A 52,382-nucleotide genomic window follows, 5' to 3' on the forward strand; every position below is an offset into this window, starting at 1 on the left:
GCCGCCGATTCGACGCCGTCGATCGCCGGCTGCGCCTCGCGCGTGCCCTTCGCCGGCTGTGCCTTCTGGCCGGAAAGCCATAGCTTGATGATCTTCCGGTGCGCGGTCACGGTGTTTTTGCTGACCGATGCTCTCTCCGCGAGCTGCTCTAGCTTCACCTTCACGCCGAACACCTCCTCGACGAGCTTGCGTCGCACGAGATGGTGGGAGAGATGGCCGCTGAGCGGAATCAGTGCCGCGTGCGTGAGATCTCGAATGGCGTCCTGCCATTCCGGATTCGGCGTGTATCCAGAGCAGCACGCATGTCGGCAGTGGCATTGGAACGACTTCGGCGCGAATCGCGCGATCACGACCGCACGCTCGACGATCGTCAGTTGCGCGAGTTCGACGTACACGGAGCTGCAGCGTCGCTGTTCTTCGAGGAATATGAGCCCGCGCTGTCCGGCCTCCTCGAGCTGCTCGATCTCTTCTCGCGTGTAGTTGCCACGTGCCCATTCCCACAGGCCGCGAAGATATTCGACGCTGTCGGACCCGTCGATGAATCGGCGTACCATTCCCGCCTGCCCGGCGCCGTCGTTTCCCGATAGTCCCTTCCCCGTGCGTGGCGAAGGCGCGGCGAGACGGTCCATTAGCGGCCGTCCCTGTCCATGCATCGAATAGTTGAACGCGAACACGAGAGCGTCTTGCGGCGTGCGAAATAGTTTTTCGGTGGTCTCGCTCATCGGATGGCCTTTGTGGTTTGCATGGTCTTCAATTGCTCAATGCGCTTGCTCTGCGCGTGCAGCGTCTCGCTCAACAGCCAGAGCGCGGACGCCGAAATCCTGATCGTCTCCTCTGGGTGGCCAGCGCGCACCGCGCGCGATGCCTCCCGAAGCGCGCTTTCCAGATCCGTGCGCGGCGCCGGCTGGCGGTTCAAACCGCCAGCTCCATGACGTCGGATTCGAAGAAGTCGCGCAGGCTTCTCTTGTTTTTGCTCCGCAGCGCGCGGCAGCGCAGGTATTCCGGTGTCACCCAGGCGTCGCGCGGCGCTTCGATGCCAGCGCGGCGGTCCTCGGGCACATAAACCTCGACCTCGGCACGCTCCGGATCCAGCGAGCCGTCCGCCAGCCGGATGCGCCTGACGACACGCACACGCGCAATGTGTTCGGCAAAGCCCGGTTGATATGAGACACGGCCGCGATACGACGTCGCGACCATGGTCGGCACTTCGGTTGTCAGCACCAGCGTCATCGCGTGGCCTCCAGTGCAGCCATCTTTCGTTTGCGCACGGGAAGCCAGCGGCCGAGCGCTACGAGCGTGGCGTCGCGCCGCTCCTGTTTCGTCGGCGCCGAGCCCTGGTCGAGCCAGAAATGGCACGCGCCGCAGCCGGGGAAGGTAAAACGGTGATCGGCCTTGATGCCCTTCCCTGCACCGTGCTCGAGCAGGTTCGAATGACAAGGCACGACGGTTTCGTCGATCGGATTCAGGCGGCAGACGCCAGGGATGCGCAGATAGCACGGTTCGCCGCGGCAGGCCGCGAGGTAATGCGCGCCCTCTTCGACCGTCGGCTTGCGTACGCGGTGCTTGATCGACGTGCGGCGCAGCGACGTGCTGCGGTTTGCCAGACTGCTGAATGGCGAATCCGGTTTGCGCTTGAACCCAGTGCGTTTCATGGGCGTTTTGCGTGACAGCATCACTGCCACCATCCGCTGTGGACGCCAAACCCGAAGATGCCAGCTAGGATCCCGAGAAACAGCGCGGCGCGCGGGGGAATTGCACGCGATAGATAGACGGCAGCGATGATATATAGCCCCTGCCAATTGCTCATGCGGCCACCTGCTGGCGGTCGATCACGGGCGTTCCGCAGCTCACCATTCGGCGCATGCAGTCGACGAGCACAGTGTCCGCCAGCTGCGCCGGGCGATCGGCTTGCGCGGCTTCCGTGGCACGCGCGCGGCGAGCAGCTCGAGCAGGATCGCGCCACGTCTTCACCGCAGCGTTCTTGCCCGGGCCGTTGACATAGACGAGCACGTTGCCGTCACGACGGCAAATGTGAATCTGCTGCATCGGGCCTTCCTGAGACAGGTCATGCAGAGCGCGCTGAACGGTCTTTCGGGATCGGTTCAACGCGTCGCCGCAATCCTTCACCGTGCGCTCAATGCCATCTTCCATCAGGTCCGCCAGCCGCGCCGCTAGCGGTTCGCATCCCTTTTTCTCATTCCGCATTGCCGCTCCTTCACGCATTGCCGCGCAGTACGCGCCACGCGCGCGCCAATAGACCGCAGGGCGCTGGCGGCGCTACATGCTCCTCCCAATGTCGCCCTTCAGGACCGCACAGGTCGTCGCCGAAGCCATCCCCGTCACGCGCAGCGCTACAGGTCGGCAGCCAACCGTCCACGGGATCGCGCAAATGCTCCAGCTTCGGATTGCGGCACGCGCGTGGCATGCGCGGCGACGGCGGAGACGGTTGGCCAAAACGGCATGTGGCGCACGTCGGCGCTAGTTTGATATTGGATCGGTTTGCCATCGGCTTCACCATCAGGCGGAAATTGGAGCCGCCGACGGAAGCCGGCGGTGCTGGAGCTGCGTCGCGTTACGCCTGTTCAGCGCCCTGCTGCGCGATCGCGCGCGTGACGCTATATGCGCTGACGTTCACGCCAGCGGCCGTGAAGCGAGCGTCCGGCGATTCGCCATACGGGTCGGCTTCCGTGTACTGGTAGCCGACCGATCCGTACATGTCGACGCGCACGTCCATCGCGTCGTCGTCCGCCAGCATGTCGATGAACGTGTGCGCCGTGCTGATCGCGGCATCCTTGTCCTTCGCGTGGCAGCGCTGCTGCTCCACGACCTTCGCCATTTCGTCGGCGACTCGCCGTTTCGCTTCGGCCTTGTTGGCTGCGGTAAAGTTGATTGCGTAGCTCATGAGCTTCTCCGGGAGGTGGGGAATCACCAGCTGCGGCTGGTGAGATCTTCGGTGCGCCAGCCGTGACGGCCGTCGCGCTGAATAGCGATGAAACGGAATGGGAACTGGCTGGCGGCCGCTTTCGTTTTGGCTCGAGCGTCGTCCGTCCATCGGCCCTTCACCTCGCGGAACTCGAGCTGGCCAGCTGCGGTGATGACCGGGAAGTCGATGGTGATGAACGTGCGGTCTGCCAGCCGCAACTTGATAGCCTCGAAGCGGTACCAGAGGATCTCGCCGGCGTGCAGCTGCGGCTTGAGTACTTCGTCCTCGTAGGCGGTCTCGGTCTTGTTCTGGCGGCCGCGCGCCATGCGCCCGAGCTGCTGCATGCGCTCGATCGGCGATGTGCACCAGGCAGCAATTACCTCCGGCGCCGACATGGCCATCGCGCCAGCGAGCGAGCGCATGGCCGCGTCGAGCGGCGTGGGCGTCGTGTCCGCCAGCTCGCGCGCCGCGCTAGCGATCTGCTCGCGGATCCGCGCCGTGCCCACGCGGCCGCCCGTGATCGCGCTGGCGGGGAGACGAATGGTTCCCTTGCTCATGGCTTGATAGTTCCGACTGGCAGCACCGCCTCCATCGCGGCAGGCCAGCGCTCGCAATTCACGATGATGTTTAACTTCACCGTCGGAAGCGCCGTATACCAGTCCGTTAGGTTCACCGCCGACCATTTCCCGAGCGCATATGCCTCGAGCTCGTTCTCCGGTTCGACGACGAGCTGACCGCGCGCGTTGATCGTCGCTTTCACGCTTTGACCTCCATACCGAATACCGACATCACGTAGGCGCGTGCCGCCGCAATTGCCGCGGTCGGCCCCACCGCCGCGGAAATGGCGGCCTTCCCTGCGTACGTCGCGTACCAGTCATCAGGGAGTTCGAAGATGCCCACACGCTCGGCCTCAGAGAAGAATGTGCTGAATGGCAATGGCACGAGCAGCCACTCCTCCTCGCCCTTTTGTCGTACGGGAACCACGACGCGACACCGGGCCGGCTGATCCTCATAGAACGATCGACTGACCCATTCGTCCAATAGACGACCGCGCAAGTCTTGCGTCCTCATGCGACATCCTTGCGGCTTGCTATTCCAGAGCTCGCTAATGCGCTCGCCCGCCAGCTCCGGAGAGCCATCGGTGTATTGCGCCGTGAGCGTGATATCGCAGCCGGTGCAGTCGATGCTCCCGATCCACGAGTTGATTTCCATCTGATCGATGCGCGGTTCGCTGGCGGCCGCGCCGCAAAATCTGCAGGGACCGAGGTTCATGGCTTCCACCCGTCGCTGTTCGTGCGACGTGAAAACTTCGCGCGGCGGCGCGCGGCGCGGTTATCGATCTCTCCCGGCAATGTGAACTGCGGGAGATCGAACTGCACGCGATCGAGCACCTCGCAGACAACCATGGCGCGGCGCTCGTCCGCAGAGAAAAGCGTGTCTTGCACGACAAGCGTCACGCCTAGATCGCGCGCGACGCTATCCGCCGCCTGCGGATCGCTGCGGTACAAGTCCGTCGAAATGACCGCGTAATACTTGCCGGTCACGCTGGCACCTTGTCGTGCACGTCGTCCTCGAGCTGCAGCCCCGTGACCGGAAGCAGGAAGCGATCGCCCGTCGCGATCTCGTATGCTTCGAAGATCTCGCCATTCTCGGCGCGCCATTTCAGCGGTACGTCGCTCCGGATTCGCCACACTTCCGCCTCCGGCGTATCGAGCATGATGCGCACGCCATTCGTCATCACAAACGCTTCGCCGTATGTCGCGCGCGAAACGACGTCGACGATGCGGCCGAGATTCTCGGGCGTGCACCTGGTCCCGACAATGATGGCCATCTGGCCGGCTTCGCAGTTCATCGCGGCATCTCCTGAAGGGCGGCCCATGCCTTCGGGCCCATGGCGATCCGGTTGCCGGGCAGCTGGTATGCAACGCTCTTCGTACCGAAGAACTCAAGCATCCACGCGTTCAGATCGGCGACGAACTCTTCCGGCATGAGCTCGGCGAAGCGCGTCGAGACCGTCATGCGCGGCACGTTGTCGAGGTGTGGGTGAACGATGACGTTCATCCCGCCAAAACTTCCAAGTGGGCTGTTGATCATGATGCGTAGTGGTCCGGTGGCATGAGCGCGTCGCCGAAGAACTCGACGACCTCGAGATAGCGGGAACTGCCCTGTTCGCGTTTGAGCACGTAATCGATCCACGGTCCGCGGCCAGAGGCCTGCGCCACGCGGACCAGAAAGTCAGGCGTCGGCTCGTTACGCTTGCGCTCAACGTGCACGCGCTTGCCTTGGCCGCCAATGCCCGAGTCACTGAGCCACCATTGCGCCGGCGGCGCTTCGGCGGTCTCGGCGACGTTGGTCTCGCGCTCCGCCAGCACCTCGCTGACGAACTGGGCGACGAACCCCACGTTCACGGCACGCTCGTCCCTGTCGCGTTGGCGAGCACCGGCTGCTCGAGCGTGAGCGACACGCAGCTCGGCCTCGGTCAGCTCGCGGCCTACCCACGCGACAATGTGCACGCGATCGCGGCTTCGGTCGATCACGAGCCGCTTGCCACGCTCGGCCTCGAGTTCGATCAGCAGATCCGTGAGCCGCGCCTCGACGTCAAGCGGGGTTGTTCCTGCTTTTTGATCGTCGTCGGAAGCAGCGGCAGCAGCATCCGAGTTATCCACACCCTCAGCCTCGCGCGCGAGCTGCTGCTCTCTGCTCTCTAAAGCAATATCTGCTTTATTGGGCTCCAAATTTGGAGGGGCTTGAGGTGGGATTTCACCCCCCTTAGCGTGGGATTTGGAGGGGCTTGACGTGGGATTTGGAGGGGCTCCAATTTTGGAGGGGCTTGGTTTTTCATCCCTCTTTGCCCTTTTCCCCGAAGAGGCTCCAGATTTGGAGGGGCTTCGTTTTTGGAGGGGCTTCCCCTCGTATTCCTCACGTGACGGGGGGCTGAGCGAAACTGTTTCGCCCGTTCGCTGGTCGATCGCCTGCACGATGGTCGAGCCGGGCGGCGCCACCATCTGATAGACGACGATGCTGCGTGTCTCGCCAATGCGCTTGTCCGTCTCGATCAGGTAGCCCTTCTCGATCAGCTTCGCGCGCGCCTTTCGGATCGTCTGAATGTTCAGCTCCGTGTCGATGAGCAACTCCTCGTTGGTCACCCAGGTGCTGTAGTCCTCGCTCGCCCAGTTCGCGTAGGTCTTCAGGACGGTCTTTGTCGTCGAGTCGCCTACGCATTGGCGCTTAGCCCATTGAAAAGCGTAGTGGCTCATGCAACACCTTCGCGGACCGAGCGCGGGATGCGCTGCTCGAGCGTCATGCGCTGGTCCCAATAGCGGTAGTAGAGGTTTTTGTGCCACGTGCCGATCACGGCAGCCGGCACCTTCTCGCGGCCGAGCACGTGCGGCGCGCGCGCGAGCACGATCTCGTAGCCGTCGGGCCGGGTGCTGGAATGGAAGACGCGAGCAGGCTTCACGTGCCAGACGCCCGCGTGCTCAGGAACCCACGACGGAATGCCGAGCTGCTCGGGCACGACGTAGACGAAGCGCGTGATCCAGCCTGGCATGCCCACCCACTTCGGCTTCGACAGATCCTTGCGCCAGTCGCCGAGCGAGACCTTCACCTCGAGCTCGGTCGCGTAGCCGGCGCGAGTCACCATCACGAAGTCGGCGCGATACTCGCCGAATCCGCGCCCGAGCGCGCCGAGCGAATAGCGGACAGAGGCCTCGGGGATCAGGAGGTTTGCGCGGTGATCCACGTGGCGCCGGATCGCGGCGTCGACGAGCCCGGCGTTGATCTCCGGTGTCTTTCTAGACTCGCTCATCGCGCACATGGACGTTCACGCGGTAGAAGGTTTGGCGGCCGTCGCGCAGCTCTTCCACGAGGCCCAGCGCGACAAGTGAGCTGATCTGCTGGCGTACGCCGGACGACGACATGCCACATAGCACCATCAGGCGCGCGATCGTCACGCTGCACTCGCGTGTGCTCTGCACGCTCAGATGCGACAGGCAAAGCAAAACGAGCTTCTGCGGACCGCGAAGCTCGATGTCCCAGGCGAGATTCGATAGATGAAACGACATGCGTTGCGACCCCGCGCAGTGAAACGACGAATTGAATACTGCTGGCCCAGCCCTTACGCGGCCGCGCCGCACGCACCCATGCTCATGCGCGCGCAACGGCAATTGCTCCCGATCACGTTGCCCTGAGCGAGGTATTCCATGTAGCTCTTGGGCACGATGACGAGGTCGAGCGCGTCGATCACGGCGGTCTGGTGCTCGAGCGTGATGCCCGCCGTGTTCGACAGGATCTTCGAAAGCATCGAGACGTCCCAGCCAGTCGCTTCGAGGATCGCCTGCTTCTTCTTCGGATCCGAGATCGCGTCGCGTAAGAGTTTTTCGACGATCGGCACGCGCGGAAGCATGCTCTGGACCGTCTGGGCAACGGCATTCATAAGGGTTACTCCGTATTCAAATATTCAGGAATGCGCATGAACGCACCGGTAATTAAATTCGCTTCATGTTCCTCACGCGAACGCGAGATCACATGTCCATTCGATTCATCCGCCGTCGGCAATACCGCCTCGGGCATAACGCCGCAGCTAACAGCGCGCGCGAATTGCAACAGCCATTCAGTCGGCCACAGCCGGGTGGTAAGCACGGTCAACTCCGCGCCGGTACTCGACCCGCGCGAGGTTGCATCGCAGTCCACGCTAAACAGTCCCTCGCGGAGTCGCTCGCCTTCGTAGAGGCAATGCAGGATCTCCAGCTGGAGTGCCGGGTATCGATGGCCAGCATCGATAACGTCGGCGAGGACTTCGTGCAGCGAGCGCTCAACCATTCACGCACCCGCGGACTTCTTTTCTTCAGCAGCAATCAAGACCGCCAGCCTCGCAAACAGCCAGCCGGTGAGCGTGAAAACCGCCAGCGAAGTGCAGCCGATCGCGACCTGTGCGGTCACGCGCGAGAACAGCAGCGTGCGAGACCAGATGCGATGCGCGCGCGTAGAGCCGGGAATCGGGAACGGGCGCTTCGCGAGCGCAGCGAGCACGAGCAGGAAAGCGAGGCCGAACGTAATCGCAACGCCGAGCCACCAGTAAAACGTCAGCAACCGACCCGCGACGTCATGGCCACCCGCCAGCCAGAACCAGCCGAGTCCGACCTCGGCTGCCGGCAGCAAGAATCCGCTGAGAAGCTTCATTCGCATTCCCCTACTCAGTCGGCGCGACGGCGCGCAAGGGATAGTCGGAAGGCACCCTCGTCCAGTCAAAGTCCGGCCGCGCGAGCTTTAAAAACTGCAGGCGCGGCTTCGGAATGCCCGCGTGGCGCCACATCGAAACGGCAGCCGGACTGATCTCACAGAGCTCAGCGACTGCGCATGTGCCGTTGAGGCCGTCGATGACGAGCTCGGCGATCGGGTCGGGTTTCCTGTCCATGGAAACGGATTTAAGCGCACTGAAGCCAAATAGTCAAGCTCACTTAAATCCAAATTATTTAAGCTGGCTTAATGAAGACGATGATTTCGCGGCTGATGGCCGCCCGGGATTGGCGCGAGAAATTGCGCAAACAACCCTTTACGAACGCTGAATTCGCTCGGGGTCTGCACGTGAAGCAGGCCAGCGTGAACTATTGGAAAGAACGTGGCGAAGGCGACCTCAAGACCGAGACGGTCTTCCACGCCGCAAATTTCCTTGGTATCAACGAGAGATGGCTCGCGACCGGCGAAGGCGTAATGTCGAGCGAGGGATGGCATCCAAACGTTCAGTACCCATATCCCCCGAGCAGGTTAGTTCTTCAGTTGGAAAATTCTGAGGAACGTATGCCACCTGCATTGGTGAAGGTGCTCAGGACGATCGTAGATGCACACGAAAAAGGCGTACCCCCTGAGTTCTTCGAAGCACTCACTTCAATTGTCACTTTACTAGCGACCAAGTTCGATGCGAGTATCGTTTCGTCACAAGAAACGGAGATGGGGCAATCCGCCACTCAGCTGACTGCTTCGCGAACCGCAGAAGCGAAGTTCGCTGAAGAAGAGCGGGAGACTGAGGCCCATCTCGCATCACGCGGCGAGGGGAGCGGTGCGGCAAGACGAACCAGAGGGCGGAAAAGCAAAAGTGCTTAGCCTTGAGCATTACAGGGCTGCCCGCAAGAAGCGCCCGAAGGGCGCAGAGCATCGACGCAAAGGGAGCCCGGATGCGGGCGAGCCGAGCAAATACCGGGGCAGCCTGTACGCCCGCGTGGCGAATGACGGCCAAGTCGATTTCGACATCCCCGAAGCGCAGCTCGAAGACGCGCCGGCGCTCGTCTTGGCGTGCCTGGTAATGTGCATGCGCCTCACGCGGCTCATTGACGCCGGAATACACCCATTCACATAGCGGATCCATCCATGCTGAAGATCGGCACGCGCGCCGCGTTCCTGTCGATGCAAATCGCATCGATCTTCTGTTTTTCTCCTGGCGTTGCACACAGCGCGGGCTGCCACTTCAACACGCCTTATGCAATTGGCTGCACCTCTGCGGATGCAGCTGTCGTGGCGTATGAGCGATTTCACGGTGATCCCGCCGCGGTGCGCTCGAGCAATGTTCGCGCGCTCCTGCATCAGGCCCAATGCGTCATTCCCGGCGACGCATATCGTTCGATCAACCTTCAACTGATGAACGCGGGACGTGTCCCCACCGCGTCGCAATGGGTTGACGTGTTGTACGTCGACTACAACGACGGTGAATATCCGCTTTATTTCGCCAAGGCCTACGTCACGGGCAATTGTCCAAAGTTCGACCCCGCCGCATGCATTGGGCATATGGAGGGAGATCATTACGTCGACACGTGCCCCCGCCAGCAATAGCGGCCAAGCATCACCCGACACTGCAAGCCCGCCGCGTGCGGGCTTTTTTGCGCACTGAAACTTATGTGTGCTTAAATTTTTCTTGCCATTTCTATTTCAGGGTGCTTAAATTCGCTCCACCAGATCGCAACACGCACACGGAGCGAACGATGTCCCAGCAACAGCAAGCCAACCCCACCGCCAGCGCCCCTCGCGCCGGCGCGCGCGGCGTCCGCGCTCTTGTCCGGACTCTTCGCATCGCTCGCAACGTGTTCGCCGTGCTCGGCGTGCTCTTCGCCTACCTGCTCTACACGGGCTGGCAGCAGTACGAAGACCGCGTCGACGCCGGCGACACGACGTGCACCCTCACCCGTTGCCTGTGAGGTCGCGATGAAACCGACATTGCAAAGCGAGCTGCTCGACTGTATCCAGCGCGCGGCCGAATCGGCCGACGAGTTTGCGCGGAAGGTGCCCGACGCGAACCGCACGGAATATTTCGTCGCCTGTCTGTGCGGCGACCTGAGCGTCAAGTTTCCGAAGGTCGCGAAGGCTCTCGCCATCGGTGCTGGCTTGCAACATCTCGCTTGTGCGCAAGGAGACTGAAATGCGCCCGACGCCCACCCCCCTCCCCGACGAGCTGCTCGCGCAAGCATGCCGCACGCTCGGCGTCGAAGGCGCGCCGGACGAAGCGCTGCTCAATCCGGCGATCCGCGCCGCCGTGCAAGCGGCCGTCCGCGCCCAGATCGTCGGCCGCCCGCAGCGCCATGTCGGCCGTCACGTGACGCCGCGCGCTGAGTCCCGCACCCAAACCTGCTTCGCGTTCGACGACCAGATCGTCGACCGGAAGCGCCTCGCAGCCAATGACGCAGATGAGGAATGACATGAGCACGCTCGGATACCTCGGCCTCGCCACGATGGCCACTGGCTGCGTCGTCTGGACAATGACCGCCGTCGCGAAACGCTACGACGCCCACTTTTCCGCCCCCGCGAACGATGTATCGGGCTCTGACGGAGGCGCGGCCGCGGCGCGCCTTCCGCATGGGGTTTCCATGACGTCGATCGCGCTCCGGCAGGGTCTGCCGGAAATTCCGGTGCGTATGCGCGCGCTGCCGCTCGATTCCGGCGGCTATCCGGTTCCGTATTTCGTCGCTCGCATCGACGGCAAGCCGGACTTTCGCATCGCCGATACGGACAAGTTCGCGACGTGCATCTACTACAAGCGCTGCTGGATCTGTGGAACACAGCTCGGTCAGTACAAGGCATTCGTGATCGGACCGACGTCGGCCGTCAGCCGCACGTCTGGCGAGCCGCCCTGCCACATCGAGTGCGCGAAGTTCGCGGCACAGGTGTGCCCGTTCATCGTCAATCCGCGCGCCTCGCGCCGTGACTCGGGAATGCCCGTGAATAAGCAGGCACCGGCCGGAACGATGTTCGAACACAACCCGGGCGTCGCACTCGTCTGGGTCACGCGTGACTCGATGGCCGTGAGCATCCGCAATGGCGTGATCTTCCGCATGGGCGAGCCCGAGCAGACGTTCTGGTACCGCGAGGGCCGTCTAGCGAATCGAGACGAGGTGAAGGCGGCGCTCGAAACCGGCCTGCCCGCGCTCTACGACCTCGCGCACGACGAAGGCGAAGCCGCGGTGCTCGAGCTCGATACGGCTGTCGCCCGGGCGACGCGCTATTTCCCTCCGTACTCCACTGGCGCCGCGATCGCGATGCCCAGCTAACCAGGCTCTCAGGCGCGCGGCAATTTCCCCGACCGCGTGCTCTCGGTGGCGGCTCGTACAGCGCCCCATTTTTTAAGGATTCGAGATGAGCGAGCAAAAATTCGAGCAGTGGGCCTTGGTTGAATTGTTCGGACACCAACGCATTGCGGGCCGCGTGTCCGATCTCACGATCGGCGGCGAATCGTTCGTGCGCGTCGACGTACCGGCCTGCGAGGCCACCGACGACGAACCCGCGCTGCAGGCCTTCACGAAAGCCTTCGGCAAGGGCGCGATCTACGGGATCACGTTTCTCGACGAGGCTGCGGCTCGCCTGTTCGTCCGCCAGCTGCGTGTGCAGCCGATCGGCACGTGGGAGCTGAAGCGAGCGCTGCAGGATCTGCCCGTGGGAGGAGGTATGCAGCAGCTGAGCCTCCGCGATGAAGAAACCTCGTATTAGGCGCCGAGTCCCCTCACCGACCTTGTTCCAGCTCTTCGCCGCCGTCGACGACGGGAGCATGGACTTCAGGGACGCATACCGAATCGCCCGCGCGCAGCTGCGCGCCGCCAAGCGCCAGCGCATGACGCAATACTCGAAGAGAGCGAAGCCATGAAAACGATCTTCATCTTCAACGATTCCCGCCACACCGATCTCGCGATGCACATAACCGCGCTCGGTGAAGACGGGCGCCGCGTCGCAACGATCGTGTTCGACCGGAACACGGAGCCGCATCACGAATACGCCATGGGCTGCACGCACGAGCTCGGCGCGAACGTCGATCCTTCGATCTCGATCCCGGTGAACGACACGCGCCGTGATCTCTTCGCGTCGTATGACCGCATGTACGGCGCCGGCAACTGGATGCCGCTGCTGGTCCAGTCGGGGACCGACAAAGCCGAATGGCGCCACGCCCTCGAGCTCTACCGCGCGCACGCAGAGACCCGCGGCGCGCCGGAACCGCGCTTCAGCGCGACAGCGCTCGCACGGATCTTCGAAGCCGTCCTCGGCGCGACCGCGCCCGCTCCGGCTCCCGCCGCCGACCGCGTGGTGCATTGAACGCTCTTGAATGAGCGTGAATGACCCGAATAGATCAGGAGATTATTTCGTGCAGACCGAACAGGCATCCATCGAATTCAAGCGCCTCGGCGACATGCGCCCGTCGCCCACGAACCCGCGGAAGCGCTTCCCCGAGACCGAGCAGGCAGAGCTGACCGCCAGCGTGCGCAAGCACGGCGTGCTGCAGCCGCTGCTCGTGCGCCCGTGGCCGGATGACGATACGGGCCTGTTCGAGATCGTCGCCGGCGAGCGCCGATTCCGCGCCGCGAACACGGCTGGCCTCGCCGATATCCCGGTGCTCGTGCGCGAGCTCACGGACGACGAGGTGCTGCACATCCAGATCGTCGAGAACCTGCAGCGCAAAGATCTGCATCCGCTCGAGGAGGCCGACGGCTATAAGGTCCTCTCCGACCGCGGCCACACGCTCGAGCAGATCGCGGCCGAGGTCAGTCAGACGCGCACGTATGTCGCGCAACGCCTGAAGCTGTGCTCGCTCAATGCACAGACGCGCAAGCTGTTCTTCGAAGAGAAGCTGAACGCGAAAACCGCGCTGATGATCGCGCGCCTGCCCACCGATCTGCAGGACAAAGCGGCGAAAGAACTCACTGCGCCATATACCAACGGTGAGCCGCGATCGGTCAAGGCGGCGTCCGAGCACATCGAGCGCATGTATATGCTCCGACTCGACCAGGCGCCGTTCAAGACGGCCGACGCCGCGCTCGTGCCCGCGGCCGGCGCATGCGGCCCGTGCCCGAAGCGCACCGGGAACCAGCCCGAGCTGTTCGAAGACGTGCGCGGCAAAGAGATCTGCACGGATCCGGCGTGCTTTGCGAAGAAGCGCGAAGCCGCGGCCGCACAGAAGCGCGCTGACGCCGAAGCCGCCGGGCGCACGGTCATCACCGGAAAAGACGCGAAGGCCGCACTGCCAAACCAATATAGCCAGTTGCAGGGCGGCCTGGTGAAGCTCGATGACACCTGCTACGAGGACCCGAAACGTCGCTCGTATCGCCAGATCATCGGCGCCAAGGGCGTGAAGGCAGCGGCGCTGCTGGAGAGCCCGCACGACGGCAAGCTGATCGACGTCATGCCGAAGGCCGATCTGAAGAAGGCACTCGCCGATAAGGGCATCGAAGCCCGCAGCGCTGGCACGTCGAACCCGTCGCAGTCGGCCGAGCTCGCGAAGAAGAAAAAGGCCGATGCATATCGCGGCGAGCTCTTCCGCCAGGTGCGCGAGAAGCACGAGGGATATGGGCTCGACGACTTCGATCTCAAAATCGTCGCCGTCACGTTCTATCGGCGGCTGTGGAACGAAAACCAGAAGCGTCTCTGCAAGCTCTACGACTGGGGCAAGTCCGCCATCAGTGAAGCGGACTTCGCAAAGAAGCTCGACGAGCTGGCGAAAGATTCGGAAGCGCTCGGCCGGATGGTGATGGACATCGCGCTGATCGACGAGTCGGTCGCGCCCACCTATTCAACCGGTAAGCCGGAGCTGCTCGAGGCGATCGCGATCGAGCGCGGCATTGACCCGGGCGTCGTGCGAAAGCAGGTTGAGACCGACATGCGGCCGAAGCCGAAGGAAAAGCCGGCGCCGGCGAAGAAGATGCCTCCTGCGGCGCCGAAGCCGATCGCGAAGGCTGCACCGGCAACGCCGGCACCGGCGAAGAAAGTCGCTGCAAAGAAGGTAGCTGCGAAGAAAACGCCTGCTGTGAAGGCGCCTGCAGCGAAGAAGACAGCAACTAAACCACGCGCCGATGCGCCAGCTGCGACCAAGGCGGCGCTAGTCGAGAACGCTAAGCGGGATCTGAAAAAAGCATGGCCCTTCCCCAACACCGGACGGCCATGAACGAAGAACTCATCGAACTCGCGCGCACCGCCGGTATGTTCGTCCAGCTCGACGCAGTGATCGGGAATCAGCTGTATTCGAGCGTGAGCGGTTCGCTAGAGGCACTGCGTCGCTTCGGCGAAGCGTATGTCGAGCTGCAGCGCCGCACGACCGGCGCGTTGGATCAGCAGAAGAAGATTTGAAGGACCGGGCGCGGACGGACCACCGCGCAAAACCAACCTACGGAGATCTACATGAAGCGCATCACTTTTGCATTTGCAGCAGCCCTCGCACTCGCCGCGGCGCCCGTCGCTTTCGCCGGCAATGGCAACGGCAATAACGGCAACGGGAATGGCAACTACGGCGCGACGAGCTCGTTCTCGTTCAGCGGTGGTTTCGGGTCGTCGGTCAGCACGTCGGGCGGCTCGCAGGCCGAAGCCGGCCAGAACGGCAACGGCTATTCGTCGCAGTGGAGCAATTCGAGCGGCGGCGGCTATGCCGTCGGTGGCACGGCGATCGGCGCGGGCGTCGGTGGCTATGGCATGAGCGGCATCGGCGCCGGCGCGTCGGGTTCGTTTGGCTATACGGGCAGCACGTCGAGCGCGAACGCAGGCGGCTATACGAACGGCAGCGGCTATGGCGACAGCAAGTCGGGGGTCGGCACCGACGTCTCGTCGTACGGCTACTCGAACGTCAACGGCAGCTATTCCTACGGCAACTGATGAAAAGGGCCTTCGGTACGGCTAATACCGAAGGCCCCGTGCAACCACCGTTGGGGGTGACAACAATGAAACAGAATTTCATCATCGCGGCGTCGATTGTACTCCTGGCTCATGCGGCCGGAGCGATCGCACAGACGTCGACGTCGGCGAGCGCAACGCAAAACTCGGCATCGACCTCGACTGCGCAAGGGACCATCCAGTTCAGCCAAGAGCCGGAGCACACCTCGCAGACCGTGCGCAACGTATCGGCGCCCGTGCTCGGCGCGTACGCAGCGAGCTTCTCGCAAATGAACTGCGGCCAGACCGTCCAGTTCGGCGGCGCGATCGCCGGCGTCTCGCTCGTCGGGGGCGCGTCGCACAGCCTGCAGGATTGCAAGCTCGAAGTCGCGGCCGCCGAGACGGTCCGTCAGTCGACCGTCACGGAAGACGTCGACGTGAAGGCGAAGCTGCAGAAGGCAGCAGTGCTCATCCGATGCCAGGTGTCGAAAGAAGTCTACGACGCCTATCTCGCGGCCGGCTTCGACTGCGCGCTGAAACCCGAAGAGCTCCAGTCGCGCACCGATACCCAGCCTGCCAACTATCGCGTCGCAGGCAACTGATGAACGTTGAACGAAAGCGCCGGCGCGATGCCTTCATCGAGCAAAGCCGGCGCTATCTCTTCGCGAACGAGCCGACGACTGAGCAGCTGCATGCATTCGTTCAGTCGTTCGCGGAGATGGTGTCATGCGATCGCGCGGAGCCAGTGCGCGTCGTGATCGGGAAGGTCGCAATCGAGCGCAATCAGCATCGCATGCGTTAGCGCTTCAGTACGGAGGAACAGTCAATGGATACACAGGATAAAGGTAACCAGTCTCCCATAGATGGCGACCAAGGTTCGACGCTCCGCGTCCGGCCCGAAGAAGTCATCTGCACGGTTGCCGGCGTCACGCTTTTCGGCTCGGCCGACAACGTGCGCGCCGCGCGCGCGGCACTCGAGGCAGGTCCACTGCCCACCTACCCCGACGAGCTCACGCCCGAGCTGCGCGAGGTGCTCGGCTGGATGTGCTTCCAATGCATTTCCATCGCACAGGCGATGCGCGCGGCGGGAATCGACGTCAAGAAAAAGGCCGAAGACGAGCAGGCTCACGTGCTGCATTGGATGGTGAAGCTCGTGCTGCGTCACGGCGCTAACTGGCGCAAGGAAGGCGTGAAGGATATCGAAGCATGGCGCGAAGCCGCGCACGCTCGGTCCCCGCAATCCAATGGAGCGTGAGCATGATCATCATCTCCGAAAAGAGGCGCTTCCATATGCGCCTCGACGTGCGCGGCGCGCTGACGAACTGGAGCAAAAGAGATTTTCGCAACATGTTCAAGCACGACGACGGCCGCACGATGACGCCGGATGAAGCGAAGGCCGAGCTGCTCGAGCAGCTCTCTAAGGGCCACAACTTTATTCCGCTCGGCGCGTGCGACAACTTCGATCACAAAGAGCACGGCTGCCTTGGCCATCCCGTCGACGAACCATCAGAGAGCCAGTGATATGGCGACGAGATCGAAGCGCCAGCTTAGCCGCGATATCGCATGCATCCGAATCGGATTCGAGCATTACCTGCTTGACGCCGACAAGGCGATGCAGGTCCTCAAACTCATGCGCGAATCTATTTCGTGCGATCGCCAGTTCGGCGGCCGACGCATGCGCTATGTCGCCGGCACAGCGCCGGAGCTCGAGCTCTCGATGATTCAAGCATCCGAAGTCGTCATGCCGAGCGATCAGTTGGTCCTCGAAGATATGAGTTGGCCGAAGTGAGGAAACGATGACACACACAGTTTCGACTCTCGAGATCTCCGAGCGCGCGTTTAAAGAGATCGCCGATAAACTCCGCGTTGCAGGATGTGGGCATCTCTTCCTGGCCGATGGCTCGATTGATATGTACGGTATCGGCCTTGTGCGCGGCGCGGCTCTTGCCCCTTCCGATGCAGCGGGAGCGGTGCAATCTGACTGGGCACATAAGCTCGTCCAGCGACATGCGAATGCCGCGCGAGCGCTCGAGCACATGTACACCGAAAAGAACATCGAGCGTTTGAAAGCAGTCGGCGCGGAGCTCGAATCAGCGCTCGCCGCTCCCGTCGCCCCTGCTGCGGTAGCGCCGTTCGTTATCACAGAACTGGCCGCAGCCGAGTGGGCGTCGCGCCACGACATCGAACACGTACTGAAGGACTTCGCCACGCAGCGCAGCGCAATCGAGGATGCGAGCACGCTTCATCTAATCGACGCCGCCCCTACGCCTACCGTCGCCGCAGATGCTGCGGTATGCCCGGGCTGCGATGGCGAAGGGACGGTCGATGGTGATGTTGGTGGGCCGTGCTACTGCCAGATGGATGCGCAGGAAGGCATGCCTACCTTCAGAGCGTCCCCAACAAAGCGCGCAGCATTCGAGGCTTGGGCTAAACCTCGCGGCTATGACCTGACCCGGTGCTCTCCAGTGACATATGCCGCTTACAAAAGCGATGTGACGAATGCCGCCTTGGCAGGATGGCTGGGGAGAGACCGCCATGGCAATTGAAAAGCCGCAATGCGACTGTCTCAACGACTGCGGTGATGATCGCCAACGCATCGAAAGCGGCGAGGTCGAGCCGTGCGAGTACTTCAAGCGATCCGTCGCCGAGCGCGAGGCACGCGCGGCCGCAGCGCGCGCGAGCGCAGCTGCGGTTCGCACGCTCGAGGCGAAGGGCTACACCTATACGGACGGCGCCGAGCAGTGGAAACCGCCGCGCGGCAAACCTCCAGCATGGGTCGCGCACGATACCGCGGCGGCTCGCGACGTGCTCGCCGAGCGCGCGCGCCAAGTCTCCGTCGAGGGCTTCTCGCCCGAGCGCGATGATCGCCACGATCCCGGCGTTCTCGCATCCGCTGGCAGTGCATACGCGATCGCGGCAGCAGATTTCATCTACCCCGCGTCGCAAGGCGACGGCGGCTTCTATGCGAACCCGCCCGATACATGGACGTTTCATGCGCGCTGGTGGAAGCCGAAAGATCCTCGCACGGCTCTCGTGAAGGGTGCAGCCCTGATCCTCGCCGAGATCGAGCGCCTCGACCGCGCGGCACCAAAGGAGCCCGAGGCATGAGCGTCTACGTCGATGACATGCGCGCCGCGTATGGCCGCATGGTGATGTGCCACATGATCGCGGACACCGACGAGGAGCTTCATGCGATGGCCGATCGCATTGGCGTCGCCCGGCGTTGGTGGCAAGCGCCTCCGAAGCACGACAGCCACTACGACATCGCCCTGAGCAAGCGCGCGATCGCAATCGCCGCCGGCGCGATCGAGATCACATGGCGCCAGTGTGGCGCCATGGCGATGCGGCGCCGTATCACGGGTGAGCTCGGCTCGCATGCAGATGCGATGGACTGGCAGCAAAAGTGGTACGCGGAACGCCGCGCGGCGTCACTTCAGGGAAGCATCGAATGAGCGAGAACAGCAAAATCGAATGGACCGACGCCACCTGGAACCCGGTGCGCGGTTGCGCGCGGGTTTCGCCCGGGTGCACGAACTGCTACGCCGAGCGCGTCGCGATGCGGTTCCGCGGAACCGGTCAGCCATATGAAGGCCTCGTGCGCGTAACGTCACAGGGCCCGAAGTGGGAAGGCAACGTACAGCTGATCCACGAGAAGCTTGAGGAGCCGATGAGCTGGCGCCGCCCGCGCCGCGTATTCGTCAATAGCATGTCGGACCTCTTTCACGAGGATGTGCCGTTCGAATATATCGACAAGGTATTCGCGATCATGTGCCGCGCGCGCGAGCACACGTTTCAGGTGCTGACTAAGCGTGCGGACCGCATGCTCGAGTATATGAGCGACCCTCATCGTCATGGATGGGTGCTCGCCGCATCTCACTCGAACGAGATCCGGATAGCTGCAATGGAATGGTGCCAATGGCCTGCACCGAACGTCTGGCTGGGCGTCAGCATCGAGGACCAAATGCGCGCGGACGAACGGATCACGAAGCTGCTGATGACGCCGGCGCGCATTCGCTTCCTGTCGATGGAACCGCTTCTCGGGCCGGTCGACTTGCAACCGTGGTTCGATCCGACCGGTATGTGCTGCGGGCAAGAGATGCAATCGTGCGAGGACTGCCCTGCCGATGCCGAGTGGATTCACGGCCCGACGACCGAATACGCAGAAGACGGCTATAGCTCCCCTTCGATTGACTGGGTGATCGTCGGTGGCGAGAGCGGCCCCGGCGCGCGCCCGATGAATCCGGACTGGGCTCGATCGCTGCGCGACCAGTGCGCGCACGCCGGCGTCCCTTTCTTCTTCAAGCAATTTGGGGAGTGGGCGCCCGCGCCCGAAATCAACGATGCGAGCGGCGGCATGTTCCATCGCTTCGATGATGAAACGTGGGTCCAGCGCCTCGGGAAAAAAATCGCCGGGCGGCTCCTCGACGGGCGCACCCACGACGAATTCCCAAGAGGTGCCCAATGAAAACGCACGACGTTCGCGCCGCGCTCCGCGCGCGCTTCTGCGCGCCTGAGTGGGCGCTCTTCTTCGAGGTCGGCGACGCGACCGGTGGTCGCCACAACCGGTGGGCCGATGCGGTCGCAATCAACCTCTACCCCTCCCGCGGGCTTGAGATCCACGGCTTCGAGATCAAGGTCTCGCGAAGCGATTGGCTCCGTGAGCTGAAGAACCCAGAGAAGTCGGCGCCCGTGCAGCAATATTGCGATCGCTGGTGGATCGTCTGCCCGGCAGGCGTCATCGTGCCCGGTGAACTGCCGCCGACGTGGGGGCAATACGAGATCCAGACGGGAAGCAAGATTCGACAGGTCGCCGCGGCGCCGAAGCTCTCGGCGCAGCCGGTCACCCGCAATTTCGTCGCGGCGATGCTGCGCCGTGCCAATGAGATCGACAACGGTCTCGTGGAGGCAGCCGTATCGGCCGAGGTTCAGCGGCTGCGAGATGGTGATGAGAAGCGGATCGCTCGCGAGATTGAATCGCGGACCTCGCACGTCACCGATCTGCAGGCGCAGATCGAACAAATCGAGCGTGTGAGCGGCATCAAGATCCATCGCTGGGGCAGCAGCGAGGAGATTGGCAGAGCGGTCCGCGCGGTGATGGCCAGCGGCGTCCTGAAGAGCTACGGGGGCATGAACGCCGTGCGCGAGCATGCCGCCAGCATCGTGAAGCACTGCGACGAAGCTCTGGCCGTTTTTGCAGTCCCGCCGGCGCCCGATGAGACTGCTGCGCCGTCCGTCGAAGAGCCGACCGGAGATCTCGCATGAAGGCTCTTTCTATCCGCCAGCCGTGGGCGTGGCTCATCGTGCGTCCCGACCTGACCGGCGCTGCGCGCGAAGTCGCGATCGAGGCCTGCAAGCTGAAAGACATCGAAAACCGCACCTGGCCGACACGACTCCGCGGACGATTCCTGATCCACGCGAGCAAGACGATGACGCGCGCCGAATATGACGACGTGGAGGCCTTTCTCGACTACTTCGATGTCGACATCGCACTGCCCGGGCAAGAAAAGCTTCACCGCGGCGGGATCGTCGGCGCCGCGACGCTCACCGATTGCATTCCGTCGGCGAGACGAACTTCGACGTGGCACATGGAGGGCCAATGGGGTTTCCTCCTCGAAGACGTGAAGCCCGTGCCGTTCGTCGAATGCAAGGGCGCGCTCCAGTTCTTCGATGTCCCCGCCGACGTCGCGACACAGTTGCGCCAGATGCACGACATGGGAGTGATCGCGTGAACGGCGAGCCCTGGAGCCCCGAGGACCTCCTCAAGTTGGCGCGCGAATACGCCGACCGGCCGACGAAGGACATCGCCGCCGAGCTCGGCGTGAGCGAGGCTCGTGTCTATTCGAAGGCAAGCGGGCTCGGGCTGCACAAATCGGAGGCGTTCTACGAGTCCGACAAATCCGGGCGCATGCAGCGCGGACGGACGCACCCAGCGATGATCGCGACGCAGTTCAAGCCCGGGCATGTGCCTTGGACCAAGGGCACTAAAGGCGTCGCTGGCCAGCACCCAAACTCACGCCGCACGCAGTTCAAGAAAGGTGAGATGAGTGGCGCGGCGCAGCACAACTATGTGCCGATCGGCAGCTACCGGCTGAGCAAGGACGGATACCTCGAGCAGAAGGTCACCGACGACCCGAACCTCGTACCGGCACGGCGCTGGGTCGGCGTGCACCGTCTCGTCTGGGAAGCAGCGAACGGCCCGATCCCGGACGGTCACGTGGTGGCTTTCCTGCCCGGGCGCCGAACCAACGTACTGGACGAAATCACCATCGATGCGCTTGAACTCGTCCACCGCGGCGAGATGGCGCGTCGCAATCATCCGCGGGCGCGTAGCCCAGAGCTGGCGAAGCTGGTCCAGCTCAAAGGCGCGATCACGCGGCAGGTCAATCGCATCGCCCGCGAGGCGAAGGAGAAGGACAGTGAGCACGATGAATGACATGCGCGAGCACCTGATGCAGACGCTTGCGGCGCTTCGCGACAAGGAAAATCCGATGGACATCGACCGGGCCAAGGCGGTCGCGCACGTCGCGAGCGTGCTCGTCGACACCGCGAAGGTCGAGGTCGAATACATCAAGGCGACCGATGCGATCGGCGGCTCGGCGTTCATGGACAACCAGAAGCGGCTGCCCGGCGACAGTCCCTCGGCAGTCGAGCGCACGCCTACCGGGCTCGTCCACAGGGCAAAGTGATGACGCAGACTACCGCCCATCCTCTTCAGTGGCCGGCCGGCCGCAAGCGAACTGATCGCTGGTCACGAGAACACGCGAAGTTCGACGTGACGCTCGCGCGAGCCCGCGACAACATCGTCGCCGAGATCACCCTCCTCTGCGGCGGCCGCTATGCGCGTGACCCTGAGATCGTCATCAGCTCGAATCTGAAACTTCGACAAGACGGCCTGCCGCTCGCCAACCAGCGCGCGCCAGAGGACGTCGGCGTCGCCGTCTACTTCACCTACAAGAAACGGCAGATGTCGTTCGCCTGCGATCGGTGGCTGAAGATCGAGCACAACATGCAGGCGATCGCCAAGACGATTGAAGCGCTGCGCGGCATCGCGCGATGGGGGACTGGCGACATGCTCGAGGCAGCATTCACCGGCTTCACGGCGATCGCGACGCCCAGCGCGCCGCGCCATTGGCGGGAAGTGATCGGCGTGCCGCCAACGGAGCGGGATCTCGGCGTCGTGCGAGCCGCATACCGCCGCCGCGCCTCTGTCGCACACCCGGACAAGGGCGGCACGCACGAGGCCATGACGGAGCTGAATACGGCCCTCGCGGCGGCCGAGCGGGAGCTGGGCCATGGCTGAGACCGCCCCGCTCATCTCATCGCAGCGCTTCCTCGACCCGGCTAGGGTCGCGGACAAGGCCGGCCGCTTCCGGGTGTTCATAGTCCGCGTGGCCGAGTTCGAGCTGCGCGGCCGCCGGTACCGGATCCTCGTCGACGGGCATCACACCCTGGCCGCGGCGCGCGCCGCCGGCGTCTCGCCGACGTGGCGCGGTCCGCCAGCGAAGTGGGAGCGCATTCAGCGCACCATGCCGCCAGCCGATTTCGAACGTTTCCTGATCAACAACCTGACCGACTCCGACTGGTACTACGTCGACACCGGCGAAGTCGTCACCGAACTTCTCGCCTACGAGGGCCAAAGCAAATGAGCACCGTCCTGCCGAAGCTGTACCGGATCAACGAAGCCGCCGCCGCGCTCGGCGTCTCGCGGAACACGATCTACAGATTTGCGAAAATGGGAAAGCTGACGCGCGTTCAGATCGGGGAAAATTCGTCCGGAATTACTGACGAAAGCCTCCGCGCGCTGATGGTGAGCGGCGTGGTAGCCCGGGAGGTAGCTGAGGGCGAAACCACCACCATGAACGATACGCAGGCCTTTGAAAACAAAGGACAAAGGTATCATTCATGATATATTCGCGCAATATATACGCCTTCCAGAAATCTTGCAGGTATTCCGACGATCGTCCCACTTTTTGCTTGTGGTTCTGTAAGGCAAAGCGCTAGATCGGCTCCCGCGGCGCCGCAAGCGAAGTTGCCCGAACACGCGTAGAGTGCAACCCTTCGCGCCAGCCCGGACGTTTTGCGTCCAACGGCTCCGGCGCACGCACTTTCGCCATTCACGTAATGAAACGCTTTACCTTTGCCGCCCTTTTTCTCGCTGTCCTGACGCTTCTCGCCGGCAACGCCCGCGCCGCCGCCATCGACGATTCGCTGACCTGCAGCGAGTCCGCACACGACTTCATCTCCGGGCTGATCACGCAAAACCTGATCGATCCGAAGCCCATGAAGGTCGAAAGCAATTCGATCAACGCATTCTGGCCCGCGCGCGGCCAGCACATGACGGCCTATGGCTTCAGCGTGTTCGCCATCGTGGGTTTCCAGAAGGACGACCCGCTCTTCAAGACCGGCGACGGCACACCCATCGCCCCATCCGCCTACGGCGCCGTCGTGGTCGGCACCCAGACGAGGGTGCAGGCAGCCCTCACGGCGGCAGGCAATAACGCTATCGTCCACCATGCCGGACCGCTATTGACTGCGATCTTCTGCAAGCAGGAGTAAGCGGGCAGGCTCTGAGATTTACTCGATGCGCCCGAAGCCGCCTTCGGCCCAGGCTTCGGCGCGCGCTTTCGTGAGCTTGAAGTTCGGCGCGACGCGCGCCTGAGCGAGCTGCTCGCCGAACGCGTCGATCGCGCTGACGAGCGCGTAGGGCTCGTACTCGTCGGGAACGATGTCGAGCGTCACGTCCACGTCGCCTTCGGCGGTCTGTACGCTCACGCGCTTGTGCAAGAGCGCGCGCAATTGCTGCTCGTGCCGGCGCAGCACCTCCGAAGCGGTCTTCACGAGCGTGTTGAACGCCGACGTATCGAGCGGCTTGGGATTCTTCTTGTCACGGCCCATGGTCCACGGGCCGACGAGTGCAGGCTCCGGCTCGCCGTCCTTGATCATTTCGACGGCCCAGCCGTCGTCGTCCTCGTTCTTGATCACGCGCGCGGTCCAGCCGTCCTTGCGCCACAGGCGCGCTTCCTGGATCACCTCGGCTTCGGCTGCGAGGTCATCGGCGGGGAAATCGGGATCGGTTGCGGGTGAGGAATCGGTCATGGCGGGGCTTTCATCGGGTTCTGCGCGGGACTTGCCCGTCGCGGGGCAAGGGCAAGATTCTACCCGGATCGCGTCGCGCGTCGGGCGCCACGTCTTTCTATCCAGCCGGTTCGGATTATCGCGCCACCAAACCAGAATATAGGCCGGCGATTTTAATCATTGCGTTTTCCGCAACGCACCATTCCGCCTTGCGCATTAATTTAAAATATTTCCCGCAGGCAAAAAAAACGCGGCCCGAGAGCCGCGTAAAAACAGATGAAAAAAGACCACCCTTGGTCGAGGGCTGCAGAAATTGTACCGCCGCACAATGCGTGTGTTCACTTCATGATCTGGAACAGTACCTTTCACCAAACGACAAGAATCGCGCTTGAAAAAGCGTTGAATTCGCGCTAGGCCAGCTCCTGCGCGCGTTTGCCGCATCGTCGCGGGTGCACAACGGATTATCCAGATCGACCATTTTGTCGCACCCGATAATCCAATAGAAAAACGCTTTATATGCAGTCACTTACGGCTATTAATGCCAATCGCGAAATGAGATGGATGCATTGTTGCGTCGATTTGCGTAAATACATCGAATACCGGGCCTACACTTCGTTGCGAATCATCCGGGCACGAAATCGATTTTCAGAATATTCGGCCTGAGATTCCCCAAGTTCTGACCGGAGAAAAACATGAAAAAAGCACTCATTGCTGCAGGCGTCCTCAGTGCATTTGCCATCAGCGCCCATGCGCAAAGAACCGTCACCCTTTACGGCTCGCTCGACGCCGGCATCGTCTACGCGAACAACGTCGGCGGCCACAGCCTGTGGGCTCAGGGCAGCGGCGCCCTCTCGAACAACTACTTCGGCTTTCGCGGCGCCGAAGACCTGGGCGGCGGCCTGAAGGCGATCTTCACCCTCGAGAGCGGTTTCAATCTCAACAACGGCGGCTACAAGAACGGCGACAGCGGCTTCAATCGCCAGGCCTGGGTCGGCCTGCAGAGCGACCGGTTTGGCACGCTCACGCTCGGCCGGCAATATGACTCGATGGTCGATTACCTCTCGCCGCTCTCGGAAGCCGGCGCGGGCTTCGGCAACAATCTCGCGGGCCACCCGTTCGACAACGACAACCTCGCGCAAAGCTATTCGATCAAGAACTCGGTCAAGTACGCCAGCGCGAACTACGCGGGCTTCCAGTTCGGCGGCCTGTACGGCTTCAGCAACGACGCGAGCGGCTTCGCGAATGGCCGCGCATGGAGCGTGGGCGCATCGTACGGCAACGGCCCGCTGAACTTCGCAGCCGCCTACTCGCAGCAGAACAACTCCGGCGGCCTCGGCGCCGCGAACAGCGCGGCCTCGGCCGACCAGAACATCTCGGCACGGCTGCAGCGCTCGTTCGGCGCGGGTGTGAACTACACCTACGGCCCGGCACAGGTTGGCTTCGTATGGACGCACTCGCAGATCGACGGCATGCAGAGTCTCTCGAGTGGCGGCAGCGCGCCGCTGCCTGGCCTCTCGGGCCTGAACCTGCACGTCGACAACTACGAGATCAACGGCGCTTACCATCTGACGCCCGCCCTGGCGTTCGTCGGCTCCTACACGTTCACCGACGGCACGGTCACGGGCAACGGCGGCAACAACAGCCCGAAGTGGCACACCGTGCTGGTTGGCACCGACTACTCGTTGAGCAAGCGCACGGACGTCTATCTCGCCGGCGTCTATCAGCACGCTTCGGGCTCGCTCGGCTATAACGCCGACGGCTCGGGCATCGCGAACGTCGCTGCGATCAATACGCTCTCGCCTTCTTCGACGAGCAACCAGGTGGCCGCGACAGTCGGTTTGCGTCACCGCTTCTGATCGCCAGGAGTTGGGCAAATGCGGCGCGACCCGCCGCGCCGCCCTGCCTTTGCGAAACGCACATGCGCCACAAGCGCATGTGCGTTTTTTCCTGTTGCCTGTTGCATCTTTTTACGTCTGCGTGGGCCTTGATTCAGATCAGCGTGCGTATACTTATTGGCATAATCCGCTGCTTCGATATTGTCACGTCGCCTATGAAAACGCTCACGCAACGACTCCTCGCCGCGACTCCGCTCGCGCTCATCGCCGCTTGTGGATCGACACCGCCGTCCGGCACCGCTTCGAACGGCGAACCGATGATCTACGCTTCGTCGGCGCGATCGGCTTCGTCGGTCGCGAGTTGCCTCGAAGACCGCCTGCCGCACGTGCACAGTTCGCGCGACGGCAATACGACCGAACTGAGCGTGGGCTCGCGCTCGGACGCGTCGTACTTCGTCACGCTCACGCCGAACGGCCACGGCTCGGTCATTCGCGTCACGCACGGCGCGTCCGCGTCGAACGATCCGCCCGAAGAAGAACTGCGCTTCGACGTAGCGCGCTGCACGACCTGACGCGCGAACGGCTGGCGCGTGCACCGCACGCGCCACACGACGTTCCGCATGTCGCCCGCGTGTCACCCCTGTCATAACGGCGACACATCTGCGAAGATTGCGCCCCCTTCGACTTCGCAACTCACCGCTTCATGGCATCAGGCACCGCACATCACGCCACGGGTTGGGCCGCCGGCGTCATCGCCGCCGCAATCGTCACGCGTCAGGGCGCCGATAGCGCCTGGCATCTCTACGCCGCGCTCGCGTTCGCGGCGGGTGTCGCGGGCGGTTCGGCGCCCGACTGGCTCGAGGTCGCCTGGTGGCGCAAGAAGCGGCGCCTCTGGATCACGCATCGCACGTTCACGCACTGGGGCATCGGCTGGATCGCGTTGCTCGTGTGGTCGTATCACAAACTCGGGCACCTGCCGCTCGCGGCGCCCGCGTTCGGCTTCGCCTGCGGAGGCGTGATCCACCTGTTCGCCGACTGGCCCAATCCGCTCGGTGTGCCGTGGATCTTTCAGCGGCACTCGCTGAACTGGTGGCGCAGCGGACGTTGCGACCTGATCGTCGTCGCCGCGTCATGGGTGGCCGCGTGGTTTTTCGCCGTGCATGGGGTGCCGCACGACTGGTCGCTCGCGCCGTTGCGACGGCTCGTCTGATTGGTCAGGTTTGCCTGGTAACCGGCGCCGGTGCGGAAAACGCCGGGAGTCATGCAGCCGGTGCAGCGCCGATTAACAATCGTCGGAACTGATCAGGCGCCACATCGCCCATTAATCATGGCGACGTTTATTATCGTGTTAATCCAGACCAAAATAAAAACGGCGCCCTTTTAAGGGACGCCGCCTCTGAATCGCGTCACGCGGTATTCAGGCGTTCTCTTCGCACTCCGCGCGCCCCATGCGGTAGCCGACGATCAACCCGGCGTCGTACGCCGACTCCAGCGCGCGGCCAATATCCTCGGCGCTCACGAGGTGCGCGTCGGCGGTCGGCTTCCCGGTCAGTTCGAAGCTCTCGATTCCGAGCGTTCTTCGCGAGATTGCCATCAACAATTCGAGTCGTTCGTCATGCATTTTGCGCTCTCCACTTGATCTACATCATCTGATTACAATGATAAATATCAAAATCCGTGGGAGCCGCGGCGCATGGACGCATATTGAGGCCTTATTCTAATATCAAACCCAGTAAATCTTTAAAATTTGTTAAAACATCGACGGATTAATTTTTAAAGATCGTTAAATCGAATCGTTTTAATTCGCAATTGAACAGGGCGTCGATGCGTGACGGCTCGCCCCATACCGCCGAGCCAACGTCGCAGACCGGCCGGCCAGGCGAGGTCAGCGCTTCGCGCGGGCAACCGTTTGATATGATCGGTAAGACATCGCGGGGCCCAACCAGGGCTTTTCGTCAGCATTCGAACGTAGCCCATGGATTCCACGCTCACCCCATCCGCCAGCACGGCGACCACCGACCTCGGCCGCCGCGTGCGCGCCGCGCGCGTCGCCCAGGACCTGACGCTCGATACGGCCAGCCGCCTGTGCGGCGTCTCGCGCTCGACCCTGTCGAAAGTCGAAAACGGCCTCATGTCGCCGACCTTCGACGTGCTGCAAAAGATCGTCAGCGGGCTCAGAATCGACCTGGCCGAGCTGTTCGGCACCCCGCCCAGGCTCAATGCCGGCGGCCGCCGCGCACTCACGCGCAACGGCGCGGGTCAGCGCCACGCCTATCGCGGCTATCAGATGGAGTTGCTCGCCACCGATCTCGCGCACAAGGCGATGCTGCCGTTTCGCATCCGCATCACCGCGCATTCGCTCGACGCGTTCGACGACTGGGGCCGCCACGAAGGCGAAGAGTTTCTCTACGTGATCAGCGGCAGCGTCTGCCTGTATTCGGAGCTCTACGCGCCCACCAATCTGGAAGCCGGCGACAGCCTCTACTTCGACAGCCGCACCGGCCACGCGGCCATTTCGACGAGCGAGGTAGACGCCGAAGTGCTGTGGATGGCCACGAGCGCGCGCCTGCCCGGCGTCGCGCCGGAAGCGTCGGCAACCTCGAAGTCACGCGCCAGGGCGAAGCTCACGGCCGGCTGAATCCGGCGCGCAGTGTCGGGTCTGCGGGAACCGCGAAGCCCTCAACCCCCGGCGTCGGGCGAAAGCTTGCCAGCGGAAGGGTTGGCAGCGCGCGCACGCCGCGTCCGCGGCGCCGCTGAGCCATCCGGCCGCACGTCGCGCTCGCGCGCCGCACGCCGCACGGCCTCGATCAGCGCGCGACCGGCAGGCGTGGGCTGGGTATCGGTCCGCTGAATCACCCCCACCGGCTCTTCGCCGCCCGCGGAAGGCAATGGCAACCGCACCAGCGTCCCGCGCCGCAGGTCATACTCGACGGCGCCGGCGGGCACGAACCACACCGCGTCGTTCTGGAGCGCGAGCGCGCGCCCCACGGAAACCGACAGCAACTCGACGAACGCCGACAGCGGCGGCGCGCCCCAGGCGGCAAGCAGACTGTCAGCCGCCTGGCGGATCAACGTGCCGAACGGCGGCAACACGAGTGGAAACGAGGCGAGTTGCGCCGGCAGCCCCGCCCCCTGCGCGAGCGGATGCCCCGCGCGCACCACCACGGCGAGCGGCTCGTTGTACAGCTGCTCGAAGCTCAGGCCCACCATGCGCTCGGGGTCGGCCAGACGGCCCACCGCGAAGCTGATCGCGCCTGTCTTCAGCCGCTCGAGCAGTTCGGTGTTGGCCCCCGTCACCAGCCGCACGCTCACGCGCGGCCATTCCTCGCCGAAGTGGCGCAACGCACCGGGCAGCAACGCCGTCGCCACAGTCGGCAGCACGCCGATATCGAGCGTCGCGGCCACCGCGCCTTCGTCGCGCGCGAGCAAGGCCACGCCCTGGCGCAGCGCGCTCATGCAGGCGCTCGCGTGCGGCATGAAAAGCTGCCCCTCGCGCGTGGGCACCGCGCCGTGCCGGCCGCGCTCGAACAGCTTCACGCCCAGCACGAGCTCCAGCTCGGCGATCGTCTTCGACACGGCGGGCTGCGTGACCGAAAGACTCTCGGCGGCCTGCTGCACGCTGCCCATCTGCGCCACGGCAAGAAAACACTGGAGATGACGGAATTTGACGCGTCCGTCCGCGAGCCGGTTTTGCATAACGGTTCGTTATACGAGATGCGAAAAAACATCATTTTGCATAACTTTTCGCTTTGGATAAAGTGGCGGCATCGGGTCGCACCGCCAACCGTTGCCGGCGCCAGGCCCCCTTCCCCCAATAATCCAACCCAGGAGACACCCCATGGACGAGTCCATCCTGTCGCCGCGCGACTTCGACTCGCACCCCGCGTACGTTTATCCGCCGTACCGTTCGTCGGTCAAACGCGGCCCCACGCTCCCGCTCATCCCCCTGAAGGAAAAGCTGCGCAACCAGCACGCGCCCGTGTACGGCACCGACGACCTCGGCGCGCTCGATCACGACCTCACGCGCAACGCGGCCAGGAATGGCGCGCCGCTCGGCGAGCGCATCATCGTGACGGGCCGCGTGCTCGACGAAGGCGGCAAGCCGGTGCGCAATACGCTCGTCGAGATCTGGCAGGCCAACGCCGCCGGCCGCTATGTCCACAAGCAGGACCAGCACGACGCGCCGCTCGATCCCAACTTCCTCGGCGCCGGCCGCGCGATCACCGATAACGACGGCCGCTATCGTTTCCTCACGATCAAGCCGGGTGCATATCCCTGGGGCAATCACCCGAACGCGTGGCGTCCGAATCACATCCACTTCTCGCTGTTCGGCGACTACTTCGGCTCGCGTCTCGTCACGCAGATGTATTTCCCCGGCGACCCGCTGCTCGCGTTCGACCCGATCTATCAGGGCACGCCCGAAGACGCACGCGAGCGCATGATTTCGCGCTTCTCGCTCGACACCACCGAAGAAGGCTACGCACTCGGCTACGAATTCGACATCGTGCTGCGCGGCCCGAACCAAACCCCCACGGAGCGTTGAACCATGGCACTCAAGGAAACGCCTTCGCAAACGGTCGGCCCGTACTTCGCCTACGGCCTGTGTCCGCAGCAATACGATTTCGACCTGAAGAGCCTCTTCACGGCCAACGTGGTCGAGCCCGAAACGCCGGGCGAGCACATTACGCTGATCGGCCGCGTGATCGACGGCGACGGCAACGCCGTGTTCGACGCGATGCTCGAGTTTTCGCAGGTCGACGCAAACGGCCGTTATCCGGCTTCGCGCGAGGCAATCGCCAAAGACGGCTTCCGCGGTTTTGCACGCGTGGGCACGGGTACGGATGCGCAGCACCGCTTCATCGTGCACACCGTGAAGCCGGGCGTCGAGAACGCCGGCGAAGCGCCGCATCTGAACGTGATCGTGATGATGCGCGGGATGCTCACGCACACCTTCACGCGCATCTACTTCGAAGACGAAGCCGCCGCGAACGCCGCGGACCCGGTGCTCTCGGCCGTGCCCGCCGCGCGCCGCGACACGCTGATCGCGCGCCGTAGCGAGCAGGCCGGCAGCATCGTCTACACGTTCGACATCCGCATGCAGGGCGAACAGGAAACGGTGTTCTTCGATCTTTGATGCATCGGCGGCGATGCGAGCCGAGTCGCGCGGACTTTCACGTGGCTTTCATGAATTGGCCCTATGATCGTGCCGCTGCGATCTGATCGCGGAACTCCGAGCTGTACCTTGTGAAGCCTGCCATGCGCAGGCTTCTTTTTTGCAGCGCGCCTGCGGCCCGCCGCACGCTCAGCCGAGCGGGCGCACGCCGATCAGCACGCCATGCAGCCAGAAGGCGAACACGGCCCAGACCACGAGCCCGACCACGACGACGATCGCATCGCGCGATACTTCTCCCGGCGGATAGACCACCCCCGCTTCGCGATCGCGCCGGTTCTCGCCCCGCAGCTCGAACAACGCCCAGACGAGGAACACCCCGAAGAGAATGATGTCGTTGAGCGTGCCGTTGGCGAGCAGATGCGCGAACGCCCAAAGCGCGACGCCGCTCACGAATGGCTGGCCGACCGCGCGCTTGAAGTGATTGCCCGGCACATAGGCCGCGACGATCAGGATGAAGGCAATGGCGGTGAGAAGTGCCGTGACATGCGCCATCCAGAACGGCGGCAGCCAGATCGGCACGGGATAGCGGCGTGACAGACCGTAGCCATAGACGATCAGCACGAAGCCCAGAATGGAGAGCAACGCAAACGCGCCTCGCCAGGCACGCGGCCCCAGGCGCTCGATCTGCGCGGCACGCCAGGGCCCTGCCACGATGCGGATCGAATGGACACCAATGAAAATAACGAGGCCCAGCACGAGTATCGCCATGACTACCTCCCTGCCGTAGCAAGAACGCAATGGGCGAGATTGTCGCGCAGCTTGATCGCGCAGCCAACCGGAGTTTTCAAAAAAGCTGACTAATTACGCGCGCAAATGCCGGCAAAAAAGAATGCATAAATCATTGCGCGCCTAAACCGGCACGGCACATTAGGAGGCGCAATTAAATCCCGGCTCGCGCCGAAAGGCATTTTAAAACTATGCTGAATAATACCGGGCGCCGCGCCAATGCGCGGGCTTTGCGGCATGCGCCGCGAACGGTCTGGCAGTCGAAGGGCAACACCGGCGCGCACTCAGGCACCGTCATGGCTAGCAGCGAAAATGCTCGATATCCTGTCCCGCGTGCTTATAGCGCAACAGCCAGGCCGGCATATCGCCCTCGCCATTCCACGTATTCCCGTATGCGTCGCGGTACTTGGGTATTTTTTCGCTTTCGGCAATAGACGCTTCAAGCTCTTCGAACGTAATGCCGTACTCTTCCATGCGGCGTCGAATCCACACGATGAGCCGTTCGCGCGCCTCTCCATCGAGGTCGAACATCGATTAATTCCTCTCGCTTCGTCAAGGGCAAGGCACCGATACAACGATCGGCAAAGAATGGTCTTCCCTGAAAAGACAAAGGCTTCGCGCATGAACTGCGAAGCCTTGCTGCACTGATGAGGTGGCCTGAGTGTGGAGCCCGCGACCGGTTCGGAGGGGATCTGCAGTCCGCTGCTCCGCTCTCAGGTGACGCCGCTACAGGTGAGCGAACGTTTGCTGCAAGCGGAACCCATGATACCTTGCGCGCGCGGCACAGATCAAGCGGTTTCAAGGCGGAGCGGGCCTCTGCGGCCCGCTCCATTCCTTTAGGTAGAAGCCGCCGCGCCGGTTGCGCGCCGCTCTGGTGCAGGTTTGCTTTCGGCGGCGTTCACGTCGCCCTGGCCACGCGCCAGCACGGGCGCGAGCGCCGCGCCGGTATGGCTCGCCCGCACCTTCGCGAGCGCTTCGGGATCGGCTGCGGCGACGATCGTGCCGCCGCCCACGCCGCCTTCGGGCCCGAGATCGATGATCCAGTCGGCTTCGGCGATCACGTCGAGGTCGTGCTCGATCACGACGACGCTATGCCCCGCGTCCGCGAGCCGGTGCAGCACGCTGATGAGGCGCGCCACGTCGGCCATGTGCAGGCCCACCGTGGGCTCGTCGAGCACGTAGAGGGTGTGCGGCGCCTTCTGGCCGCGGCGCGTGATGTCGTCGCGCACCTTCGAGAGCTCGGTCACGAGCTTGATGCGCTGCGCCTCGCCGCCCGAGAGCGTGGGCGAAGGCTGGCCGAGCGTGAGGTAGCCGAGACCCACGTCCTTCATGAGTTGCAGCGGGTGCGAAATACTCGTGATCGAGCCGAAGAACTCCACGGCCTCGTCGATTTCCATCGTCAGCACTTCGCCGATGTTCCGGCCGCGCCACGTCACCGCCAGCGTTTCCGGATTGAAGCGCTGGCCGTGGCACACGTCGCACGGCACTTTCACGTCGGGCAGGAAGCTCATGCCGATGGTGCGCACGCCCTGGCCTTCGCACGCGGGACAGCGTCCGTCGCCGGTATTGAACGAGAAACGCGACGCGCTATAGCCGCGGGCGCGCGCCTCGAGCGTATCGGCGAAAAGGCGGCGAATCGCGTCCCACACGCCGATATAGGTCGCGGGGCACGAGCGCGGCGTTTTGCCGATCGGCGTCTGGTCGACTTCGAGCACGCGGTCGATGCTTTCCCATCCGCTAATCGAATCGCAGCCCTGCCACGTATGCGAAACCTCGAGCTTCGGCTTCGCGCTCGTGCGCGCGAGCACGCTCGAACGGCGTTCCGCCGCGCTCGGCGCTTTCTCCTTCACCGCCTTGCGCGCGCGCCGCTCGGCAGGCGAAGACAGCACCGAACGCCCAACGGCGTCGAGCAGATTGGAAAGCAGCACGTCGCGCGCGAGAGTGGACTTGCCGGAGCCGCTCACGCCCGTAATCGCCACGAGACGTCCGAGCGGAATCTGCGCGGTGACGTTGCGCAGGTTGTGCAGCTTGCCGCCGTGCACGGTGAGCCATTGGCCCGGCAGCGCCTCGCGTCCCGCGCGCGCCGGACGCACTTCACGGCGCGGCTGCAGCGGGTGCCGGATAGGCTGTGCGAGATAGCGGCCCGTGAGCGAATCGGCCTGCGCCGCGAGATCGGCCACGCTGCCTTGCGCGACCACGCGGCCGCCGCGCTTACCCGCGCTCGGACCGATGTCGATGATGTGATCGGCGCGCCGGATCGTGTCCTCGTCGTGCTCGACCACGACGAGCGTGTTGCCCTTCTCACCGAGGCTGCGCAGCGCGTCGAGCAGGATCTGGTTGTCGCGCGGATGCAGGCCGATGGTCGGTTCGTCGAGCACATAGCACACGCCCTGCAAATTGCTGCCCAGTTGCGCGGCGAGACGAATGCGCTGCGCCTCGCCACCCGAAAGGCTTGGCGCGGCGCGATCGAGGCTCAGATAGCCGAGCCCCACTTCTTCCAGGAACTGCAGCCGGCTGCGGATTTCGCTCACCACGTCGCGCGCGATCTGCGCGTCGCGGCCGCCCAGCTTCAGCGTATCGATCCAGCGGCGCGTCTCCGCCACGGTCCACTGTGCGACGTCGACGATCGGATGCGCGTCGAACGTCACGGCGCGCGCCACCGGATTCAGGCGCGTGCCGCCGCAATCGTGGCACGGCTCGTCGACCATGCCGTCGGGTTCCTGCTCCTCCGAAGGCAAGGTTTGCTCGCGGCCACGGCCGTCTTCGGCGACGATCGTGTCGTCGTACGCGGCGCGCTGCTCGCGCGTGAGCGCGAGGCCCGTACCCACGCAGGTCGTGCACCAGCCGTGCTTGCTGTTGTACGAGAACATACGCGGATCGAGTTCGGGATAGCTCGTGCCGCACACCGGGCAGGCGCGCCGCGTCGACAGCACCTTCACCTCGCCGATGCTCGCCGTCGAACCGCCATTGCCAATCACGTGATCGAGGCCGTCGAGCGGCGCGAGCAGGTGCACGATGCCCTTGCCCGCTTCGAGCGTCGCGCCGAGCAGCGTGCGCAATTGCGCCTCGTTTTCCGGCTCGATCACGAGGTCGCCCACGGGCAACTCGATCGTATGCTCGCGGAAGCGGTCGAGCTTGGGCCACGGCGCGACGGGCACGAATTCGCCATCCACGCGCAGATGCGTGTTGCCGCGCGCCTTCGCCCACTTCGCGAGATCGGTGTAGACGCCCTTGCGATTGACGACGAGCGGCGCGAGCAAACCGACATGCTGGCCGCGATGTTCGCGCAGCAGCTGCGCGACGATCGCATCGACGCTCTGCGACGTGACGGGCGTGCCGTCATGCACGCAGTGCTGCACGCCGAGCTTCACGTAAAGCAGACGCAGGAAGTGCCACACCTCGGAGGTCGTGGCGACCGTGCTCTTGCGGCCGCCGCGCGAAAGGCGCTGCTCGATCGCGACGGTCGGCGGAATGCCGTACACGGCATCGACTTCGGGACGGCCCGCGGGCTGCACGATCGAACGCGCATACGCGTTGAGCGATTCGAGGTAGCGCCGCTGGCCTTCGTGAAAGAGGATGTCGAACGCGAGCGTGGACTTGCCCGAGCCCGACACGCCCGTGATGACGTTGAAGCGGCCGTGCGGAATATCGACATCGAGCGCCTTGAGGTTGTGCTCGCGCGCATTCACGATGCGCACCACGTCCTCGCCCTGCACCTCGCGGCGCGCCTGCGCGGCACGCAACGCGGTTTGCAGCGCCACGCCCTCTTCTTCCGCCAGCAGTTCGACACCGCTGCCAAGCGCGGCTTCGTAGCGCTCGAGCGCCGCGCCGGTATGCGAACGCGGGCACGCGATCACGTCCTCGGGCGTGCCGACGCACACCACTTCGCCGCCTGCATCGCCGCCTTCGGGGCCGAGATCGATCAGCCAGTCGGCGGCGCGGATCACGTCGAGGTTATGCTCGATCACGAACAGCGAATGACCGCCCACGAGCAGCTTGCCGAAGGCGCGCATCAGTTTGGCGATGTCGTCGAAATGCAGGCCCGTGGTCGGTTCGTCGAACATGAAGAGGCGGCCGCCCGCCTCCTTGCCGCGCGACTGCGCGGTTTCCGCGAGATACCCCGCGAGCTTCAGGCGCTGCGCCTCGCCGCCCGAGAGCGTCGGCACCGGCTGGCCGAGCTTCACGTATTCGAGGCCCACGTCCACGATAGGCTGCAGCACGCGCAATACTTCGGCATCCTCAGCGAAGCATTGCACCGCTTCGCTCACGGTGAGGTCGAGGACGTCCGCGACCGAAAGCGTACGGCCCGCGCGCTCGATCTTCACTTCGAGCACTTCCGCGCGATAACGGCTGCCGTCGCAATCGGGGCAACGCAGGTACACATCGCTCAGGAACTGCATTTCGATGTGCTCGAAACCGGAGCCGCCACAAGTCGGGCAGCGGCCTTCGCCCGAGTTGAAGCTGAACATGCCCGCCGTGTAGCCGCGCTGCTTCGCGAGCGTCGCCTTGGCGAACAGCTTGCGGATCTCGTCGAACGCGCCGACATAGCTGGCCGGATTCGAACGCGCCGTCTTGCCGATCGGCGACTGGTCGACGAACACGGCGTCGCTGATCTGCTCCGCGCCGCTCAGCTTGCGGAACGTGCCCGGCGCTTCGGTCGCCTTGCCCAGATGCCGCGCGAGCGCGGGATAGAGCACGTCCTGCACCAACGTCGATTTTCCCGAGCCCGAGACGCCGGTCACGCACACGAGGCGTTGCAGCGGAATCTGCACGGTCACGTCGCGCAGGTTGTGCTCGCTCGCGCCTTCGAGCAGCAGGTTCGGCGTGGACGCGTCAACCGGGCGTCGCTCCCAGTGCGAAGCGTCGGCGACGGCGCGGTGGCCGCCCAGGTACTCGCCCGTCAGGGTGCCCGACGAGCGGATATCGTTCGGCGTGCCGTCGTAGACGATCGAGCCGCCGCGTTCGCCGGGGCCGGGACCCATGTCGATGAGGCGGTCGGCCGCGAGCATCACGGACGGATCGTGCTCGACCACGACGAGCGTATTGCCCGCGTCGCGCAGACGTTGCATCGCTTCGACGATGCGGTTGAGGTCGCGCGGATGCAGGCCGATACTCGGTTCGTCGAGCACGAACAGCGTTTTCGTGAGCGACGTGCCGAGCGCCGTGGTCAGGTTGATACGCTGCACTTCGCCGCCCGAGAGCGTGCGGCTCTGGCGATCGAGCGTCAGATAGCCGAGGCCCACGTCGCAGAGATACTTCAGGCGCGTGCGCACTTCTTCGAGCAGCAGCTTCAGCGCATCATCGAGCAATGCTGAGGAAAGCGAAAGATTGTCGAAGAAGCGGCGAATGCGCTCGATCGGCAGCAGCATCACGTCGTGCACGGTAAGGCCCGGCAACGCTTCGAGCTGCGCGCGTGTCCAGTCCACGCCGTGCGGCAGGAAGCGCCCCGATGGCGCGAGCACGTCGTCCGCGTTCTGCTGCGTGCCGAGGCGCCATTGCAGGGCCTCGGTTTTCAGGCGTGCGCCGCCGCAGGTTTCGCACGGCGTGTAGCTGCGGTACTTCGACAGCAGCACGCGGATGTGCATCTTGTAGGCTTTCGATTCCAGATACTGGAAGAAGCGCTTCACGCCGTACCACTGCGTCTGCCAGCTGCCCTTCCAGTCCGGCGCCCCGTCGATGACCCAGTCGCGCTGCGCCTGCGTCAGTTCCGACCATGCCGTATCGCGCGGAATGCCGGCCTTCGCGGCATAGCGCATCAGGTCGTCCTGGCATTCCTTCCACGCCGGCGTTTGCAGCGGCTTGATCGCGCCGCCGCGCAGCGTCTTGCGCTCGTCGGGTATCACGAGGCCCCAATCCACGCCGATCACGCGACCAAAGCCGCGGCACGCGTCGCAGGCGCCGTAGGCCGAGTTGAACGAGAACAGCGCGGGCTGCGGATCGGCGTAGCGCAGATCGCTGTCCGGGCAGTGCAGCCCGGTCGAGAAGCGCCAGATCTGCGGCTCGGCCGCGGCTTCGGCGTCGCCGCTCTCGAGCACGTAAATGTTGACGCGCCCGCTGCCGCGCTTGAGCGAGGCTTCGATCGCCTCGATCGCGCGGCTTTTCTCCACGTTCTGCATGCGGAAACGGTCGGCGACCACGTCGAGCAGCTTGCGCGTGCCTTCGGCGGTCTTCACCTCGCGCTGTGCCTGCACGCGCGTATAGCCGCTCGCGGAGAGCCACTGCGCGACTTCTTCCTCGGTGGTCGTATCGGGCAGCTCGACCGGAAACGTGACCACGAGACGCGGGTCGCCCGTGGCCGTGCGCGCCATCAGCTCGGCGTAGATCGTCTCAGGCGTGTCGTGCCGCACGGGCTGCGCCGTGACGCGGTCGAACAGATTCGCGGCGCGCGCGTAGAGCAGCTTGAGGTGGTCGTTCAGCTCCGTCATCGTGCCGACCGTGGAGCGCGAACTGCGCACGGGGTTGGTCTGGTCGATGGCGATGGCGGGCGGCACGCCGTCCACGCGATCGACCTGCGGCCGGTCCATGCGGTCGAGGAACTGGCGCGCGTAGGCGCTGAACGTTTCGACGTAACGGCGCTGGCCTTCCGCGTAAAGCGTGTCGAAAACGAGGCTCGACTTGCCCGAGCCTGAAGGCCCGGTGACGACCGTCATTTCGCCGGTGTGCAGGTCGAGGTCGAGGTTCTTGAGGTTGTGCTGGCGGGCACCACGGATTCGGATGGATCGGTTATCGCTCACTTGCGCTGGCATTCCGGCTGGATCACACGCGTGGGGCCGGACGGCGCGCGAAATGGGGCAAATACGCGGCGCGGCCCGGCAACTTGCAGCGCAGCGCGCGCGGGAAATCGGCGCGCGGCCCTGGCTGTCAGGCTAGGATTCTACTGTATATTTATACAGCACGCTGGATGGCCGTTCGGCTGAGTCCCGGCCGCCGGTTGCCCCGTATTTACGCGCCAGATGGCCCTATTGCGCTGCAGCGCGCCACATACCTTCGTACGCCGCCTCGACGCCGCGCGCGAAGCGTTCGCCGTCCATGAGCGGCGAGTGCACCATGCGTTCGCGCAGCGTCGCGCGCAGGTTCGCGAGGCGTGGCAAGTCGCTCGCGAGATTCACCGCCGTCTCCACGAAGGCGTCGTCCGAATCGGCGGCCAGTTCGGCAAGACCCAGGTTCGCGAGCTGGCTCAAGCCCGCGCGCCCCGCCACGGTCGCCCCGATGCGCGTGACGACGGGCACCCCCATCCACAGCGCGTCGAGCGAGGTGGTATGGCCGTTGTACGGCAACGTGTCGAGCCCGAGATCGACCTCGTGATAGCTGCGCAGATAATCGGCACGCGGCCGGAACGGCAGGAAGCGCACGCGCGCCGGGTCGATGCCGGCCCGCGCGATCCGAAGCGCGAGGCGGCGCCTCGCTTCACCCTCGGCGGCCATGAGCACGAGGCGCGCCGCAGGCAAACGGGCGAATACACGGGCCCACAGGTTCAGCGTCGTATCGGTGAGCTTGCACGGGTTGTTCAGGCTGCCGAACGTGACGTGGCCGGCGCTCGATGCCGGCAGCGTATTCACTTCGGGTTCCGAAGCAAGCGGGTCATAGCACCAGAACGTGTGCGGCAAACGCCACGACTTTTCGCTGTAGTGGCCATCGTGCGCAGGCGGATCGAGCCAGGGATCGGTGAGCCGCCAGTCCATCGCGCCAATTCCGGTCGTGCCGGGATAGGCAAGCCAGGCGACCTGCACCGGCGCCGGCTTGCGCGCGAACAGCAGCGGCCGGCCATCGGCCATGTGCATCGTGAGATCGACGAGGATATCGATGCCGTCCGCGCGGATCTGGTCCGCCAGCGCCGCGTCGCTCGACGTGCGCACGTCGTGCCACTCGTCGACGTGCGCGGCAAGTCGCGCGGTCGTCGCATCGGGCCTGACCACGCTCGAATACGCATGAATCTCGAAGCGCGTGCGGTCGTGATGGGCGAGTAGCGGCGTCATGAACAATGCCTGGCAATGCTCACGAAAATCGCCCGATACGTAACCGATGCGCAAGCGCCTTCGCACGGCCGGTTCGACAGGCGCCTGCGTGCGATGCACGCCGAGCGGCGCTTCGTGCTGCGCGGACCAGCGTCTCGCCTCGTCGAGAATCGCCTGTGGATCTTCGGCCTGGAACGACAACGCGTACAGAAGGTTGCTGTGCGCGATGAGGTTGCCGGGCTCGCTCGCCACGGCCCGGCGAAGGCATTCGATGCCTTCGTCCAGGTCTCCGCAGTCCTTGAGCACGTTGCCAAGATTGTTGAGCGTGGCCGAGCGCGATGGATCGAAGCTGAGGGCCTGGCGCAACAGCGCTTGCGCCTCGTCGAAGCTGCCGAGCGTGCGCATCAGGTTGGCGGCGTTGTTGAACGCGTCGACGAAATCCGGCCGGATGCGGATGGCCGTTTCGTACGCCACGCGTGCAGCGGGGTAATCGCCGAGATCGCGGCAAACATTCCCCAGGTTGTTGGCCGCTTCCGCATGCGCCGGCTCGAGCGCGAGCGCGCGGCGATATTGCGCTTCGGCTTCGCGCAGACGGCCGCGCGCCTGCAGCGCGACGCCGTAGTTGTAGGCCGCATGCGCCATATGCGGTTCGCTGGCCACCGCGCGTTCGAGCAGGGGCAACGCCTCGTCCAGACGCTCCAGGCGGGTCAGCAGCACGCCGAGGTTGATCATCGCGACTGCCGTGCCCGGCGCGGCCGCCAATGCGGCGCGCAAGCTATCGAGCGCTTCCTCGTCCCGACCTGCTTCCTGCAGCAGCGTGCCGAGGTTCGTCAATGCGCTGGCATCGCCCGGCTGCAAGGCGAGCGCGCGGCGATACGCGGCCTGAGCCTCGCCGGAATCGCCCAGCAGACGCAGACAATTACCGAGGTTGTTCCAGGCGTCGGCCCGGTTCGCTTCGCTCTCCAGCGCCGCGCGCCACGCCTCCACCGCTTCCGCCAGCGCACCCTGCGCCTGCAGCGCCGAGCCGAGCCCGCACCAGAGATCGGCGGACGACGCGTCGTCCGCCAGCAGAGCGCGATAGACCTGCGCCGCTTCGGCATGGCGTGCGGCCATGGCATACGCCTGCCCCAACGCTTCGCGATAGCGTCGCTGACCGGGCTCGACGGCGAGTGCGCGCTGCAACCAGCCGATCGCATCAGCCGGCGTGCCTTCCTGCAAACCGATCACGCCGAGCCGAAACAACGCACCCGCGTGCGCTGTTTCGGCTTCGAGCAGTTGCATGTACAACTGACGCGCGCGCGCCAGGTCGCCGGCGAAATGGCTCTCACTGGCGCGCTCGTAAAGGAAGTCGTTCTGCATCGGGCTCAATGAATTCGTGCAACGGAGTCGTTACCAAACCTTATTGAATATTAACGGCAGTTTCTTTCAAAAACTTCTCATCCGTTTTATTACCAACTATTGAGCAAGTTCATCGCACACGACAATTCTTTCCTTCAAACTCGAAAGGCAGGCGGACGTGCGGCGACACCGCGATGCGCAACGCATCCGGCCGCGCGCCGCCACTCAGCTTCGACAGGAGCCCGACGATGAGCAAGACGATGCAAGCCGCGGTAGTCCGCGCATTTGGCAAACCCCTTGTGCTGGAGGAAGTGGCCGTCCCCACTCCGGGGCCAGGCGAACTACTCGTGAAGATCGAAGCGTGCGGCGTGTGCCACACGGACCTGCATGCCGCGCACGGCGACTGGCCCGTCAAGCCGCAACCGCCGTTCATTCCCGGTCACGAGGGCGTGGGCTATGTCGTGGGTGTGGGCGCGGGCGTCACGCATGTGAAGGAAGGCGATCGCGTGGGCATTCCGTGGCTTTACTCGGCATGCGGCCATTGCGAACATTGCCTCGGCGGCTGGGAAACGCTTTGCGAACAGCAGCAGAACACCGGCTATTCGGTCAATGGCGGCTTCGCTCAATACGCGAAAGCCGACGCGAATTACGTCGGCCTGCTGCCGAAAAATATCGACTTCATCGAAATCGCACCCGTGCTCTGCGCCGGCGTGACGGTCTACAAGGGCCTGAAAGTCACCGACACGCGGCCTGGCAACTGGGTCGTGATTTCCGGCGTGGGCGGCCTCGGCCACATGGCCGTGCAATACGCGCGTGCGATGGGACTCAACGTCGCCGCCGTCGATGTCGACGATACGAAACTCGAACTGGCGAAACGCCTCGGCGCGACCGTGACGGTCAACGCGAAAACGACCGATCCCGCTGCGTATCTGAAGAAGGAAATTGGCGGCGCGCACGGCGTGCTCGTAACCGCGGTCTCGCCCATTGCGTTTTCGCAGGCGCTCGGCATGGTGCGCCGGGGCGGCACGGTGTCGCTGAACGGCCTGCCGCCCGGCGACTTTCCGCTGCCGATCTTCGACATGGTGCTGGGCGGCGTGACGGTGCGCGGTTCGATCGTCGGCACACGCCTCGATCTCGAAGAGTCGCTGATGTTCGCGCAGGAAGGCAAGGTCAAGGCGACCGTCTCCACGGAAAAACTGGAGAACATCAACGACGTGTTCGCTCGCATGGAGCGCGGCGCGATCGAAGGCCGCGTGGTGCTCGATATGGCGGGCTAGGCGGCGCGCGACCGCTCAATGAACAACGCGCCGGACACCGCTGCAAAGCGATGTCCGGCGCGTCAATGGATCGCCGCAACGATTGCGGCACATGGTGCGGCTTCAGTCCGCGACGTCCACACCCTTCAGCAGCTTCACTTCGGGCGGCTCCGTCACCCACGCACCTATCTTCGCGCGGTACGCCACGAAATGCGCGCTATCGCGATGCGCCTGCACCGCGGCTTCGTCGACATAGGTTTCGTAAAGATAAAAGCCCGGTGCGCCATCGGCGCGGCGCAGCAGGTCGTAACGCAAGTTGCCCGGCTCCTTGCGCGTGTGCGAAACCATCTCGCGCATGAGCGCCTCCACGTCGGCGACGTGCTCGGACTTCGGCGTGATGCTCGCGAATAGATAGACGGTCATTGGCATTCCCTCATCGTCAACGGTTGAACCGGTCGGCCAATTTCAGCCGACCTTGTAGCGCTCGAGCCAGTGCGCGTACGGCGCGGGCAAGGTCCACGCGGCGCGTTCGACGCCCAGTTCCTGAGCCGCGAAATACGGCCAGTGCGGATTCGCGAGATGCGCGCGCCCCACCATCACGACGTCGAGTTGCTCCTTCGCCACCGAGCGCTCGGCCAGCTCCGGCGTGCCGATACCCCAGGCCGACGACACCGGCAGACCGCTTGCGCGACGCACCTTTTGTGCGATCGGCGCGAGGAACGCGGGCGCCCACGGAATCTGCGCGGCGGGCGTCGAGAAACCGACGCTCACGCCCAGCATGTCGAGGCCTTCGCGCTTGAAGCCCTTGGCCAATTCGATCGATTCGGCCAGCGTTTCCTCGTCGCGGCCATCGTACTCGATCACACCGAAGCGCGCCGTCAGCGGCAGATGCTCCGGCCAGACCTTACGCACCGCGGCCAGCGTTTCCAGCAGGAAACGGCTGCGGTTCTCGAGGCTGCCGCCATAACGATCGTCGCGCTGGTTCGAATGCGTCGAGAAAAAGCTCTGACCGAGGTAGCCGTGCGCAAAGTGCAGTTCGAGCCATTCGAAGCCGGCTTCGAGCGCGCGCTTCGCTGCGGCCACGAAGTCCTCGCGCACGCGTGCGATGTCGTCGAGCGTCATCGCCTTCGGCACCTTCGGCAGATGCGCGCCGAACGCCGTTGCCGAGGGCGCGATGGTCTGCCAGCCACGCGCGTCGCCTTCGGCGATGTGGTCGTCGCCTTCCCACGGGCGGTTCGCGCTCGCCTTGCGGCCCGCGTGCGCAATCTGGATGCCGGGTACCGCGCCCGCTGCCTTGATCGCGGCGACGGTGGGCTTGAACGCCTCCAACTGCGCGTCGTTCCACAGGCCCGTGCAGTCCGGCGTGATGCGGCCTTCGGGCGAAACCGCCGTCGCCTCGACGATCACGAGGCCCGCGCCGCCGCGCGCGATCTGCGCGTAGTGGACGTGATGCCAGTCGTTGATTACGCCATCGACGGCCATGTACTGGCACATCGGCGGCACGGCGATGCGGTTGCGCAGGGACACGCCCTTGAGCTTGAACGGTTCGAACAATGCGGACATCTACAGCTCCTTTCTTGGCACAGGTCGCGCCTCGCGCGGCATCTGCGCCGGTTGGCAAAAACGGGATTTCCTTGCGGCGACGCGCAGCCGCACACGCGCTGCGAGCGCGCCTCGCAGCGTTGCCGAAAGGAAGTCGGGGAAGCGAACGCACCCGCCAAAGACGCGCGCGTTCGCGCAACATCAAGCGCGGCGCAGCGCCGCGAGCAGGGCTTCGGCAACCGGCTCCGACGAAGCCGGATTCTGGCCCGTGATGAGCAGACCATCGATTGCGACGTGCGGCTGCCAGTCGGCGGCCTTCGAGTACTGGCCGCCGTTGGCCTTCAGCATGTCCTCGACGAGGAACGGCACGACGTCGGTCAACTGCACGGCGGCTTCTTCGTCATTCGAAAAACCGGTGACCGACTTGCCGGCCACGAGCGGCTGGCCGTCCGCCCCCTTCACGTGACGCAGCACGCCCGGCGCATGGCAGACGGCAGCGACAGGCTTGCCCGCGGCGATCGTCGTTTCGATCAGCGCGATCGAAACCGGATCTTCGGCCAGGTCCCAGAGCGGGCCGTGGCCGCCCGGGTAGAACACGGCGTCGAACGCGCTCGCGTCGATATCGGCGAGGCGTTTCGTATTGGCAAGCGCCGTTTGCGCCGCGGTATCGGATGCGAAACGCCGCGTCGCATCGGTCTGCGCGGAGGGATCGCTGCTCTTCGGATCGAGCGGCGGCTGGCCGCCCTTGGGCGACGCGAGCGTGAGCTCGGCGCCCGCGTCGCGCAGCGCGTAGTAAGGAGCGGCGAACTCTTCGAGCCAGAAGCCCGTCTTCTTGCCCGTGTTGCCGAGGTCCTCATGCGAGGTCAAAACGATCAGTGCCTTCATCGGCGTTCCTTTTTGGGTTGGGTTCGGGCGCTCGCGCACCCTTTGGAAACCGGGCTCTTCACGCGCTATTAGACCGGTCGTCTAGTTTTCCCGCACAATGCGCGACAAGCGCGCGCACTTCACGCGCTGCCGCAGCTTCGCGTTCGATTAGTTGCCCGGAGGCAGGTTCAACAGGATGCGCGTGGTCGCCATGGCCGCGTCGAGCGGCTTGCGGTCGCGGTGAATCTTTTCGAGCAGCGTCGCGCCGAGCCACAGTTCGTAGAGCGTCACCGCCATGCTCGCGGCGTCGTTCACGCCCGCGAGCGAGCCATCCGCGCGCCCTGCCTCGAGACACGCGGCAATGCGCGAGATCGTCGCATCGGTGCCAAGACGCAGCGCCTCGCGCATCGCCTCGGAAAGGTCGCTCACCTCCGCGCCCAGCTTCACCGCGAGACATTTGCCTACGGGATCGTCGGCGCACTGGATCAGGCGCCAGTCGTCCCAGTAGCGCATCAGCTTCTCGGCCGCCGTACCCGGCGCGCGCAAGAGCAGATCGTCGAGACGCTCCGCATACTCGTCGAAATACGACGTGAGCAAGGCTTCGCCGAACGCTTCCTTCGAGCCGAAATAGTGATAGAACGACCCTTTAGGCACACCGGCGGCCGCGAGGATCTCATTGAGACCGACTGCGGAAAAGCCCTTGCCCAGCAGAATGGGCATGGCGGTATCGAGGATGTGTTGCCGCACTTCGACGGCTGCCGCTGCATTCATGAGGTGACATGGTACAGAGCGATTAGACCAGTCGTCTAGTAATCTCCCATGATGAGTAATGGCATTGCATCGCACCCCGCAACCAGACAACCAGCTAATCAGGAAGAGGCAACCCATGACGTCACGCACCCTGCTCTGTTACGGCGATTCCAATACGCACGGCACGAAGCCGCTGACCGTGCCCGGCGTGTCCGAGCGATTCGGCCCCGCCGACCGCTGGCCCGGCGTGCTGCGCGAGGCGCTCGGGCCGGGCTGGGCGATCATCGAGGAAGGCCTGCCCGCGCGCACCACGGTTCACGACGATCCCATCGAAGGCCGGCACAAGAACGGGCACGCCTATCTGCGCCCGTGCCTCGAAAGCCAGTTGCCGGTCGACGTGGTCGCGTTGATGCTCGGCACCAACGACCTCAAGACCCGTTTTTCCGTCACGCCCACCGACATCGCGAACTCGGTCGATGTGCTGCTCGAAACGCTCGTCGCGTGCCGCGCGGGTCCGGGCGGCTCGACGCCTCATGTGCTGCTCATGTCGCCGGTGCCGATCGAAGAGATTGGCTTTCTCGGCGATATCTTCACGGGCGGCGCCGCGAAATCGCGCCTGCTTGCGCCGCTCTACGAGCGCGTGGCCGTGAAATACGGCTCGGCGTTTCTCGACGCCGGCGAGTTCGCCACCGTCAGCCCCACCGATGGCATTCACTACGAAGCCTCGCAACACCACCGGCTCGGCAAGGCCGTCGCGGAAGTCGTGCGTCAGCGCTTCGGCGCATAAGCGCACATCGGGCCGCAAAAAGAAAAACGCCGCCGGCCCGAAGGCCTGGCGGCGTTTTTCTTTTGCGCTTCACCCGAAGCGAGCGAAGCGCAAGTCCAGCAACGATGAACGCTTAACGCGACATCATGTTCATGCTGACGTTGTGCATGACCCACAGCGTACCGACGACCACGATCAGGACCGTCAACACCGTGAAGCCAAATGCCGTCACGTTCCAGCGCTGGCCCGACGACGTGTTCATGTGCAGGAAGAACACGAGGTGAACCAGGATCTGCACGACTGCCAGCACGGCGAGGCCGAGCAGCGCGGTTTCGCGCGAAAAGCCGCCATGCAGCACGAGCCAGAACGAAGCGGCCGTGAGCACCACCGCCAGGACGAAACCAACCAGGTAGCTGCCTACGCTGCCGTGGCTTTCTTCTTCATGGATAGGATGAGCACTCATTTAGATCACGCTCGCAAGATAGACAAAGGAGAACACGCAGATCCAGACGATGTCCAGAAAGTGCCAGAAAAGGCTCAGGCAGGTCAGGCGGCGAATTTCACGCTCGCCCAGAGCCGGCGCCTTCAAGGCCTGAACCATCAGGACGACCATCCAGATCATGCCCATCGTCACGTGGATACCGTGGGTGGCAACCAGCGTGAAGAACGACGAGAGAAACGCGCTGCGTTGCGGACCGTTGCCCTCCGCGATCATGTTCGCGAATTCGTGCAGTTCGAAATACAGGAACGTTGCGCCGAGCAGGAACGTGATCGCCAGCCAGACGAACACTTGACCCTTGCGCTGCTTGTGCGCGCCGATCATCGCGAAACCGTACGTGATGGACGACAGCAGCAGCACTGCCGTTTCCATCGCGACGCCATTGATGTCGAACAGGTCCTTGCCCGTCGGGCCGCCTGCGAACTGGTTCTGCATGACGGCGAACACTGCGAACAGCGAGCCGAACAGAATACAGTCCGTCATCAGGTACAGCCAGAAGCCGAACACCGAGTGTGACGGCGGGTGATCGTGGTGATCGTGCTCCGCGTGTGCGGCCGCACTAGTATGCGTCGACATCAGTTGGCCTCCAGTGCTGCTTCAACCTTGCCATTGCGTTGCTTGTCGGCGAACGCCTTGACCAGTGCGCGCTCGCGCGCTTCTTCGTCTGCCCGAACCTTGGCGGCCGGGATGTAATAGCCTTCGTTCTTCTGGAAGCTGTAGCCGATCGCCGTCGCGAGAATGCCGACGAAGCCAGCGATCATGAGCCACCAGATGTGCCAGATGCCAGCAAAGCCGAGCACCAGGCTGAAGAGACCGATGAACAGACCCGCGCTCGTGTTCGAGGGCATGTGGATGTCGGTGTACTTCGTGTTCGCGACGTCCACGGTCTCGCGGCCGGTGTCCTTCAGGTGCTGGAACTCGTCGAGTTCGCTCACGTGCGGAATGATCGCGAAGTTATACGACGGCGGCGGCGACGAAATCGCCCACTCCAGCGTACGGCCACCCCACGGATCGCCCGTCAGGTCGCGGTTTTCCGGCAGGTTGCGGTCGCGGATCGACACGTACAGCTGCGCCAGTTGATGCGCGATACCGATTGCCACGAGCACGGCGCCAAACCACGCGATGATCATCCACGGATGCCATGCCGGATTGTCGTAGTGGTTCAGACGGCGGGTTGCGCCCATGAAGCCCAGCACGTACAGCGGCGTGAAGGCGACATAGAAGCCCGAGAGCCAGAACCAGAACGCGCGCTTGCCGAGCTTTTCGTTGAGCTTGAAGCCGAACGCCTTCGGGAACCAGTAGTTCATGCCGGCGAGATAGCCGAACACCACACCGCCGATGATCACGTTGTGGAAGTGCGCGATCAGGAACAGCGAGTTGTGGAGCACGAAGTCCGCACCCGGGATCGCCATCATCACGCCGGTCATGCCGCCGATGGTGAAGGTGACCATGAAGCCGATCGTCCACAGCACCGCCGAGTTGAACTCGAGGCGGCCGCGGTAGATCGTGAACAACCAGTTGAAGATCTTCACGCCCGTCGGGATCGAAATGATCATCGTGGCGATACCGAAGAACGCGTTCACATCGGCGCCCGAACCCATCGTGAAGAAGTGGTGCAGCCACACGACGAACGCCAGAACCATGATCGCGCAGGTCGCGTAGACCATTGCCTTGTAGCCGAACAGCGGCTTCCTGGCGTAGGTCGCGACAACTTCCGAGAAGATACCGAACGCCGGCAGGATCAGGATGTACACCTCAGGGTGACCCCAGGCCCAGATCAGGTTCAGGTACAGCATGGCGTTGCCGCCGCCGTCATTCGTGAAGAAGTGCGTGCCGATGTAGCGGTCGAGGCCGAGCAGCGCGAGCGTCACGGTCAGGATCGGGAACGCGGCCATGATCAGCACGTTCGTGCACAGCGCCGTCCACGTGAACACCGGCATCTTCATCATCGTCATGCCGGGGGCACGCATCTTGATGATGGTGACGAAGAAGTTCACGCCGGTCAGCAGCGTGCCGACACCCGAGATCTGCAGCGCCCACAGGTAGTAGTCCACCCCTACCCCTGGACTGTACGCAAGCTCCGAAAGCGGCGGATACGCGAGCCAACCCGTCATTGCGAACTCACCCACGACGAGCGAGATCATCAGCAGGATGGCGCCGACTGCGGTCATCCAGAACGACAGCGAGTTCAGGAACGGGAACGCGACGTCGCGTGCGCCGATCTGCAGCGGCACGATGATGTTCATCAGGCCAACCATGAAAGCCATGGCCATGAAGAAGATCATGATCACGCCGTGCGCCGTGAAGATCTGGTCGTAGTGGTGCGGCGGGAGGTAGCCCGGCGCGTTGTACGCGAGCGCGAGCTGGGTACGCATCATGATCGCGTCGGCGAAGCCGCGCAGCAGCATGATGAGGGCGAGCACGATGTACATCACGCCCAGACGCTTGTGGTCGACGCTCGTCAGCCACTCCGTCCACAGATATTTCCACTTACCGAGGTAAGTGATGCCACCGAGCACGAATGCGCCGATGACGGCCATACCGATCATCGTGCCGAGAATAATCGGCTCGTGGTACGGAATGGCGTCCAGTGTAAGTTTTCCGAACATGCCTGGTTTACCCCTTGGTCACGCACGACGGGTCACTGAAATTCGTGACGTGGCCGTTGTTGTACTTCGCGATGATGTTGTTGAAGAGCTTCGGGTCGACCGTCGAGAAGTACTCAACCGGAGCCTTCTCGCTCGGCTGTGCGACCGTCGCGTATTGATCCATCGAAAGCTGCGTCTGCGACGCCTTCACCTTCTGGACCCACGCGTCGAAGTCTTGCTGGCTGGTGGCGAGGGTGCGGAACTTCATGTCCGAGAAGCCCTTGCCGCTGAAGTTCGCCGAGAGGCCGGCGTAGTCGCCAGCGTGGTCGGCAATCAGGTGCAGACGCGTCTGCATGCCAGCCATCGCATAAACCTGGGTGCCAAGCTGCGGGATGAAGAACGAGTTCATCACCGAATCCGACGTGATGCTGAAGTTCACCGGCGTGCCAACGGGCACGGCCAGCTGATTCACCGTCGCGATACCGAGATCCGGGTAGATGAACAGCCACTTCCAGTCGAGCGCGACAACTTCGACGTTGATCGGCTTGACGTTCGATTCGAGCGGCTTGTAGGGGTCGAGCTCGTGCGTGGTTTTCCACGTGAGCACGGCGAGGAACAGAATGATCAGCGTCGGAATGGTCCAGACGACGACTTCAATCGCCGTCGAGTGCGACCACTTCGGGTCGTACGTGGCGCTACGGTTCGACGCGCGGTAGCGGTACGCAAACCACAGCGTCAGGACGATCACGGGGATCACAACAATCAGCATGGCCCATGTGGAGGTCGCAATCAGCTGCTTTTCCGCCACGCCCACACTTCCCTTGGGGTCAAGGAGCTCCATGTTGCATCCGGAAAGACACAAGGCCAATCCGGCGCTGATGGGAAGCAGTAACCTTTGAAAGGTCGTTCTTTTCATCACGTTTGCCTGAAATTCATTCATTGAATAGTTCCGGACGCGTCCCCTGACATCCGACAAAGGAAGCGCGCCCGCATCATACAGCCGCTTTGATATTTCGCAATCAATGAATGTGGAAAATGACCTTTGTCAAAAGAAGATTGAGACACTTTGTCGCATGTGTTCGCGAGGTTTGTCGCGCCTCGGAAACACACGCACTTCGCGCCCTGCTCTGCCCTTGACAGCGGCCCGCCGCGGCTACTTCTCGAATCTCAAAATTCGAAAACCCTTGGACGCAACAACGCGCCGCAGCGCCCGTAGGCGATGCGGCGCGTTGGTTGCGCCGTCAATCTTCAGTGATCACGTCGGCGAGTGCTGAGCACGAACGTCCGTGCCAGCGCGCACTGCGTCAGCAGGCGCTGCCTCGTCGACGGGTTGCTTGTTGCGACCGGCCTGGGTGACGAGGTTCGCCGCCGAGAGTTCGATCGCGTCGGTCATCGGCTTCGGGTAGAGGCCGATTGCCAGCACGAACGCTGCGAGCGAAGCGAAGATCAGCGTTTCGCGGCGGCCGATGTCAGCCAGCTTCGCAACGCCCTTGTTCGCCACAGCGCCGAAGATCACGCGCTTGTACATCCACAGGGTGTACGCAGCGCTCAGAATGACGGTCGTCGCGGCGATCGCGCCGACCCAGAAGTTCACGCGGATCGCGCCCATGATGACCATGAACTCGCCCACGAAGCCCGACGTGCCCGGCAGGCCGAGGTTGGCCATGCAGAACAGCATCATGAAGGTGGCGTAGCGCGGCATCACGTTGACGACGCCGCCGTAAGCCGAGATCGTGCGCGTCTTGGTGCGGTCGAACAGCACGCCGATCGAGAGCAGCATCGCGCCCGAGACGAAGCCGTACGAGATCATCTGCACGATCGCGCCTTCGGTGCCGATCTGGTTGAAGAGGAACAGGCCCAGCGTCACGAGGCCCATGTGGGCGACCGTCGAGTACGCGAGCAGCTTGGTCATGTCGGTCTGCGCGAGCGCGAGCAGGCTCGAGTAGACCACGGCCACGAGCGAGAGCGTGATGATCGCCGGCGCGAAGAAGTGCGCGGCGTCAGGCGTGATCGGCAGCGTGAAGCGCAGGAAGCCGTAGCCGCCCAGCTTGAGCATGGCCAGCATCACGGTCGCGCCGGTCGGCGCTTCGAGGTGGACGTCGGGCAGCCACGTGTGGAACGGCCACATCGGGACCTTCACCGCAAAGGCCGCGAAGAAGCCGATGAACACGAGGATCTGCGGGATGAAGCCGAGCGTGAGGTTGTGCCACACCGACATGTCGAAGGTGTGCGACTGGCTGTAGAGGTACAGCATCGACACCAGCATCAAGAGCGAGCCGGCGAGCGAGAAGAAGAAGAACTTGACCGCGGCGTAGGTACGGCGGGCATTGCCCCACGTGCCGATCAGCAGGTACAGCGGGATCAGCGTAGCTTCGAAGAACACGAAGAACAGCATGCCGTCGGTCGCGGCGAAGGTGCCGACCATCAGGCCCGAGAGAATCAGGAACGCGCCGAAGTACTGGGCGACGCGCACCGTGATCGATTCCCACGAGGCGATCACGATCACGAGCGTCGTGAACGCGGTGAGCACCACGAGCCACATCGAAATGCCATCGATCCCGAGTCGCCACGCCACGCCGAACTCGGGCAGCCAGTCGCGGAATTCGACGAACTGCATGCCGGCCGCGTGGTTGTCGAAGCCGGAGATGAGCGGGAGGGTCAGCAGCAGACCGACGACGGCGCCAACGAGCGACAGCCAACGGGCACGCTGCGGATGACGATCCGACCCGAGGCGCAGCACGGCCACGCCGAACAGGATGGGAATCCAGATCGCCAGACTCAGGAATGGAACGGATTGCATTTCAACAGGACCTCAAAAATGCGGAGCAAATAGCTTCCACGGCGCACGTTCAGGTGCGCAAGCAACTTGAAAGATTGACGCGGGGTGAAAATCGAACCAGGCTGGCTGTAATGTATTTGTCAGCGACGAGGCGAAATGCAACACACGTTCAAGGGTTAACGAGGGTAAACGGAATACGGAAGTT

71 protein-coding genes (1 of these 71 cut by a window edge) are annotated in these 52,382 nt (G+C 63.8%); 36 read left to right on the plus strand and 35 right to left on the minus strand.

The features are described from left to right. The 19 genes from AB4Y42_RS34510 to AB4Y42_RS34600 all read right to left on the minus strand — a co-directional run. Positions 1–629, minus strand: the 5' portion of a protein-coding gene (locus AB4Y42_RS34510; RefSeq protein WP_368696664.1) for a hypothetical protein. It extends 58 nt beyond the left edge of the window; the window shows 629 of its 687 coding nt (coding positions 1–629); its start codon is at positions 627–629; its stop codon lies beyond the left edge, outside the window. Between the two features lie 89 nt (positions 630–718). Beyond that, positions 719–916, minus strand: coding sequence for a hypothetical protein (locus AB4Y42_RS34515; protein WP_368696665.1), 198 nt, complete (start codon positions 914–916; stop codon positions 719–721). After that, the gene (locus tag AB4Y42_RS34520) at positions 913–1,230 is read right to left on the minus strand and encodes a hypothetical protein (protein WP_368696666.1); all 318 of its coding nucleotides are present in this window, start codon (positions 1,228–1,230) and stop codon (positions 913–915) included. The genes AB4Y42_RS34515 and AB4Y42_RS34520 overlap by 4 nt, the downstream gene beginning before the upstream one ends. Continuing rightward, positions 1,227–1,652 (minus strand): nuclease domain-containing protein, encoded by a 426-nt coding sequence (locus tag AB4Y42_RS34525; RefSeq protein WP_368696667.1) that lies wholly within the window; start codon positions 1,650–1,652, stop codon positions 1,227–1,229. The genes AB4Y42_RS34520 and AB4Y42_RS34525 overlap by 4 nt, the downstream gene beginning before the upstream one ends. Before the next feature lie 151 nt (positions 1,653–1,803). Then, positions 1,804–2,223 carry a hypothetical protein gene (locus AB4Y42_RS34530; protein WP_368696668.1) on the minus strand — a complete coding sequence of 140 codons (420 nt, stop codon included), beginning with the start codon at positions 2,221–2,223 and terminating at the stop codon, positions 1,804–1,806. A gap of 349 nt (positions 2,224–2,572) precedes the next feature. Beyond that, a complete protein-coding gene (locus tag AB4Y42_RS34535; protein WP_368696669.1) occupies positions 2,573–2,902 on the minus strand; it encodes a hypothetical protein in 330 nt (109 codons plus the stop codon). 23 nt (positions 2,903–2,925) lie between these two features. Further along, positions 2,926–3,480 (minus strand): hypothetical protein, encoded by a 555-nt coding sequence (locus AB4Y42_RS34540; RefSeq protein WP_368696670.1) that lies wholly within the window; start codon positions 3,478–3,480, stop codon positions 2,926–2,928. Further along, entirely contained in the window at positions 3,477–3,683 is a 207-nt protein-coding gene (locus tag AB4Y42_RS34545) for a hypothetical protein (protein ID WP_368696671.1), read from the minus strand. The genes AB4Y42_RS34540 and AB4Y42_RS34545 overlap by 4 nt, the downstream gene beginning before the upstream one ends. Beyond that, positions 3,680–4,195: a hypothetical protein gene (locus AB4Y42_RS34550; RefSeq protein WP_368696672.1), complete on the minus strand. Its 516-nt coding sequence runs from the start codon at positions 4,193–4,195 to the stop codon at positions 3,680–3,682. The genes AB4Y42_RS34545 and AB4Y42_RS34550 overlap by 4 nt, the downstream gene beginning before the upstream one ends. Next, entirely contained in the window at positions 4,192–4,467 is a 276-nt protein-coding gene (locus AB4Y42_RS34555) for a hypothetical protein (protein ID WP_368696673.1), read from the minus strand. Before AB4Y42_RS34555 ends, AB4Y42_RS34550 begins: the two co-directional genes overlap by 4 nt. Further along, entirely contained in the window at positions 4,464–4,775 is a 312-nt protein-coding gene (locus tag AB4Y42_RS34560) for a hypothetical protein (protein ID WP_368696674.1), read from the minus strand. The genes AB4Y42_RS34555 and AB4Y42_RS34560 overlap by 4 nt, the downstream gene beginning before the upstream one ends. Then, complete coding sequence (locus AB4Y42_RS34565) at positions 4,772–4,984, minus strand: hypothetical protein (protein ID WP_368696675.1); 213 nt, start codon at positions 4,982–4,984, stop codon at positions 4,772–4,774. The genes AB4Y42_RS34560 and AB4Y42_RS34565 overlap by 4 nt, the downstream gene beginning before the upstream one ends. A gap of 29 nt (positions 4,985–5,013) precedes the next feature. After that, positions 5,014–6,180, minus strand: a complete 1,167-nt coding sequence (locus tag AB4Y42_RS34570; RefSeq protein WP_368696676.1) for a hypothetical protein — start codon at positions 6,178–6,180, stop codon at positions 5,014–5,016. After that, entirely contained in the window at positions 6,177–6,731 is a 555-nt protein-coding gene (locus AB4Y42_RS34575; RefSeq protein WP_368696677.1) for a hypothetical protein, read from the minus strand. Before AB4Y42_RS34575 ends, AB4Y42_RS34570 begins: the two co-directional genes overlap by 4 nt. Then, positions 6,718–6,987, minus strand: coding sequence for a winged helix-turn-helix domain-containing protein (locus AB4Y42_RS34580; protein WP_368696678.1), 270 nt, complete (start codon positions 6,985–6,987; stop codon positions 6,718–6,720). The genes AB4Y42_RS34575 and AB4Y42_RS34580 overlap by 14 nt, the downstream gene beginning before the upstream one ends. A 53-nt stretch (positions 6,988–7,040) precedes the next feature. Beyond that, positions 7,041–7,358: a hypothetical protein gene (locus tag AB4Y42_RS34585; protein ID WP_069267392.1), complete on the minus strand. Its 318-nt coding sequence runs from the start codon at positions 7,356–7,358 to the stop codon at positions 7,041–7,043. 5 nt (positions 7,359–7,363) lie between these two features. After that, the gene (locus AB4Y42_RS34590; protein WP_368696679.1) at positions 7,364–7,744 is read right to left on the minus strand and encodes a hypothetical protein; all 381 of its coding nucleotides are present in this window, start codon (positions 7,742–7,744) and stop codon (positions 7,364–7,366) included. Then, positions 7,745–8,104 (minus strand): hypothetical protein, encoded by a 360-nt coding sequence (locus tag AB4Y42_RS34595; RefSeq protein ID WP_368696680.1) that lies wholly within the window; start codon positions 8,102–8,104, stop codon positions 7,745–7,747. It lies immediately after the preceding gene. Between the two features lie 10 nt (positions 8,105–8,114). Next, positions 8,115–8,339, minus strand: coding sequence for a hypothetical protein (locus AB4Y42_RS34600; RefSeq protein ID WP_368696681.1), 225 nt, complete (start codon positions 8,337–8,339; stop codon positions 8,115–8,117). Positions 8,340–8,410: 71 nt separating this feature from the next. Between AB4Y42_RS34600 and AB4Y42_RS34605 the strand changes: the two genes are divergently transcribed. The 28 genes from AB4Y42_RS34605 to AB4Y42_RS34740 all read left to right on the plus strand — a co-directional run bounded on the left by AB4Y42_RS34605 (position 8,411) and on the right by AB4Y42_RS34740 (position 23,587). Beyond that, entirely contained in the window at positions 8,411–9,025 is a 615-nt protein-coding gene (locus AB4Y42_RS34605; protein WP_368696682.1) for a hypothetical protein, read from the plus strand. A gap of 264 nt (positions 9,026–9,289) precedes the next feature. Then, positions 9,290–9,748: a hypothetical protein gene (locus AB4Y42_RS34610; protein WP_368696683.1), complete on the plus strand. Its 459-nt coding sequence runs from the start codon at positions 9,290–9,292 to the stop codon at positions 9,746–9,748. Between the two features lie 149 nt (positions 9,749–9,897). Beyond that, entirely contained in the window at positions 9,898–10,110 is a 213-nt protein-coding gene (locus AB4Y42_RS34615) for a hypothetical protein (RefSeq protein WP_368696684.1), read from the plus strand. 7 nt (positions 10,111–10,117) lie between these two features. Then, entirely contained in the window at positions 10,118–10,330 is a 213-nt protein-coding gene (locus tag AB4Y42_RS34620) for a hypothetical protein (RefSeq protein WP_368696685.1), read from the plus strand. A 1-nt stretch (position 10,331) separates the two neighbouring features. Continuing rightward, positions 10,332–10,607, plus strand: coding sequence for a hypothetical protein (locus AB4Y42_RS34625; RefSeq protein WP_368696686.1), 276 nt, complete (start codon positions 10,332–10,334; stop codon positions 10,605–10,607). Between the two features lies 1 nt (position 10,608). Beyond that, a complete protein-coding gene (locus AB4Y42_RS34630; protein WP_368696687.1) occupies positions 10,609–11,457 on the plus strand; it encodes a hypothetical protein in 849 nt (282 codons plus the stop codon). Positions 11,458–11,542: 85 nt separating this feature from the next. Next, a complete protein-coding gene (locus tag AB4Y42_RS34635) occupies positions 11,543–11,893 on the plus strand; it encodes a hypothetical protein (RefSeq protein ID WP_368696688.1) in 351 nt (116 codons plus the stop codon). 150 nt (positions 11,894–12,043) lie between these two features. Continuing rightward, positions 12,044–12,490, plus strand: a complete 447-nt coding sequence (locus tag AB4Y42_RS34640; protein WP_368696689.1) for a hypothetical protein — start codon at positions 12,044–12,046, stop codon at positions 12,488–12,490. A 49-nt stretch (positions 12,491–12,539) separates the two neighbouring features. After that, positions 12,540–14,333, plus strand: a complete 1,794-nt coding sequence (locus tag AB4Y42_RS34645; RefSeq protein ID WP_368696690.1) for a ParB/RepB/Spo0J family partition protein — start codon at positions 12,540–12,542, stop codon at positions 14,331–14,333. After that, the gene (locus AB4Y42_RS34650) at positions 14,330–14,515 is read left to right on the plus strand and encodes a hypothetical protein (RefSeq protein WP_368696691.1); all 186 of its coding nucleotides are present in this window, start codon (positions 14,330–14,332) and stop codon (positions 14,513–14,515) included. Before AB4Y42_RS34645 ends, AB4Y42_RS34650 begins: the two co-directional genes overlap by 4 nt. Before the next feature lie 51 nt (positions 14,516–14,566). Next, positions 14,567–15,034 carry a hypothetical protein gene (locus tag AB4Y42_RS34655; RefSeq protein WP_368696692.1) on the plus strand — a complete coding sequence of 156 codons (468 nt, stop codon included), beginning with the start codon at positions 14,567–14,569 and terminating at the stop codon, positions 15,032–15,034. Between the two features lie 65 nt (positions 15,035–15,099). Further along, positions 15,100–15,633: a hypothetical protein gene (locus AB4Y42_RS34660; RefSeq protein WP_368696693.1), complete on the plus strand. Its 534-nt coding sequence runs from the start codon at positions 15,100–15,102 to the stop codon at positions 15,631–15,633. After that, positions 15,633–15,833, plus strand: coding sequence for a hypothetical protein (locus tag AB4Y42_RS34665; protein ID WP_368696694.1), 201 nt, complete (start codon positions 15,633–15,635; stop codon positions 15,831–15,833). Before AB4Y42_RS34660 ends, AB4Y42_RS34665 begins: the two co-directional genes overlap by 1 nt. A gap of 24 nt (positions 15,834–15,857) precedes the next feature. Then, entirely contained in the window at positions 15,858–16,286 is a 429-nt protein-coding gene (locus AB4Y42_RS34670) for a hypothetical protein (RefSeq protein WP_368696695.1), read from the plus strand. 2 nt (positions 16,287–16,288) lie between these two features. Continuing rightward, entirely contained in the window at positions 16,289–16,552 is a 264-nt protein-coding gene (locus tag AB4Y42_RS34675; RefSeq protein ID WP_368696696.1) for a hypothetical protein, read from the plus strand. A 1-nt stretch (position 16,553) separates the two neighbouring features. Next, positions 16,554–16,820, plus strand: a complete 267-nt coding sequence (locus AB4Y42_RS34680; protein ID WP_368696697.1) for a hypothetical protein — start codon at positions 16,554–16,556, stop codon at positions 16,818–16,820. A gap of 7 nt (positions 16,821–16,827) precedes the next feature. Next, a complete protein-coding gene (locus tag AB4Y42_RS34685; protein WP_368696698.1) occupies positions 16,828–17,577 on the plus strand; it encodes a hypothetical protein in 750 nt (249 codons plus the stop codon). Then, entirely contained in the window at positions 17,567–18,139 is a 573-nt protein-coding gene (locus AB4Y42_RS34690; RefSeq protein WP_368696699.1) for a hypothetical protein, read from the plus strand. Before AB4Y42_RS34685 ends, AB4Y42_RS34690 begins: the two co-directional genes overlap by 11 nt. Continuing rightward, on the plus strand, positions 18,136–18,483 hold the full coding sequence (locus AB4Y42_RS34695; protein ID WP_368696700.1) for a DUF4031 domain-containing protein: 348 nt from the start codon (positions 18,136–18,138) through the stop codon (positions 18,481–18,483). Before AB4Y42_RS34690 ends, AB4Y42_RS34695 begins: the two co-directional genes overlap by 4 nt. After that, a complete protein-coding gene (locus tag AB4Y42_RS34700; protein ID WP_368696701.1) occupies positions 18,480–19,496 on the plus strand; it encodes a DUF5131 family protein in 1,017 nt (338 codons plus the stop codon). Before AB4Y42_RS34695 ends, AB4Y42_RS34700 begins: the two co-directional genes overlap by 4 nt. After that, positions 19,493–20,293: a hypothetical protein gene (locus AB4Y42_RS34705; protein WP_368696702.1), complete on the plus strand. Its 801-nt coding sequence runs from the start codon at positions 19,493–19,495 to the stop codon at positions 20,291–20,293. The genes AB4Y42_RS34700 and AB4Y42_RS34705 overlap by 4 nt, the downstream gene beginning before the upstream one ends. Beyond that, entirely contained in the window at positions 20,290–20,760 is a 471-nt protein-coding gene (locus tag AB4Y42_RS34710) for an ASCH domain-containing protein (RefSeq protein WP_368696703.1), read from the plus strand. Before AB4Y42_RS34705 ends, AB4Y42_RS34710 begins: the two co-directional genes overlap by 4 nt. After that, the gene (locus AB4Y42_RS34715) at positions 20,757–21,464 is read left to right on the plus strand and encodes an HNH endonuclease signature motif containing protein (protein ID WP_368696704.1); all 708 of its coding nucleotides are present in this window, start codon (positions 20,757–20,759) and stop codon (positions 21,462–21,464) included. Before AB4Y42_RS34710 ends, AB4Y42_RS34715 begins: the two co-directional genes overlap by 4 nt. Next, entirely contained in the window at positions 21,457–21,717 is a 261-nt protein-coding gene (locus AB4Y42_RS34720; protein ID WP_368696722.1) for a hypothetical protein, read from the plus strand. The genes AB4Y42_RS34715 and AB4Y42_RS34720 overlap by 8 nt, the downstream gene beginning before the upstream one ends. Then, a complete protein-coding gene (locus AB4Y42_RS34725; RefSeq protein ID WP_368696705.1) occupies positions 21,717–22,331 on the plus strand; it encodes a hypothetical protein in 615 nt (204 codons plus the stop codon). The genes AB4Y42_RS34720 and AB4Y42_RS34725 overlap by 1 nt, the downstream gene beginning before the upstream one ends. After that, positions 22,324–22,677: a hypothetical protein gene (locus tag AB4Y42_RS34730; protein WP_368696706.1), complete on the plus strand. Its 354-nt coding sequence runs from the start codon at positions 22,324–22,326 to the stop codon at positions 22,675–22,677. The genes AB4Y42_RS34725 and AB4Y42_RS34730 overlap by 8 nt, the downstream gene beginning before the upstream one ends. Beyond that, positions 22,674–22,937, plus strand: coding sequence for a helix-turn-helix transcriptional regulator (locus tag AB4Y42_RS34735; protein ID WP_368696707.1), 264 nt, complete (start codon positions 22,674–22,676; stop codon positions 22,935–22,937). Before AB4Y42_RS34730 ends, AB4Y42_RS34735 begins: the two co-directional genes overlap by 4 nt. 215 nt (positions 22,938–23,152) lie before the next feature. Further along, positions 23,153–23,587 (plus strand): hypothetical protein, encoded by a 435-nt coding sequence (locus AB4Y42_RS34740; protein WP_069267452.1) that lies wholly within the window; start codon positions 23,153–23,155, stop codon positions 23,585–23,587. 18 nt (positions 23,588–23,605) lie between these two features. On the opposite strand, the gene AB4Y42_RS34745 is transcribed toward AB4Y42_RS34740, so the two are convergent. Next, positions 23,606–24,127, minus strand: coding sequence for a hypothetical protein (locus AB4Y42_RS34745; protein ID WP_342923819.1), 522 nt, complete (start codon positions 24,125–24,127; stop codon positions 23,606–23,608). A 671-nt stretch (positions 24,128–24,798) separates the two neighbouring features. Here AB4Y42_RS34745 and AB4Y42_RS34750 point away from each other — a divergent pair. The 3 genes from AB4Y42_RS34750 (at position 24,799) to AB4Y42_RS34760 (ending at position 27,151) form a co-directional block, all read left to right on the plus strand. Beyond that, positions 24,799–25,962, plus strand: a complete 1,164-nt coding sequence (locus AB4Y42_RS34750) for a porin (protein WP_368696708.1) — start codon at positions 24,799–24,801, stop codon at positions 25,960–25,962. Positions 25,963–26,156: 194 nt separating this feature from the next. Next, a complete protein-coding gene (locus AB4Y42_RS34755) occupies positions 26,157–26,513 on the plus strand; it encodes a sugar ABC transporter ATPase (RefSeq protein WP_069267449.1) in 357 nt (118 codons plus the stop codon). Between the two features lie 131 nt (positions 26,514–26,644). Then, a complete protein-coding gene (locus tag AB4Y42_RS34760; RefSeq protein ID WP_368691240.1) occupies positions 26,645–27,151 on the plus strand; it encodes a metal-dependent hydrolase in 507 nt (168 codons plus the stop codon). 207 nt (positions 27,152–27,358) lie between these two features. Here the strand turns inward: AB4Y42_RS34760 and AB4Y42_RS34765 are convergent, their stop codons facing one another. Then, a complete protein-coding gene (locus tag AB4Y42_RS34765; protein WP_368696709.1) occupies positions 27,359–27,562 on the minus strand; it encodes a hypothetical protein in 204 nt (67 codons plus the stop codon). 354 nt (positions 27,563–27,916) lie between these two features. Here AB4Y42_RS34765 and AB4Y42_RS34770 point away from each other — a divergent pair, with 354 nt between their 5' ends. Continuing rightward, positions 27,917–28,579: a helix-turn-helix domain-containing protein gene (locus tag AB4Y42_RS34770; RefSeq protein ID WP_368696710.1), complete on the plus strand. Its 663-nt coding sequence runs from the start codon at positions 27,917–27,919 to the stop codon at positions 28,577–28,579. A 41-nt stretch (positions 28,580–28,620) separates the two neighbouring features. Here AB4Y42_RS34770 and pcaQ read toward each other — a convergent pair whose 3' ends face one another. Next, positions 28,621–29,637 (minus strand): pca operon transcription factor PcaQ, encoded by a 1,017-nt coding sequence (gene pcaQ / locus AB4Y42_RS34775; protein WP_368696711.1) that lies wholly within the window; start codon positions 29,635–29,637, stop codon positions 28,621–28,623. 142 nt (positions 29,638–29,779) lie between these two features. Between pcaQ and pcaH the strand changes: the two genes are divergently transcribed. Both pcaH and pcaG read left to right on the plus strand, forming a co-directional pair. Next, the gene (pcaH, locus tag AB4Y42_RS34780; RefSeq protein ID WP_069267444.1) at positions 29,780–30,484 is read left to right on the plus strand and encodes a protocatechuate 3,4-dioxygenase subunit beta; all 705 of its coding nucleotides are present in this window, start codon (positions 29,780–29,782) and stop codon (positions 30,482–30,484) included. Positions 30,485–30,487: 3 nt separating this feature from the next. Further along, entirely contained in the window at positions 30,488–31,075 is a 588-nt protein-coding gene (gene pcaG / locus AB4Y42_RS34785) for a protocatechuate 3,4-dioxygenase subunit alpha (protein ID WP_368691236.1), read from the plus strand. A 168-nt stretch (positions 31,076–31,243) separates the two neighbouring features. On the opposite strand, the gene AB4Y42_RS34790 is transcribed toward pcaG, so the two are convergent. The 4 genes from AB4Y42_RS34790 to AB4Y42_RS34805 all read right to left on the minus strand — a co-directional run bounded on the left by AB4Y42_RS34790 (position 31,244) and on the right by AB4Y42_RS34805 (position 41,154). Next, positions 31,244–31,822 carry an NnrU family protein gene (locus AB4Y42_RS34790; RefSeq protein WP_368691235.1) on the minus strand — a complete coding sequence of 193 codons (579 nt, stop codon included), beginning with the start codon at positions 31,820–31,822 and terminating at the stop codon, positions 31,244–31,246. A 318-nt stretch (positions 31,823–32,140) separates the two neighbouring features. Beyond that, positions 32,141–32,371, minus strand: coding sequence for an H-NS histone family protein (locus AB4Y42_RS34795; protein ID WP_254315634.1), 231 nt, complete (start codon positions 32,369–32,371; stop codon positions 32,141–32,143). Between the two features lie 305 nt (positions 32,372–32,676). Further along, the gene (gene uvrA / locus AB4Y42_RS34800) at positions 32,677–38,574 is read right to left on the minus strand and encodes an excinuclease ABC subunit UvrA (RefSeq protein ID WP_368696712.1); all 5,898 of its coding nucleotides are present in this window, start codon (positions 38,572–38,574) and stop codon (positions 32,677–32,679) included. A gap of 225 nt (positions 38,575–38,799) precedes the next feature. Continuing rightward, a complete protein-coding gene (locus AB4Y42_RS34805; protein ID WP_368696713.1) occupies positions 38,800–41,154 on the minus strand; it encodes a tetratricopeptide repeat protein in 2,355 nt (784 codons plus the stop codon). 227 nt (positions 41,155–41,381) lie between these two features. Here AB4Y42_RS34805 and adhP point away from each other — a divergent pair, with 227 nt between their 5' ends. Continuing rightward, positions 41,382–42,410 (plus strand): alcohol dehydrogenase AdhP, encoded by a 1,029-nt coding sequence (gene adhP / locus AB4Y42_RS34810; protein WP_368691232.1) that lies wholly within the window; start codon positions 41,382–41,384, stop codon positions 42,408–42,410. A gap of 102 nt (positions 42,411–42,512) precedes the next feature. On the opposite strand, the gene AB4Y42_RS34815 is transcribed toward adhP, so the two are convergent. The 4 genes from AB4Y42_RS34815 to AB4Y42_RS34830 all read right to left on the minus strand — a co-directional run bounded on the left by AB4Y42_RS34815 (position 42,513) and on the right by AB4Y42_RS34830 (position 45,566). Beyond that, positions 42,513–42,812 carry a putative quinol monooxygenase gene (locus AB4Y42_RS34815; protein WP_368691231.1) on the minus strand — a complete coding sequence of 100 codons (300 nt, stop codon included), beginning with the start codon at positions 42,810–42,812 and terminating at the stop codon, positions 42,513–42,515. 42 nt (positions 42,813–42,854) lie between these two features. After that, positions 42,855–43,952, minus strand: a complete 1,098-nt coding sequence (locus tag AB4Y42_RS34820; protein WP_368691230.1) for an NADH:flavin oxidoreductase/NADH oxidase — start codon at positions 43,950–43,952, stop codon at positions 42,855–42,857. Between the two features lie 180 nt (positions 43,953–44,132). After that, entirely contained in the window at positions 44,133–44,816 is a 684-nt protein-coding gene (locus AB4Y42_RS34825) for a type 1 glutamine amidotransferase domain-containing protein (RefSeq protein WP_368691229.1), read from the minus strand. Positions 44,817–44,963: 147 nt separating this feature from the next. Beyond that, positions 44,964–45,566: a TetR/AcrR family transcriptional regulator gene (locus tag AB4Y42_RS34830; protein ID WP_368696714.1), complete on the minus strand. Its 603-nt coding sequence runs from the start codon at positions 45,564–45,566 to the stop codon at positions 44,964–44,966. A 115-nt stretch (positions 45,567–45,681) separates the two neighbouring features. Here AB4Y42_RS34830 and AB4Y42_RS34835 point away from each other — a divergent pair, with 115 nt between their 5' ends. Next, positions 45,682–46,332: an SGNH/GDSL hydrolase family protein gene (locus tag AB4Y42_RS34835; RefSeq protein WP_368696715.1), complete on the plus strand. Its 651-nt coding sequence runs from the start codon at positions 45,682–45,684 to the stop codon at positions 46,330–46,332. Positions 46,333–46,444: 112 nt separating this feature from the next. Here AB4Y42_RS34835 and cyoD read toward each other — a convergent pair whose 3' ends face one another. From cyoD to AB4Y42_RS34860, 5 genes are all read right to left on the minus strand, one after another. Further along, positions 46,445–46,774: a cytochrome o ubiquinol oxidase subunit IV gene (gene cyoD, locus AB4Y42_RS34840; protein ID WP_069267358.1), complete on the minus strand. Its 330-nt coding sequence runs from the start codon at positions 46,772–46,774 to the stop codon at positions 46,445–46,447. Beyond that, positions 46,775–47,386, minus strand: coding sequence for a cytochrome o ubiquinol oxidase subunit III (cyoC, locus tag AB4Y42_RS34845; protein WP_368696716.1), 612 nt, complete (start codon positions 47,384–47,386; stop codon positions 46,775–46,777). It lies immediately after the preceding gene. Continuing rightward, positions 47,386–49,419, minus strand: coding sequence for a cytochrome o ubiquinol oxidase subunit I (gene cyoB / locus AB4Y42_RS34850; RefSeq protein WP_368691226.1), 2,034 nt, complete (start codon positions 49,417–49,419; stop codon positions 47,386–47,388). Before cyoB ends, cyoC begins: the two co-directional genes overlap by 1 nt. Positions 49,420–49,426: 7 nt before the next feature. After that, positions 49,427–50,314, minus strand: a complete 888-nt coding sequence (cyoA, locus tag AB4Y42_RS34855; RefSeq protein WP_069267482.1) for a ubiquinol oxidase subunit II — start codon at positions 50,312–50,314, stop codon at positions 49,427–49,429. 339 nt (positions 50,315–50,653) lie between these two features. Then, positions 50,654–52,198, minus strand: a complete 1,545-nt coding sequence (locus tag AB4Y42_RS34860) for an NADH-quinone oxidoreductase subunit M (protein WP_368691225.1) — start codon at positions 52,196–52,198, stop codon at positions 50,654–50,656. Positions 52,199–52,382 lie beyond the last annotated feature (184 nt).

Origin of the sequence: Paraburkholderia sp. EG286B, assembly GCF_040965655.1 — a bacterium.
Taxonomy (GTDB): domain Bacteria; phylum Pseudomonadota; class Gammaproteobacteria; order Burkholderiales; family Burkholderiaceae; genus Paraburkholderia.

Bases quoted from the DNA above. Each gene is read 5' to 3' on its own strand.
- AB4Y42_RS34520 (WP_368696666.1), bottom strand. From the start codon at position 1,230: ATGACGCTGGTGCTGACAACCGAAGTGCCGACCATGGTCGCGACGTCG.
- AB4Y42_RS34525 (WP_368696667.1), bottom strand. From the start codon at position 1,652: ATGAAACGCACTGGGTTCAAGCGCAAACCGGATTCGCCATTCAGCAGT.
- AB4Y42_RS34530 (WP_368696668.1), bottom strand. From the start codon at position 2,223: ATGCGTGAAGGAGCGGCAATGCGGAATGAGAAAAAGGGATGCGAACCG.
- AB4Y42_RS34535 (WP_368696669.1), bottom strand. From the start codon at position 2,902: ATGAGCTACGCAATCAACTTTACCGCAGCCAACAAGGCCGAAGCGAAA.
- AB4Y42_RS34540 (WP_368696670.1), bottom strand. From the start codon at position 3,480: ATGAGCAAGGGAACCATTCGTCTCCCCGCCAGCGCGATCACGGGCGGC.
- AB4Y42_RS34550 (WP_368696672.1), bottom strand. From the start codon at position 4,195: ATGAACCTCGGTCCCTGCAGATTTTGCGGCGCGGCCGCCAGCGAACCG.
- AB4Y42_RS34560 (WP_368696674.1), bottom strand. From the start codon at position 4,775: ATGAACTGCGAAGCCGGCCAGATGGCCATCATTGTCGGGACCAGGTGC.
- AB4Y42_RS34565 (WP_368696675.1), bottom strand. From the start codon at position 4,984: ATGAACGTCATCGTTCACCCACACCTCGACAACGTGCCGCGCATGACG.
- AB4Y42_RS34570 (WP_368696676.1), bottom strand. From the start codon at position 6,180: ATGAGCCACTACGCTTTTCAATGGGCTAAGCGCCAATGCGTAGGCGAC.
- AB4Y42_RS34575 (WP_368696677.1), bottom strand. From the start codon at position 6,731: ATGAGCGAGTCTAGAAAGACACCGGAGATCAACGCCGGGCTCGTCGAC.
- AB4Y42_RS34580 (WP_368696678.1), bottom strand. From the start codon at position 6,987: ATGTCGTTTCATCTATCGAATCTCGCCTGGGACATCGAGCTTCGCGGT.
- AB4Y42_RS34585 (WP_069267392.1), bottom strand. From the start codon at position 7,358: ATGAATGCCGTTGCCCAGACGGTCCAGAGCATGCTTCCGCGCGTGCCG.
- AB4Y42_RS34590 (WP_368696679.1), bottom strand. From the start codon at position 7,744: ATGGTTGAGCGCTCGCTGCACGAAGTCCTCGCCGACGTTATCGATGCT.
- AB4Y42_RS34595 (WP_368696680.1), bottom strand. From the start codon at position 8,104: ATGAAGCTTCTCAGCGGATTCTTGCTGCCGGCAGCCGAGGTCGGACTC.
- AB4Y42_RS34600 (WP_368696681.1), bottom strand. From the start codon at position 8,339: ATGGACAGGAAACCCGACCCGATCGCCGAGCTCGTCATCGACGGCCTC.
- AB4Y42_RS34605 (WP_368696682.1), top strand. From the start codon at position 8,411: ATGAAGACGATGATTTCGCGGCTGATGGCCGCCCGGGATTGGCGCGAG.
- AB4Y42_RS34610 (WP_368696683.1), top strand. From the start codon at position 9,290: ATGCTGAAGATCGGCACGCGCGCCGCGTTCCTGTCGATGCAAATCGCA.
- AB4Y42_RS34615 (WP_368696684.1), top strand. From the start codon at position 9,898: ATGTCCCAGCAACAGCAAGCCAACCCCACCGCCAGCGCCCCTCGCGCC.
- AB4Y42_RS34620 (WP_368696685.1), top strand. From the start codon at position 10,118: ATGAAACCGACATTGCAAAGCGAGCTGCTCGACTGTATCCAGCGCGCG.
- AB4Y42_RS34625 (WP_368696686.1), top strand. From the start codon at position 10,332: ATGCGCCCGACGCCCACCCCCCTCCCCGACGAGCTGCTCGCGCAAGCA.
- AB4Y42_RS34630 (WP_368696687.1), top strand. From the start codon at position 10,609: ATGAGCACGCTCGGATACCTCGGCCTCGCCACGATGGCCACTGGCTGC.
- AB4Y42_RS34635 (WP_368696688.1), top strand. From the start codon at position 11,543: ATGAGCGAGCAAAAATTCGAGCAGTGGGCCTTGGTTGAATTGTTCGGA.
- AB4Y42_RS34640 (WP_368696689.1), top strand. From the start codon at position 12,044: ATGAAAACGATCTTCATCTTCAACGATTCCCGCCACACCGATCTCGCG.
- AB4Y42_RS34650 (WP_368696691.1), top strand. From the start codon at position 14,330: ATGAACGAAGAACTCATCGAACTCGCGCGCACCGCCGGTATGTTCGTC.
- AB4Y42_RS34655 (WP_368696692.1), top strand. From the start codon at position 14,567: ATGAAGCGCATCACTTTTGCATTTGCAGCAGCCCTCGCACTCGCCGCG.
- AB4Y42_RS34660 (WP_368696693.1), top strand. From the start codon at position 15,100: ATGAAACAGAATTTCATCATCGCGGCGTCGATTGTACTCCTGGCTCAT.
- AB4Y42_RS34665 (WP_368696694.1), top strand. From the start codon at position 15,633: ATGAACGTTGAACGAAAGCGCCGGCGCGATGCCTTCATCGAGCAAAGC.
- AB4Y42_RS34670 (WP_368696695.1), top strand. From the start codon at position 15,858: ATGGATACACAGGATAAAGGTAACCAGTCTCCCATAGATGGCGACCAA.
- AB4Y42_RS34675 (WP_368696696.1), top strand. From the start codon at position 16,289: ATGATCATCATCTCCGAAAAGAGGCGCTTCCATATGCGCCTCGACGTG.
- AB4Y42_RS34680 (WP_368696697.1), top strand. From the start codon at position 16,554: ATGGCGACGAGATCGAAGCGCCAGCTTAGCCGCGATATCGCATGCATC.
- AB4Y42_RS34685 (WP_368696698.1), top strand. From the start codon at position 16,828: ATGACACACACAGTTTCGACTCTCGAGATCTCCGAGCGCGCGTTTAAA.
- AB4Y42_RS34690 (WP_368696699.1), top strand. From the start codon at position 17,567: ATGGCAATTGAAAAGCCGCAATGCGACTGTCTCAACGACTGCGGTGAT.
- AB4Y42_RS34695 (WP_368696700.1), top strand. From the start codon at position 18,136: ATGAGCGTCTACGTCGATGACATGCGCGCCGCGTATGGCCGCATGGTG.
- AB4Y42_RS34700 (WP_368696701.1), top strand. From the start codon at position 18,480: ATGAGCGAGAACAGCAAAATCGAATGGACCGACGCCACCTGGAACCCG.
- AB4Y42_RS34705 (WP_368696702.1), top strand. From the start codon at position 19,493: ATGAAAACGCACGACGTTCGCGCCGCGCTCCGCGCGCGCTTCTGCGCG.
- AB4Y42_RS34710 (WP_368696703.1), top strand. From the start codon at position 20,290: ATGAAGGCTCTTTCTATCCGCCAGCCGTGGGCGTGGCTCATCGTGCGT.
- AB4Y42_RS34720 (WP_368696722.1), top strand. From the start codon at position 21,457: ATGAATGACATGCGCGAGCACCTGATGCAGACGCTTGCGGCGCTTCGC.
- AB4Y42_RS34725 (WP_368696705.1), top strand. From the start codon at position 21,717: ATGACGCAGACTACCGCCCATCCTCTTCAGTGGCCGGCCGGCCGCAAG.
- AB4Y42_RS34730 (WP_368696706.1), top strand. From the start codon at position 22,324: ATGGCTGAGACCGCCCCGCTCATCTCATCGCAGCGCTTCCTCGACCCG.
- AB4Y42_RS34735 (WP_368696707.1), top strand. From the start codon at position 22,674: ATGAGCACCGTCCTGCCGAAGCTGTACCGGATCAACGAAGCCGCCGCC.
- AB4Y42_RS34740 (WP_069267452.1), top strand. From the start codon at position 23,153: ATGAAACGCTTTACCTTTGCCGCCCTTTTTCTCGCTGTCCTGACGCTT.
- AB4Y42_RS34745 (WP_342923819.1), bottom strand. From the start codon at position 24,127: ATGACCGATTCCTCACCCGCAACCGATCCCGATTTCCCCGCCGATGAC.
- AB4Y42_RS34750 (WP_368696708.1), top strand. From the start codon at position 24,799: ATGAAAAAAGCACTCATTGCTGCAGGCGTCCTCAGTGCATTTGCCATC.
- AB4Y42_RS34755 (WP_069267449.1), top strand. From the start codon at position 26,157: ATGAAAACGCTCACGCAACGACTCCTCGCCGCGACTCCGCTCGCGCTC.
- AB4Y42_RS34760 (WP_368691240.1), top strand. From the start codon at position 26,645: ATGGCATCAGGCACCGCACATCACGCCACGGGTTGGGCCGCCGGCGTC.
- AB4Y42_RS34765 (WP_368696709.1), bottom strand. From the start codon at position 27,562: ATGCATGACGAACGACTCGAATTGTTGATGGCAATCTCGCGAAGAACG.
- AB4Y42_RS34770 (WP_368696710.1), top strand. From the start codon at position 27,917: ATGGATTCCACGCTCACCCCATCCGCCAGCACGGCGACCACCGACCTC.
- pcaQ (WP_368696711.1), bottom strand. From the start codon at position 29,637: ATGCAAAACCGGCTCGCGGACGGACGCGTCAAATTCCGTCATCTCCAG.
- pcaH (WP_069267444.1), top strand. From the start codon at position 29,780: ATGGACGAGTCCATCCTGTCGCCGCGCGACTTCGACTCGCACCCCGCG.
- pcaG (WP_368691236.1), top strand. From the start codon at position 30,488: ATGGCACTCAAGGAAACGCCTTCGCAAACGGTCGGCCCGTACTTCGCC.
- AB4Y42_RS34790 (WP_368691235.1), bottom strand. From the start codon at position 31,822: ATGGCGATACTCGTGCTGGGCCTCGTTATTTTCATTGGTGTCCATTCG.
- AB4Y42_RS34795 (WP_254315634.1), bottom strand. From the start codon at position 32,371: ATGTTCGACCTCGATGGAGAGGCGCGCGAACGGCTCATCGTGTGGATT.
- AB4Y42_RS34805 (WP_368696713.1), bottom strand. From the start codon at position 41,154: ATGCAGAACGACTTCCTTTACGAGCGCGCCAGTGAGAGCCATTTCGCC.
- adhP (WP_368691232.1), top strand. From the start codon at position 41,382: ATGAGCAAGACGATGCAAGCCGCGGTAGTCCGCGCATTTGGCAAACCC.
- AB4Y42_RS34815 (WP_368691231.1), bottom strand. From the start codon at position 42,812: ATGACCGTCTATCTATTCGCGAGCATCACGCCGAAGTCCGAGCACGTC.
- AB4Y42_RS34820 (WP_368691230.1), bottom strand. From the start codon at position 43,952: ATGTCCGCATTGTTCGAACCGTTCAAGCTCAAGGGCGTGTCCCTGCGC.
- AB4Y42_RS34825 (WP_368691229.1), bottom strand. From the start codon at position 44,816: ATGAAGGCACTGATCGTTTTGACCTCGCATGAGGACCTCGGCAACACG.
- AB4Y42_RS34830 (WP_368696714.1), bottom strand. From the start codon at position 45,566: ATGAATGCAGCGGCAGCCGTCGAAGTGCGGCAACACATCCTCGATACC.
- AB4Y42_RS34835 (WP_368696715.1), top strand. From the start codon at position 45,682: ATGACGTCACGCACCCTGCTCTGTTACGGCGATTCCAATACGCACGGC.
- cyoD (WP_069267358.1), bottom strand. From the start codon at position 46,774: ATGAGTGCTCATCCTATCCATGAAGAAGAAAGCCACGGCAGCGTAGGC.
- cyoC (WP_368696716.1), bottom strand. From the start codon at position 47,386: ATGTCGACGCATACTAGTGCGGCCGCACACGCGGAGCACGATCACCAC.
- cyoB (WP_368691226.1), bottom strand. From the start codon at position 49,419: ATGTTCGGAAAACTTACACTGGACGCCATTCCGTACCACGAGCCGATT.
- cyoA (WP_069267482.1), bottom strand. From the start codon at position 50,314: ATGAAAAGAACGACCTTTCAAAGGTTACTGCTTCCCATCAGCGCCGGA.
- AB4Y42_RS34860 (WP_368691225.1), bottom strand. From the start codon at position 52,198: ATGCAATCCGTTCCATTCCTGAGTCTGGCGATCTGGATTCCCATCCTG.